This is a genomic window from Nitrospirota bacterium, assembly GCA_015233895.1.
Lineage (GTDB): Bacteria > Nitrospirota > Thermodesulfovibrionia > Thermodesulfovibrionales > Magnetobacteriaceae > Magnetomonas.
The window spans coordinates 1-57,671 of the sequence record JADFXG010000015.1; the positions used below are offsets into that span (position 1 = coordinate 1).

Consider the following 57,671-nt stretch of genomic DNA (forward strand, 5'->3'; position numbering starts at 1 on the left):
CAAGGGCAGTGAGGTCTGTTTTATCTGTAGGAGTTACAATGCAGAGGGCATTTTTATACAGCTTGCCGGAGGATGCTTTCATGCCGGATTGGTCTTTGCCTGCAATTGGGTGGGCTCCCACAAAATGGATATGGTAGTCAAAAGGGGTCTCTATGAAAAATACAAAGTGCCGGAGTATTGGATAGTCGTACCGGAGTTTAATACCATTGAGATTTTAACCCTTGACAACGATAAATATAAAACACACTCCATCGCAGAGATTGAGGGCGTGGTTACGTCTAAGGTTATCGAGGGGCTTGAAGTCAATATTAAAGACATTTTCGAGGACTTAAATTGACTATAGAGACTACGATTGTAAGAGAATACTCAGTTTGCTCAAAATTCATTGTGGGGAGCTGAGACATTGCAAAACAAATGGTCAGACGATTATGCAGCCGAGTTCATAAAACTCTATGGCGAAAGATATGGAGAAGACCTTGCCCTAAGAACCTATACATCACAACTGCTCGGTAAAGAGAAATCCCTTGTCCTTCATGGGGGCGGAAATACATCCGTAAAGTCTCAACATATTAATGTATTTGGGCAACCGCTCAATGCTCTCTTCGTTAAGGCATCCGGATACAACATGGACAGGATTAAACCGGATGGACACGTAGCGCTTGAGCTTGACTATCTCATGCGGCTGCTTGAACTTGATGATTTGGATGACGAAACGATGATTAATGAGTTTCGCACCCATCTGTTTGACCACAGCGCATCCACGCCATCACTTGAGACACTCCTTCATGCCTTTTTACCCTTTAAGTACGTTGACCATACCCATTCTGAGGCAGTTCTGGCTATCGGTAACTCTACAGACGGAAAAGAGGTATTCAAAAGGATTTTTGGAGATGAGGCGGCAATTTTAGATTATTATACACCAGGGTTTCAACTGGCAAAAGCGGCTGCCTCGTTTTACAGGAGCAATCCTAATATAAAAACCCTGATTCTTATGCATCACGGAATATTCACATGGGGAGACACGGCCAAAGACTCATATACTGCTATGATTGATTTCGTTACAGAGGCTGAAAAACATATTGAAGCCGCTAAGGAAAATCTAAAACGAAAGCATTTTGTTAATGCCCTTCAGAATGAAGTTGATGAGGCAAAGGCACGGTACGTTAAAATTGCACCAATCCTCAGAGGGTTACTCTCTGAAAAAACCGGTGATACAGATAATCCGTTTAATAAGGTAATCTTAAAACCGTTGATAGATGACGTAACGCTTGGATTTATAAATTCTGAAAAAGCCCGTGATATTCTTATGACCCCTCCTGTTACCTCTGATTATCTTATTCGTACGAAGGCTTTTCCGCTTTGGATTGACACTATCCCCATTGATGACGATGCCGCTATAATAGAAGCTCTCTCAGGTGCATTATCAGCCTACAAGGAACAATATGAAAATTACCTTAAAAGACACAGCCTTGACACATCAGCAATAACTCATTTTGATTCGTTGCCTAAGGTGATAGCGATTCCGTGTATTGGAATAATATGCTCAGGCAGTGACATGAAATCGGTGGTCATTGCGCATGATATAACCCTTCAAAATATCAGGGTGAAACTTGACATTGCCTTAACATCAGAGTTTAAAGGGATACAAGAGGATGACATTTTTAAGATGGAGTACAGACTTTATCAACAAAATAAACTAAATATCGAAAAATGGATGTATTCGCTAACCGGCAGTGTATCGGTCGTAACAGGAGCAGCGGGAGCTATTGGGGGTGCTGTCAGCAAGGGGCTTTTGCGGGACGGCTCATGTGTAGCCTTAACTGATCTGCCCGGAGACAATCTCAACTCCATGTATGAAAAGTTACGCGATGAGTTTGGAGAGCGCGTGGCAGCAATCCCTATGGATGTTACGGATGCGGAGTCGGTATCTCAGTGTTTTGCTAAGGTCACGGAACTTTGGGGCGGCGTGGATATTTTAATCCCAAATGCGGGCATTGCCATGGTCTCAACACTTATGGATATGCCGCTTGAGGGTTTTAAACGGCTTGAACGAGTTAATGTAGATGGCACGTTAACGGTAATATCGGAGGCTGCAAGGCTTTTTAAGCGGCAGGCAACCGGAGGAGACATTGTGTTGGTGTCAACTAAAAATGTGTTTTCACCGAGTGCCAGTTTCGGGGCATATAGTGCAACAAAAGCGGCTGCGCATCAAATAGCGCGTGTTGCTTCACTTGAGCTAGCTCCACTCGGAGTTAGAGTAAACATGGTATCGCCGGATGCTGTGTTTTCAGGTGGTACAAAGCGCTCCGGTCTTTGGGAGGAAATTGGCCCTGAGAGAATGAAAGCACGCGGACTTGATGAAAAAGGACTTGAGCAATACTATCAAAGCCGAAACCTGCTGAAATCACCCGTTACCGGTGAACATGTCTCAAAAGCTGTGCTGTTTTTTGTAACAAGACAGACACCTACAACCGGCGCCACTATTCCCGTTGACGGCGGCCTTCCAGATGCCACACCAAGATGATAAGGATAACACACTTCAGGCCGATATAAAAAACTTCAGATTATCGACACTTCAAGTGGTATTGAGTGTATCTCGTGGGGGTTTTCTTTCTTTAGGTAATTTAACTTCTCAAAACCAATGATATCACCACTTACATCTTTCTTTACTATAATGCCCCCTCCAATTTCCTCGTTAATACATGGTTTTGGTTCGCTAAACCAAACATCCAGTGTATTCCCAACTTTATCATATGTTATGGTTATTTTGTCCATATACTTTCTCCTTCTTTAATCTTATGACTATAAGTTGTCCTGATTGTTTTCCCTGACTTTGCTTTTATTACGAATTTATTCATTGTTTTTGATATTAGATATTCATATGATAGCAATAATTTAGGGAATCTAACAAGCATGTGTTGAGGGCCATGGCTTTTCAAACGCGTACTCTACAGCGTTAAAACGCAAGGTTAGTAAAAAATACTTGACAAACTTTTCTGATGTAATGTAAAATGGAACCTAAGACGGGTTATTTATGACTTCAGATGCCGTGTGGAAGTCCAAAAATATGATCAATCAATACAACAATAAGTGTTAGAGTTGTATATTTTTAAACGATTCGGGGGTTGTGTAAAAGTTGGCAAATACATTGGACATAAATACGATAGGAGTTATCGGCGCAGGAGTGATGGGCGTCGGTGTAGCCCAAAATGCCGCACAAACGGGGAAAAGGGTTGTTTTAATTGACCTTGATCCCGTAACACTGGAAAAAGCCGTAGATAAGATCAGGCAGGATCTTCGCTTCCAAAGCATGTTTAAACCTGCCTCGGCCAATGTTTTAGAATCCACCGCGGTTTTAAATAACATTACACCATCCACCGATTACAGTCTGCTCAGCAGTGCCGATTATATAATAGAAAACGTAACTGAAAAATGGGACATCAAAAAGGAAGTCTATCAAAAAATAGATAATCTGGCAGCAGACTACTGTATTTTTGCTGCCAATACATCGGCAATTCCAATAACGCGTATTGCCTCCCTTACAAAGAGGCCGGACAAAGTTATCGGCATTCATTTTATGAACCCTGTGCCGCTTAAGTCTGCGGTTGAAGTCATAATGGGGTATCACACATCTGAGGCGACTCTTAATACTACTAAAGACCTCCTGTCCTCTATGGGCAAAGAAAGCATTGTGGTTAATGACTCGCCGGGTTTTGTCTCAAACCGGGTGCTTATGCTTACCATAAATGAGGCGATTTATTTAGTTTATGAAAACGTGGCAAAACCGGAGGACGTGGACAGGATATTTAAGACCTGCTTTGGCCACCAGATGGGTCCCCTTGAGACGGCTGATTTAATCGGACTGGACACTATCTTGTACTCTATTGACGTTCTATATGAGAGTTTTAACGACAGTAAGTTCAGACCATGCCCGCTACTTAAAAAAATGGTGGATGCCGGTCTCTATGGCATGAAAAACGGCAAAGGATTCTACTCCTATGACGACATTTAGCGTTATCACCGCATTTAAAATAAACCATGAGGGGTGGATATCTGAATGACTCCTGAGGAGATAAAGACAAAAGTCAGAGCTTTCCTTTTAAAGTATATTAAAAAGCCTGATCTTAAAGATGATGAAGACTACTTTGCATCAAAACTAATAAATTCTCTCTTTGCCATGCAGCTTGTGATGTTTGTTGAGAAGGAATTCAAAGTGAAGGTTGAAGACAAAGACCTTGATATAAAGAACTTTAATGCGATAGATTCAATTTCAAGCCTTGTCACAAGAAAACTGGGTTGTTAAGAGAAGCAATTAGACACTGAGGTAAACATGGAGTTAACACAAGAGCAAGAACAAGCACAGGGGGAATTTAAGGCATTTGTAAATGAGCACGTAGCGCCCTATGCTGATACATTTGACAGAGAGCAGAAAATACCCGAAGAGCTTATAGCGCTGATAGCCCAAAAGGGTTTTTTTGGATTAATTGTGCCTAAGGAGTACGGCGGCATGGCAGCCGATATGATTACCTATGGGCTGTTGTGTGAGGAGATGTGTTGCGGCAGCGCCTCTCTTTTGAGTCTTCTTACAGTGCATGGGATGGTTATACAGGCAATTATGCGATGGGGCAGTAGTGTTCTTAAGGAGCGGTGGTTAAGAAAACTTGCCTCAGGAGAGATTATCGGCGCCTTTGCCCTCACAGAGCCTAACGTGGGCAGTGATGCTAAAAGTGTAGAAACCGTTGCCGTTAAAAAAGACAATGGGTTTGTCTTAACTGGAAAAAAGAAGTGGACTTCTTTTGGCCAAAGAGCTGACTTATTTATGATTATCGCTCAGTGTGAGGACAAACCAACTGCGTTTCTGCTTGAAAAGGGCACGCCGGGTTTTACCGTCACACCTATTACAGATACATTTGGGTTTAGGGCCGCTATGATGGCAGAGCTTACGATGGATAACTGCCTTATCACGGAGGAAAACATGGTTGGACGAATCGGTTTTGGCGTCACACATGTTGCCACCCATGCTCTTGATTATGGCAGATATACTGTTGGTTGGGGTTGTGTGGGACTTGGCAGGGCCTGTCTTGAGGCAAGCCTTAAATATACTGCTCAGAGAGTGCAATTTGGCACGTATTTACGCAAGCACCAGTTGATTCAGCATATGATTACCGATATGATAGCCTCTGTCACTGCTGCGCGCCTTCTATGTCTTAATGCCGGGCATTTAAAAGACGCCGGGGATCACAGAACCATCATGGAAACCGCAATCGCCAAATACTTTGCCTCTACTATGGTTGTAAAGACCGCCCTCGATGCTGTGCAAATTCACGGCGCTAACGGTATAAGCAGCGACTATCCGGTTGCAAGATACCTCAGAGATGCAAAAGTAATGGAGATAATCGAGGGTAGCTCACAGATGCAGCAGATAATAATAGCAAGATACGGGTATCAGGAATATTTATAGCATTTTCTTTAAGCAAGCGCTTAACTTTGGGATATTTGAAAGGGCAACAATGTGAAAGAAGTAAAAAAAACTAAAAAAACAAAATGTCTCGTATGGGACCTTGATAACACGCTGTGGAGTGGAACTCTTATTGAGGGCGACAGGGTAACATTAAGGGAAAATGTCGTTGAAACCATAAAAACCCTCGACAGCCGTGGAATTCTCCAGTCCATTGCGAGCAAAAATGATTACAGCGCGGCTATGTCAAAACTCCGTGAGTTTGGGTTAGAGGAGTTTTTCCTGTATCCGCAGATAAACTGGGGCGCTAAATCAGAGTCAATTAAAAAAATCGCAGAACTAATCAACATAGGTGCCGATACGCTTGCTTTCATAGACGATCAGGAGTTTGAGCTTGACGAGGTGTCTTTTTCCCTGCCTGAGGTTCTGTGCATACACGCCACCTCACTTGACCGTGTTGCGGAGATGGAGGAGATGAATCCGGTCTTTATAACGGAGGACTCTAAAAACCGCCGCTTGATGTATATGGCTGATATGAACCGAAACAAGGATGAGGAGTCTTACGATGGCCCAAAAGAGGAATTTCTAAGTACCCTTGGTATGGTCTTTGATATTTCTCTTGCCTCAACTGACGATCTTAAAAGAGCAGAGGAGCTTACCGTAAGAACTAATCAGCTAAACACCACAGGTTACACTTATAGCTATGATGAGTTGGATGGCTTTATAAAATCAAGCGGGCATCTGCTTCTTATTGCCTCCCTTAGTGACCGCTACGGCAGTTACGGGAAAATTGGTCTTGTGCTTATTGAGGTAAAAGAATCGGCATGGATTATAAAACTCCTTCTGATGTCATGCCGGGTAATGTCCCGCGGGGTAGGCGCCATAGTCATAAACTACCTGAGAAATGAAGCACGCAAGCGTGGGGTAAGGCTGCTTGCTGAGATGATACAAAATGACAGAAACCGGATGATGTATGTTACTTATAAATTTTCAGGATTTAACGATATAAACAGAGACGGACAGGTGATTATTATGGAGGACAATTCCCTTGCCGACATTCCTCCATACCCGGACTTTGTCAAACTAAGATTTCCAAAATCTTTGTAACAGGAGACTTTTCTCAATGAGTACCGATCAAAAAGACACACTAAAGAATCTCTACAAAGCGTATAAAACTTTGCAACTTAAGACGGCAAAGTTTGAAGAGCCGATAGCGGTAATTGGAATAGGATGCCGTTTTCCAGGCGGAGCGGATAGTCCTGAAAAGTTCTGGCAGATTTTGGAAAAAGGACTGGACGTAACCTCTGAGGTGCCAAAAGACAGATGGCCAACTGATGACTTCTACAATCCTGACCCTGATGCCGCCGGTAAATCTTACACAAAGCGAGGGGGATTTCTGAGTGAACCGGTTAGCGGCTTTGATAACGGGTTTTTTCAGATATCTCCGGATGAGGCCAAAAGTATGGATCCGCAGCAGCGGATGCTTCTTGAGGTAACTCGTGAGGCACTGGAAAACTCCGTTACAAATCCGGAAAGCCTTGTGGGAAGTCTTACCGGTGTTTTCATTGGTATGGTAAATAATGACTATGCCTCGGCACAACTAAGATGTGGAGACCTTTCAAAAATAGATTCTTACTCCATAACAGGCATTGCAGCAAGCACCGCTACCGGGCGTATATCCTACGCATACGGTTTTGAGGGGCCAAGTGTTGCCATAGACACGGCCTGTTCGTCCTCGCTTGTTGCCATCCATATGGCTTGCCAGAGTTTAAAAACAGGGGAGTCTGATATGGCGCTTGCCGGAGGGGTGCATCTTAATCTCACTCCGGAGGGGTTTATCGGTTTTTGCAGGATTAAAATCCTCTCCCCGGATGGCAGATGCCGGAGTTTTGACGCAAAGGCTGACGGGATGTCTAAGGGTGAGGGATGCGGAATTGTCGTGCTAAAGCGGCTCTCTGATGCTTTAGCAAACGGCGACAGAGTGATAGCAGTCATAAAGGGCAGTGCTATCAATCAGGATGGCCGCAGCAATGGCCTAACGGCTCCAAACGGTCTAGCGCAGGAAAAGGTGATGCGTAAGGCTCTTGAAAAGTCAGCCATAGAACCCTCCGATGTTGGGTACATTGAGGCTCATGGCTCTGCTACTCCTTTAGGCGACAGTATTGAGATACAATCCATTACCAATGTCTATCGAGGCGGGCGCAGTAACGGCAACGCTCTGAGTGTCGGTACAGTTAAGGCAAACATCGGGCATCTTGAGGGTGCCGCAGGTGTTGCAGGGTTTATAAAAACAGCGCTTATGCTTGAAAAAGGCGTCATTCCGCCATTGGCTAATTTTGAAAAACCCAATCCTCACATTCAATGGGATAATGTAAAAATAAATACTTCACCTGTTAAATGGGATACCGGTTCACGCATTGCCGCAGTCAGTTCATACGGCTTTAGCGGCACAAATGTTCATCTCATAGCGGGAGAGCTGCCGGTAACAGAGAATGCTTCAGTGAGTGAAATTGCAGATTACCAATTACTTAATATTTCTGCAAAAACTCAGCAGTCTTTAAAAACCCTTGCTAAACGATACCATGATTATTTAATTGATATAACAGAGGATGTCTCCTTAGCCGACATATGCTACAGCGCTGCCACAGGGCGGGCACAATTGCCATACCGCCTAAGTGTAACAGGGAAAACCAAAAATGAAATGTGTGAAAAACTGGAAAACTATCGAAATGTAGCCGACTATGGAGACGGCTGTGTAAGCGGTGAGATTACACACTCGCCTAAAAAGATAGTGTTTATGTTTGCCGGACAAGGCTCCCAATACCGTGACATGGGAAAAGACCTGTACCGTAGCTCCGAGGTTTTCCGTAATGCAATGGATGCCTGCGAGGCTTTTGCAAAACCAATAACAGGGAAATCAATCTTAGAAATCATTTATGATAAAGAGGACACAGGGCTGATTAACGAAACCATCTACACTCAGCCTGCCATATTCTCAGTGGAGTATGCCCTTGCCATGTTGTGGCTTTCGTGGGGGATAAAACCACAAGCTGTAATGGGACACAGTATAGGGCAGTATGCAGCTGCATGTGTTGCCGGTGTGTTTTCTCTAAATGATGCAATCACTCTTGTCTGTGAAAGAGGACGGCTCATACAGAGTTTAACGGAAAGCGGCTCTATGGCGGTGGTACTCTCTGATGAGAGAACAGTTAGCTCTGTAATAGAAAAGTATTCTGAAACTGTGTCTTTGGCAACAGTAAACGGCCCTGAAAACGTTGTAATCTCAGGTGAAAGGCAGGCCGTATCAGCGGTAATTGCTCACTTTATAGATATGGATATTCCTGCCAGAGAGCTCAAAATATCACACGCTATTCACAGCGTGCTTATGGAACCAGTTTTAAAGGATTTCCTTGAAGCTGCTAAAAAAGTTACATATTCGCAAGCAAAAATTCCGGTAGTATCAAACGCTGACGGAAGGTTTGCAACTGAGGAGATAGCAACGCCTGAGTTTTGGGTCAGACATCTCAGAGAGAGTGTCCGGTTTTACGACTCTGTTGTGAATTTGGACAGGTGGGGATATAATGTTTTTATAGAGGTTGGAGCAACTACAACTCTTATGAGTCTTGGAATCCAATGCCTGCCTGACAATGAGGCACTTTGGGTGTTTTCGCTTGGGGTAAACAACTCGATGTTTAATATGCGCCCGATGCGCTATGAAAACACTAACGACTGGCAGCAGATATTGAAGGGACTTTCCGAACTCTTTGTAGCCGGAGTGGAAATTGACTGGAAAGGTGTAATGGGTTCACACCTTACAGGGAGAAAAAAAGTAGCGCTCCCCACATATCCATATGAGCGTAAGCATCTTTGGATAGCTCCTGTCTATCAATATCAAACTCAGCTGGCAAAGGTTGTACCAGTTGACATAGCACAAGAATGCGCTCAGATCGATGTATCTGAGACGACACCTCAGCGGGAAAATCTTAATAACGAAATCTTAACTTTGATAAGAAAAATCTCAGGCATAGATATATCCGTACACGATTATGATAAAAACCTGTTCACTCTCGGCCTGGTATCGCTTATGATAGCGCGGATAAGGGATTCTATCAGACGCTCACACGGCGTGGATATAAAGATGTCCAGTTTTTATAAGGAAACAAGCACTGTTAACAGACTTCTTGATTATATAAAAAAGCACTTGCCTCAGGAGGTTGTACCACCACCTGTCAATGACGCTATAAAGAGCATACCACAGCAAAAACCAGTAAAACAGACCTTTACCGTTTATCGTAAGATTATGGACAGGGAGGCGCTGAGTCTTGATAATAGGAAACAAGCTCATTTAAATAACCTTATAAAACGTTACATAAAAAAAACCGCCGCCTCACAAACACATACCCAAAAATATCGTAGCGTATTTGCCAACATCAGAAACATTTCCGGGTTCCGTATGGAGTGGAAAGATATTATCTATCAGATAGTAGCAAAGCGCGCCGAGGGTTCAAAGATATGGGACATGGACGACAGGCAGTATTTGGATATATCTATGGGATTTGGCGTGTATCTGTTTGGCCACAATCCGCCTTTTGTACGGGGTGAGTTGGAAAAGGAATTTTTAAATGGATTTCCCATAGGTCCTATGTCGCAATTGGCCGCAGAGAATGCCCAGTTAATATGTGAGATGGCAAATGTAGAGCGTGTAGCATTTTTTAATACCGGTACTGAGGCCGTTATGGCAGCAGTCCGTATTGCCCGTACTGTTACCGGGAGAGATAAACTTGTCGTGTTTTCAGGCTCCTACCACGGCCACAGCGACGGAGTTTTGGCTACAGGCTATTTTGAGGGAGACATACTCCGAACCGTTCCACTTTCTCCCGGAACCCCTCAGGGAATGGTCAACGATGTTTATGTTTTAGATTATGGTGAACCGTCATCTTTGGAATTTATAGAGCACCACGGCAAAGAGATAGCCGCCGTTATGGTGGAACCGGTGCAGAGCCGGAGACCGGACTTACAGCCTGCGCAGTTTCTTAAGGCGCTGAGGGAGTTGACTCAGGACGTTGGTTGCGCTTTGATATTTGATGAGATGATAACCGGATTTAGAACTCATCCCGGCGGCGCTCAGGCATTGTTTGGAGTGAAAGCGGATATTGTGACCTACGGTAAGGTAATCGGAGGTGGGCTGCCGATCGGTGTTGTTGCAGGCAAGGCACATTACCTTGATGCGGTTGACGGCGGCTGGTGGTCATTTGATGACGCCTCATATCCTCAGAGAGAAAACACATTGATAGCTGGCACATTTAACCATCATCCGCTTGCTATGGCAGGGGCAAAGGCAGTTTTGCAGTATCTTAAAAATACCGGCCCAACCCTCCAGAGTGAACTCAACCAGCGAACCGATAATCTTTCCAAACGGATGAACGAATACCTTGCCAAAGAGGGAGTTTCAACTATCCATATGGTTAACTTTGCATCCCTGTTCCGATTTGTGCTTAAGGGGGACGATGAACTGCTTAATTATCATCTGCTTGACAGGGGAATTTATGTGTGGGAGGGCAGGGCATGTTTCCTTTCCACAGCCCACAGCGATGACGATATTAAATTCTTTGAGGATGCCGTAAAAGACAGCATAGAGGAAATGAAAGAGGGCGGGTTTGTGCAGTCTGACAGCGTTAAACACAAAGCTCACATTAGTGTACCAACCACGGTTTCTTTACCGGTATCCAGTGCACAAAAGCGCCTATATGCTTTAAGCCAATTTGAAGGGGGACAGCTTAGTTATCACGTGCCGGTTGTGTTTTTCATAGATGGCGTACTTGATATGAAACGATTTGGAGGTCTTTTTAATGAACTTATACAAAGACACGAAAGCCTCAGGAGCAGTTTCGTGTTTGAAAGCGGAGAGGTTCGAAACCTTATAGCTGAAAGCTTAGAGTTTGCCGTTTACTACGCAACCATAAAAGAGGATGCAGCAGACAGATTCGTAAGGGATTTCATAAGGGATTTTGATCTAAGCAAAGCGCCTTTAATAAGAGTATGTATAGCTGAAATTGAAGGCAAAAAACATCGCCATTTGTGCATAATTGATGCCCATCACATTGTCTTTGACGGCATATCAGCCGACATACTGGTTGGAGAGCTTATTAAGTTATACCGGGGGGAGGAGCTCTATCAGCTTAAAAAGCAGTATCGTGATTATACTGCATGGGAGGCAGAATATGTCAGGTCAGAGGAGTTCCAGTTACATGAGAAATTCTGGCTTGATATGCTTTCTGAAAACACTCCGGTACTGAATCTTCCCACTGACTTTCAGCGGCCAAAGATGCGCTCCTTTAATGGTAAAAGGCTTTTTGTAACTATAGATGAAAAAAGAACCAATGCTCTAAAAGAGTATTCTGCCAGATGCGGCGCATCGCTTTACTCTTTGCTATTTTCCGCCCACAGCGTACTACTACATAAACTAACCGGACAGAGTGACATGATTGTGGGCACAAACTTTGACGGCAGGAACCACGAGGACCTGACAGACGTAATCGGAATGTTTGTTAGTACACTTGCTCTAAGGACAAAACCAGCAGCGGATAAATCTTTTGCCGGCTTTGTCAGTGAAATACAGGAAACTGTGCTTGAGGCGCTGGATTGCCAGAGTTTCCCGTTTGAGATACTTGTAGATAAACTACATCTTAAGCGCGATATGAGTAAGAACCCCCTGTTTGATACCATGTTTGTTTACGAAAAGGTTGACACAAAGACTTTCGTATCAGGGGATTTGATTTTTACAAAATATGATTTTTCTGTAGATAAGTCTATGTTTGACCTTACGCACGAATTTTTAGAGCTTGATGGCACATTAAACATGTCTATGGAGTTTAATACGGCACTTTTTAAAGTAGAAACAATAGAGAGATTTCTAAATTTTTATGAAAACATCCTTAATTCCATATTAACTAATCCAGGGATTGCCATCCATGATATAGACATACTTTCAGATGAGGAAAAGAGGCGGCTGACATTAGATTTCAACAGCACAGCCAAAGACTTTCCACTACATTTGACGATAGCGGATTTATTTGAAAAACAGGTTGAAAAAACTCCAGAAAATATTGCAATTGCATTTAATAACGTAACATATACATATAGCACACTAAATGAAGACTCTAACCGGGTTGCCAATTACTTGAAAACGCATATAACGCTAAATAAAGAGGAACTGATTGCCATAATGGCTGACCGCTCAGAGTGGACAGTTATCGCTATGCTTGGAATACTTAAGGCAGGAGCCGCTTTTCTTCCCATTGACCCTGCATACCCTGAGGACAGAATTGCCTACATGATAGAGGACAGTGGCTGCCGTGTCATGCTTACACATTTGGAAAATATAGAAAATGATAACCTTAATGTTATAAATATAAAACACATTGTCTGTGATGATTTAAAAAATCCGGAAAGAACTATAACACCAGCCAGCCTTGCCTATGTCATATACACATCAGGCACCACGGGGCGGCCAAAAGGCGTTATGATAGAACAAGAAACCCTTGTAAATATGGCACTTGCCCATATAGATTTCTTTGAAATCAACGCCTCTGACAGAATGCTCCAGTTTTCCTCGATGTCATCTGATACATCACTTTTTGAAATATTTCTTTCCATCTTTGCCGGAGCCGCTGTTGTGCTTATAGATAAAGAAACAATTTTTAACACAGCAAGTTTTATAAAATACACAGAGGATATGGGCGTCACATTTTTAGCGCTTCCTCCGGTTTACCTAAATAGCTTAAACAAGCCTGAAATGAAGACGGTACGTGCCATTGCCTCATGCGGTGCTCCGGCAGTTGTCAGCGACGCCCTGTTTTATGGCAAAAACAAGGTGTTTTTTAACTCCTACGGCCCAACTGAGACCACAGTTGCCGTAACGTACTACAGGCTGGATATGGAACGCTCCTATGATGCCCATATTCCAATCGGCACTCCAATTTCAAACACGTGCATATTTATCGTTGATGAATCGCTTAATCTGGTTCCAATTGGCATTGAAGGGGAGCTTTGCATTGGCGGCAGGTGTCTAGCACGCGGATATAAGAACAAGCCTGAGATGACGGCTGAAAAATTCATAACTATAGCTGCAGCAGGAGACCAACGGCTCTATAGAAGCGGCGATATGGGGCGGTGGCTGCCCGATGGTAACATTGAGTGTACGGGCAGAAAAGACGACCAGCTAAAAGTAAGAGGCTACAGGGTGGAGCTAAGCGAGGTGGAATATGCCATTTCATCACACCCTATGGTAAAAGCCGTGGTGGTTATAGCACGGAAATTTTTAAGTGAGACCCCGGAGCTTATTGCTTATATAATAAAACAAGACAGTCTTTCGGCATCAGAGCTGAGGGTATATATGGGGAAACGCCTGCCTGATTATATGCTCCCTGCTTACATAGTGTTTGTAGATAAATTCCCGCTTTCCCCTAACAACAAAGTTGATAAGAAGGCTCTTCCCGATCCACTTAAAACTGACGAAGAGGTTACAAATAGCAATTTAACGGAACCATCCACTGAGACTGAAAAAATTCTCGTAAGAGTCCTCAAGACAATACTGGATAGAAAAACAGTAAGCGTAAACGATGATTTTTTTGCTCTTGGCGGGGATTCCATCAAGGCTATACAACTGATTTCCGCTCTTAACACCGAGGGTCTGTCTGTCTCGGTACGAGACGTTTTTGAAAATCCTGTGCTAACCGAAATGGCAAGGAAAATTACCGGAGCAACTCTTTCAGAACAAGGGATTGTAAGCGGTAAGGTGCCGCTTACTGCCATACAGATGTGGTTTTTTGACAGACCTGAAGCTATTGTAACCTCATCCCATTACACACAGGGCGTCTTGCTTAACAGCGCTGGCAGGGTTGATAAAGAAATACTTACTGAGGCATTTAAGAAACTTATGGAACATCATGACGCACTCAGAATGAAATATACTTTTTCCGCTGATGGTGTAATTCAGGAGTGTTCTCCCGATATAGATAACATTTCCGTTGAGACAGTTGTTGTAGAAAATGATGCCGATATTGCAAAGCTTTGTGCCGCAGTGCCCCCCACCATTGACATTAAAAGTGGGACGCTGCTTAAGGCTATAATTTACAAAGGACAGATGAGCGATTACCTGTTAATTGTCATACACCATTTAATAGTGGATGGCGTTTCATGGCGAATCCTTATAGAGGATCTCTCATTGTCATACACATCAATCATTGAAAGAAAACCCGTCGCCTTTCCACCTAAGACAGAATCTTTTAAGGCATGGGCGGAAGCAGTTACTGAATATGCCGCATCACCCCAATTGTTAAAGGAGGCCGGTTACTGGCTCTCTGTGTGCGAAACCGCCACGGAACCGATAAATACCAATTTTAACTATAGAACTTATGGAACATTTGAAACGCTTAATTTTATGCTTGATACAGAGATTACAAGGCTAATTGTAACTAATAACACGGAAACGAGGGATATACTTCTTGCGGCACTTGTATTGGCGGTCTCTGAAACTTATGGAGTAAAGTCCATCGCGGTTGAGCTTGAAGGACACGGCAGAGAGGAGATAATTGAAGGGATTAACATCTCCCGAACCGTGGGATGGTTTACCTCAGTGTATCCTGTCATATTACAATTACCGGATGGCAATAGTCTTGATGACACTGTTAAACAAATAAAGGAAACACTAAGGAGTGTTCCGCAAAACGGTATTGGTTATGGGATACTGGAATATATTTCAGAGGTAGAGGACTTAAGCTTATTCCAGCCTCCTCAGCTTGCCTTTAACTATCTTGGTTCCTTTGATGGAGTACAAGGGGGAGGAGTCTTTGAGTTTTCCGAAATTCCGGTTGAAAACACCATAAACCATAACCTCAGAAACGTTAACGCTCTGTCTGTGGAGGGATTTGTTGTAAATAACGTGTTTCACGGCTCAATATCCTATTGCAACGGTGCTTATAGCACTGAAATTGTCTCAGCACTGGCTGAGGCTTTCAAAAATAACATAATTGCACTGACAACGCATTTAAGTGCACAGAGTAAGGGATTGGAGGACATTTTCAGACAGCTCGGACTAAGTGCCAAAGATATTAAGGACATCTACAACCTCTCGCCTATGCAGGAGGGAATGTTGTTTCACAGGATGTACGATAAGAGCTCATCGGCCTATTTCGAACAGGTTACATTTACAGTTAACGGAGCGCTCGATGTCGAAGCTTTTATGAAAAGCTGGGAGAATGTCTTTGAAAGACACGACATCTTAAGAGCAATGTTTATTTACTCAGACAAAGCAGAGCCCCTTCAGGTGATACCCCACCAAAGACAAATGGAGTGCCAGTATGTGAATATGTCGGGAAATGGACACGACGGATTTATAGATAGCTACAGAGTACGTGACATAGAGAGAGGATTTGACCTTACACGTGATCCTTTGATGAGGATTTATATCGTAAAGCGCAGCGATAACGTGTTTGACGTAGTGTGGAGCCATCATCATATTATAATAGACGGCTGGTGCCTTGGACTCATTATAACTGATTTATTTAAAGCCTATAGCGCATTTACTAATGGGCACAAGCCTGATGTAAAGCCGGTCCCCAGCTACGGAGATTACATTAAATGGCTGAAAACGCTTGATACCAATATCATGATTAATTATTGGAGAGGCTACTTAGAAGGCTATGAGCGGGCGGCTTTTTTTAGCACGGCAATTGCTCAAAACAGCGGCGTATCAGTAGCCAGTTTTAATTTAAGTGAGGAGTTAACGTTACGTTTGGATACCTTTGCAAAGAAAACCGGTGTAACCATTAGTGCTGCATTTCAGGCACTGTGGTCAGTGCTGCTTAGTAAACACACTGGCCAGGACGACGTGGTGTTTGGCCTTACAGTGTCAGGACGTCCGGTAGAAGTGCCTGACTCAGATAAAATGGTTGGTTTATTTATAAACACAATACCGGTAAGAGCTGTACTAAATGATAGTGTAACTTTCAGAGAGCTTGCTAAAAACGTACAACATGATTTTATAAACGGGAAAGCTCATCACTATTTGTCATTAGCAGACATTCAGAGTGTAACTAATTTCAAACAAGGACTCTTTGACCATGTTTTAGTATTTGAAAACTATCCGCTAAGCGGGCAGTTAACAGAAATCTGCAAAACAACTGGTTGCAGCCTAAATATAGATGACATCAAGACATATGAGTTGACTAACTACAGTCTGAGTCTGGTTATCTACATCGGGGTTGAAATAACAATTGACTTTTGTTACAATGTCAATAGCATCAAATCTGGGCTAATCGAAACAGTTGCCTCAAAATTGATTCAACTGGCAGAGCTTCTAACATACAGTCCTGATACAGCGGTTAATGACATAAAGGGATTGTTGGCCGGACAGGATGAATTGTTAAAGCAAAATGAGTTTCTCGATTCAGTTGGTAAAATAGACGAGGATTTTTGATAAAAAATGAAATAAACTAAGAGAAGGAGATTCTTATGACTTTGTGCATTTGTGGGAAACATGTTGGACTTATAGTTATGTTTGTTTTATTTGTTGCCCTGATTGTGCCTGTTACGGCAATGGCGGAGGTGGATAAAGACTATATAAGAGAACACTATCCGGAGGTTTATCGCCAAATATATGAGGAGGGTAAATCGTCTGTTTCAGCACCGGCTTCACAGTCAGGTGAACCTTCAAAGGCGGTTGATAATGTTAAACCTGCGGCACCGGCAGCAGCCGATGCGCCCAAGGTCAATGGGCCTGGTGACAACTGGTGGGAACACATCTCTCTTAAATACAAACCCTTACCGGAGAATCTCCTGTTCCACGCGGAGGCACTATTCACTCCTGTTTACAAATGGGGTAACACAACAGGATACAATATAGACGGCCAGGGTGCGGTTGTATTAAGAAAAAACCGTCTGACAAACTCCCTTAACTATCAGATTGCACAAAAGTTAACTAAAGATGCCAGCGGCTCACAAAGCACTGACGATTATCAGACCTTTCAAGAATCTCTGCAGTATGACCTGACTGAAAATTTCTACACGCAGGGCGGCTATATATGGGAACGGGACAGGGTTAATATGATAAAACACAGACATATAGAGTATGCCGGTTTAGGGTATTATTTATTTGATACGCCGCTGCATAAGCTTGAGTTTTTTTTATCAGGTGGTTATCAAACAGAGAAATACTACTCTCTGATACAAGATTTTTTAAATATAAGCCAAAAATCGCTTCCGGTTGTGTATTTTTATGAAAGTTACAAGATTAATATCACAAGTTATCTGTTTTATAATGAGATTTTTAGAATCATACAAGATGTATCCACTACACCGGTTTTTGTTATGAATGAGGATGGAAACTATATAGCAGACCACAGGGTACACAGATACCGCTGGACCATGATAAATGCTCTTGGCTATAACATTGATAAACATCTGGCAATCATCGCATCACATAAAATGGACTATGACAGCAGTCCGTGGCCAACTGTGATTAGTACGGACAACGTTTTTAAGGTAAGCCTTAGGGTTAGCTTCTAAAAAGGCAAGCGTTTTAATCATGTGCGGAATCGCAGGAATATTTACTGTGCACTCAGAAAGGCTGATAAATGAGGATATCTTGTTAAAAATGGGTAACGCTCTTATCCACAGGGGGCCTGATGACACCGGGTACTACCGGCAAAAACACCTTGCCCTGGTGTTTAAGCGCCTTTCCATTGTGGATCTGACAACAGGTAATCAGCCCATGTATAACGAGGATAGAACTATCGTATCGGTCTGTAATGGTGAGATATTCAACTTTTTAGAGCTTAAAGAAGAACTCATACAGAGAGGGCATATATTTTACACCCACTGCGACGTGGAGGTACTGGTTCATCTGTATGAGGAGCACGGAGATTTTTTTGTCGAAAAACTAAATGGACAGTTTTCATTTGCTATTTATGATATAAAACGGAAACGGCTACTGCTTGCCAGAGATCAGGCAGGGATAACTCCTCTTTTTTATACCATGGCAGAGGGCACTTTCGTTTTTGCCTCTGAGATAAAGTCAATACTGTGCCACCATCAAATAAAAAAAGAGGTTGACCTGCGCGGACTTGATCAGGTGTTGTCGTTTCCTGGGCTGGTTAGCCCAACCACGATGTTTAAGGGAATTTTTAGCCTGAAACCCGGCCACACACTTACCGCCTCAATTGATGAGGGTACAATACGTTTAAATGTAAAAGAATATTGGGATTTAATATACCCTGAGGAGCGGCAGGCAGATTACCAAATGGATGAGTCCTATTATGTGGAAAGATTAGATGAGATTTTCAGGCAATCCGTAAACTACAGACTCATGGCTGACGTACCGGTAGGATTTTACCTTAGCGGAGGGCTTGACTCATCCCTGATAGGCGCTGTGATAAAGTCGCTCAGTCCGGCTGAGAAAAGGCACTCCTTTTCAATAGCCTTTAACGACAGCTCCATAGATGAGAGTGTGTTCCAGAGGCTAATGGCAGACTCTACGGGGTCAATACATTCGGAGGTGGTTTTTGACTGGCCGGATATAAGCACACGGTTTAAGGATATGATTTACCATGCCGAGTGTCCGGTAAAAGAATCATACAATACGTGCTCGATGGCACTTTCAAAACTAGTAAGAGAAAACGGCCTTAAAGTGATACTAACCGGTGAGGGTTCAGATGAGCTGTTTGCAGGGTATGTGGGGTATCGGTTTGACGCACAGCGGGCAGCCGCTCCTGACAGCGGCTATGGCGATACAGAAAAAATGCTTGAGGACGAACAGAGGGAGATACTCTGGGGCGACAGAGATTTCTTCTATGAAAAGAATCACTACTCATTCAGAGAAACAAAACTTGCCCTGTACTCTGAAGCTCTGCGTGAGGGATTTGACGGCTTTGATTGCGTCTGTGACAGCCTTGTGGATAAGTCAAAGCTCATAAACAGACATGTTGTGCACAAACGCTCCTATCTGGATTTTAAACTACGGTTGTCTGACCATCTGGTTGGGGACCACGGCGACCGCATGGCTTATGCAAACTCGGTAGAGGCACGCTATCCGTTTTTGGATGTAAACCTTATGGATTTTGCTAAGACTGTGCCTCCTGATTTAAAGCTGCGCGGGTTTACCGAAAAGTATATAGTTAAGAAAGTTTCCGAAAAATACCTTCCCGAAAGAATCATAAATCGTGAGAAATTTGGTTTTGTAGCCCCGGGAAGTCCTTTTCTGTTAAAACAGGATATTGAATGGTTAAGCGATACGCTCTCTTATTCAGAAATTAAAAAACAAGGGTATTTTGATCCCAACACAGTGGAAAGATTAAAGAAGATTTACAAAACAGATGGCTTTACGCTAAATCTGCCCTTTGACAGTGATCTTCTTATGACAGTAATCAGTTTTGGCGTTTTCATGGACGTCTTTGATATGCCGCACTTAGGATGAAAAAGAAAATTCTCGGAATATTAGGCGGAATGGGGCCTCTAGCGTCGGCAGAGTTTCTTCTGTCAATTTATGAAAACCACGGCTCTCTAACTGTGGAACAGGAAAATCCCGACGTCGTATTATACTCCTTAGCCTCTACAGCAGACAGAACGGCTGCGATACTGGGTAATAACGACGACAATCTCTATAGCATACTGAAAGACAATCTGATAAGATTAAAGAGGCAGGGGGTGCACAGGATTATTATATGCTGCTTTACGTCCCATCACTTTTTACCCCGCCTCCCAGTGGAATTGACACAGAGTATCGTTTCCATAGTTGATGTGGCACTTAAGGAGATAAAAAAACTAAAGCGTCCTGTACTTTTGCTTGCTTCACGCGGGTGTTATGAAAAACAGGTGTTTCAGGCATCAAAACTCTTTAGCGATGTCTCAGAGTATATTATAATTCCTGATGAGCATGACAGAGCAATTGTGCATGATATTATTTATACCAACCTAAAGGTAAATCCCAATAAGAGCCTGGCTTATGAAAAGGTCAGAGCGCTTTTGGTAAAATACAACACTGACACTTTTATAGCAGGTTGCACGGAGTTTCATATGCTAGTCAGATACATGCTGTCAAACCGTATGAACGGTGTGGTTTCTTTTGTAGATCCGCTCCATATAATAGCAGAGAACCTGGAGGCTTTTTTAGATGAAAGTTGTTGACAAAAAAATACTGCACAGGGTTTTAGAGCAGACCGCCGCACTATATCCCGAAAAAACCGCCATAGAGGACGAAAGTGTATCCGTTTCGTATAAAACATTAAACGAAAGGGCAGATGAGGCGGCAGATGTATTGCTTAACGCAGGACTTGCTAAAGAAGGCATTGTTGCAACCTTTATTGAAAGCAGTGCCGCGTATGTAACCTCTATAATTGCAGTTATGAAAGCTGGCGGAGTATTTATGCCAATAGGGCTTGATACTCCATTAAACCGTATAAATTATATGCTTAATAAAACAGCTCCATCCATTGTCGTAACCACCTCTGCAGAGCTGGAAAGAGTCAGAGCCATAGTTAGCGGTAAAAACGGTAGCAGTGAACCCGCCATACTTGTAATAGATGAAAACCTGAAACTTCAGACTGAAAACGGCGCTCCGGGGCAACGGCAGGCAGGCATAGAACATAACCCTGACGACGGCCTCTATATAATGTTTACCTCTGGCTCAACCGGAGAGCCAAAAGCAATTCTTGGCTGCAAAAAAAGCCTGAGCCACTTCATACACTGGGAGGCGGGGGAGTTTGCCCTTGATTCATCGGTCAGGGTAAGCCAGATGGCTCCGGTTACTTTTGATGCAAGCCTGAGAGACATATTTGTGCCTCTTTTAACCGGAGGAACTCTTTGTATTCCACAGATTGAGACAAAAACAGATATGCGCAAACTTCTCTTGTGGCTGAAAAATAGTGCCATAACCGTGCTCCACTGCGTGCCGTCTCTTTTCAGGGCTATTACAAAGGAGCTGCAATATAATGATAACGGCTCAACACCGCTTCCCTCCCTGCGATACATTCTTATGGCAGGTGAGCCGCTTTATGAAAGAGATGTAAAAAGATGGATAGACGTTGCTGGACTAAGTACACAGCTTGTAAATCTTTACGGAGCAAGTGAGACCACTCTGATTAAAACATTTCACAGAATAACTGAGAAACCTCAGGGCAGCAACGCTATTATTCCGGTAGGAAAGCCAATTTCAAACACGGCAGTATTGATTATCAAAGGAAACCGCCTTTGTAATATCGGGGAAATTGGAGATATTTACATTAAAACCCCGTTTGCTACAAAAGGCTACTATGAGGAGCCGGAACTAACGGCAAAGAGTTTTGTGCTAAACCCATTAACAGGCCAAAGCGGTGATATTGTATATAAAACCGGAGATCTTGGCAGATACCTGCCCGATATGGCAGTAGAATTCATTGGCCGCATGGACACGCAGGTAAAGGTAAACGGTATCCGAATAGAGCTGGCTGAAATTGAAAAGGCATTGCTTGGGTTTAGTGCAATAGATGAGACTGTTGTTATTGCTATTAAAGACAATGAAAACGAAAATACATTGGTCTGTTACTATACTGAAAAAACCGCCGCTACAACCGGTGAGATTGTGAGCTTCCTTGAGTTGACCATTCCACATTACATGATACCGGCGTTTTATGTTAGACTTGACACATTTCCGCTAAATATAAACGGTAAAATAGACAAAAAATCTTTGCCAAAACCCGATGAACTCCTTTATGAAAAGACTGAATGTACGCCACCTGCCACCGAACTTGAAACCTCAATTGAAAGAATATGGGCGGAGGTACTTCAGTTAAAAAGGGTAAGCGTTACAGCTCCTTTTTTTGAGACAGGAGGGCAATCGATTAAGGCAACACGAATTGTTTCACGGCTCTACAGAGACCTCAGTGTGGAGGTTAGCCTTAAAGATTTCTTTGAAAATGACACGATAAGGAAACTGGCTGCTTTCATTTGCACTGCAAAAAAGGTGCAAATGGCAGATATTGAACCGGTTGCCGAAAGTGAGCTTTATGAGGTGTCAAACGCTCAGCGCCGCCTCTGGATACTTAATAAACTTAAGCCCGAAACAGCAGCCTACAATATGCCCGGAGCTTACCTGTTAAGAGGAAAGCTTAATATCGATGCTCTTAAAAGCGCATTTTATACCCTCATTGAAAGACACGAGTCTTTAAGAACCACGTTTGTTGAAATAGACTCGGTTCCGATGCAAAAGATTAATACCGATGTGCATCAGGTGATTGAGGAAATTGACTTAACTGATAAAATTGACAACGAAGCCATTGCAAGAGAAGTAGCAAGACAAGAGGCAGAGACTCCTTTTAGTCTGTCTGAGGGGCCGCTTATAAGAGCTAAGCTCATAAAGCTTGCAGATGAAACTTACGTGTTTATAATAAACATGCACCATATAATAAGCGATGCTCTCTCTATGCAGGTGCTTACAAAGGAGACAGGAGCACTTTATAACGCCTGTCTGAAGGGTGAGAAAAACCCGCTTGCGCCTTTAAGAATTCAGTACAAAGACTATACTGCATGGCAAAACGCCCGGCAACGCAGTGCGGCAATGGAACAAAGTAAACTCTACTGGCATAAACAACTTGGCGGTGAGATTACTCCCCTGACACTCCCTGCCGACAATCCACGCCCGCCGGTTAAAACCTTTAACGGCGATACAGTTGCCATTGTTTTTGATAAGGAATTAGTGTTAAAGCTAACAGCTTTTACAAAGGACGCAGGAGCTTCACTTTTTATGTTGCTTCTTTCCATACTTAAAATTATGTTTTTCCGCTATACCACTCAAAACGATATAATTGTCGGCACAGCGGTAGCAAACAGAAACCTTGAAGAGCTGGAACATCAGATTGGTTTCTTTATTAACACACTGGCTCTCAGAGACAACATATATGCTTATGACACGTTTTCCTCAGTGCTTGCCAAAGTTAAGCGGACAAACGAGGAGGCGTTAGAGCACCAGTCATACCCGTTTGACACACTTGTTGATGAGCTGTCTTTAAACCGCGACGTAAGCCGCCTGCCCATATTTGATGCGGCTATCAGCCTTAACGATGAGTCCGCTACAGATGATAAGCCAATCCGTGGAATTGAAATCACCGTGTTTTTCAATGACTGGAAAACAAGCAAGGTGGATGTTCTTTTTTCTTTTACAAAGTCACAGGAGACACTATCTCTTGAGATAAATTACAACACAGACCTTTTTAACAAAAATACTATAGTGGCAATGGTGTCACACTTTCAAGTGCTTGCAAAGGAGGCTATCCAAAAGCCTCATGTTAAAATCAGCTCACTTGAGATTATGGCGGAAAAGGAAAAACACGCCGTGGTGTTTAAATTTAATGACAATGCCGCCGATTTTCCGTCTGAGACGGCAATCCCTGAACTTTTTAGAACTGTGGCTATGAAAACTCCACGTAACATTGCGGTGTCTTGTGAGGGCAGGCACATCACGTATGAGGAGCTTAACTCACTTGCCGGCAGTCTGAGTGCTTATCTTGTAAACTCATGCGGCGTGCAGCCATCCGATGTGGTTGGGGTTATGATGAAACGCTCAGACAAAGCGATTGCTACCCTCATTGGAATTATGCGCTCCGGTGCCGTTTATATGCCGATAGACACAGAGCTTCCCGATGAAAGAGCCGGTTTTATGCTTAAAAACAGCTCCTGCCGCATTGTGATAGCCGATTCCGGTATAGCATCAAAAGCAGGTATTCACCCTGATATTACAGTAATACCGTTTGAAGCAATTCCTCTGAACAATACGGTTTCCTGTAACATTCCGGCAGATGCAGACTCTGTAGCCTATCTTCTTTACACCTCAGGTTCAACAGGAAAACCTAAAGGGGTCATGGTAAAACACCGTGGATTTATAAATATGGCACTTGATCAAATAAAAACATTTGCAATTAATGACACCGATAAGATGCTGCAGTTTGCCTCTCTTTCTTTTGACGCCTCACTGTATGAGACATTTCTTGCCCTATTTGCAGGTGCCTCAGTTGTAATTGCTAGTAAGGAGACCATAGCCGATACCAAAAGTTTTATAGATTTCATAGAGACAGAGGCGGTTACAGTGGTAACTCTACCTCCGGTGTATCTGAGCACGCTTAACAAACACCCGCTGCCCTCAGTGCGGACAATTATAACGGCAGGAGAACCGGCAGTCGTTAAGGAAGCGCTCTTTTACGCTCAAACTAAAAAATATATAAACGCATACGGCCCCACTGAGGCATCAGTCTGTATTGCTTGCCATGTTGTTGACCCGCACAGGGAATACAGTGGCACTATCCCTATTGGGAAACCACTTTCAAACCTCTCAGTCTTTGTGCTTGATGAGTCACTAAATCCTGTACCAATTGGAATAAAGGGGCAGATATGTGTAAGCGGAGTGGGGCTGGCATCCGGGTATATAAATGAACCTGAAATGACCTCTGCCGCCTTTGTTCCGCATTTAATTGATACTAAGCAGCGACTTTATTTAACCGGAGACATGGGAAAATGGCTCCCTGACGGAAGCCTTGAGTTTTACGGCAGGAAGGACAGCCAATTAAAGATACGAGGGTTTAGAATAGAGCCCGGCGAGGTGGAACATGTACTTAAAGAAGTACCAAATATAGAGAAAGTTTATGTTACTGCCATAAGTTATGACGGTAAGCCAAAGGAGCTTGCAGCATATTTTACAACCGTTTCAAACACATCTGCGGTTGACACTTATCAACTGAGGACAGCAATAGCTGCTAAACTTCCGGCATATATGATACCAGCACACTTTATACACATAGAGGCCTTTACTCTTAATGTGAGCGGAAAAATTGACCAAAGCGCTCTGCCTATGCCTGATGAGGCATATCTGCATGACGGTAAAGCTGAGGATAAAACAAAACCCTCTGACCACATACAGCTTCTGCTTATGGAGGCTTTCACTTCTATACTTGGTAAAAAACACATCGGCATACATGATAATTTCTTTGCAGTTGGTGGTGATTCAATAAAAGCCATACAGTTAGCGTCAAAACTTGCCACAGATGGCCTTAGTATCGGGATAAGCCATATTTATCAGCACCCCACAGTTTTCCAATTGGCACCCTTTGCGGGAAAAAAGAGTTTTAGCATAAAACATGAAGAGCTTACAGGCGCTGTTGTTCCGCTTACGCCTGTTCAATCGTGGTTTTTTGAAAAACACCCTAACACAGCTCATCACTTTAATCAGTCTGTTATGCTCAGATGCGCAGAGCGGTTGGATAGCAGCATCATGCAGAGGGTTCTTACTGAAATAATAGAGCATCACGATACACTTAGAATGAGCTTTAACCGGTCAAACGGCAAAGTGGTTCAGCAATATGAAAAGGCGATTGAGTTTCCCTTTTTGGAGGTAAATGATTTCAGAGGAATTGCGGGAGCAATGTCAGAGGTCAGTGCTCATGCAGGAGAGCTTAGTGCTGGTTTTTCACTTGAAAACGCTCCTCTTGTTATAGCAGCCATCTACAAACTTGATGAATGTGATATGCTGTTTATAACAGCTCATCACCTTGTGGTGGATATGGTTTCGTGGCGCATTCTTTTAGAAGACATTTCTGAGGCTTACGGAGAGGCGATAAAGGGAGGAGTTTTTAAATTTCCTCAAAAGACAGATTCGTTTAAAACGTGGGCAGACTACCTTGTTTCATACGCAGAAAGTACCGAACTTCTTAATGAAATACCGTACTGGAGTAGTTTAGATGATACTGGTTTGTGTGAGCTTCCGGTGGATTTCAAAAACCGGGAAAACGGCACACTTTCAGATATTAAACGCACCGGTTTCTCCCTTAATGAAGCCTATACCGATTTGCTGTTAACCCAGGCAGGGGCCGCATATAACACGGATGTCCCCGATTTGCTCCTTACAGCCCTTTTAAGAGCGCTTAAACTATGGTGCGGCATAGAACTTGCTGCTATTGACATGGAGTGGCACGGCAGAGGGTGGATTACTGAGGAGATTGATGTATCCCGTACAGTGGGGTGGTTTACCGCTTTGTACCCTGTAATTGTTACCCTTCCTCAGACGGATAATTTAGGAGCACAGGTTAAGCATGTGAAAGAGGCGCTCCGCAAAACTCCACAGAAGGGCATGGGATATGGTATTGTTAAATACATGATGCCGCAGGATTTGAAAAAACCGGTGACATTTAACTTAAAACCGAGAAAGATTTGTTTTAATTACCTGGGGCAATTTGAGGAACAATCCTCCAACAGTCTGTTTAGAGTGGAAAGCGGCTTTAAGGCAACCGATGTAAGCGCTGATACCGTGTGTCTATACAATATGGATGTTAACTCTTACATTTCAGATGGAAAGCTTGATGTGGCAATCTCAATGGACGGCAGCCGTTTTAAACACGAAACGGTTGAGTATGTGAAAGAGTGTTATGAGAAATCCCTGAAAGAGCTAATTGACCACTGTGCAGGTGTAAAGGCGTCAGAGCTTACACCAGATGACATAGACTATGACGGACTTAGCATAGAGGATCTGGACAGGGTATTGGATAACCTTTAGGAGTTATGAGGATGCAGCAAGATAAAATATCTGGTATAAAGTATCTACTGACTGTGGGAGAACTATCAAATTTTACCGGAGACAGTGAAGATGCGGTAAAAGCCTTTTTTCAGCCACAGGAGCTCATAGAGCGCGGAGGCAGAAAGAGCGGTATTGTTCCGGCTGCCGTTAAGCGCTACTTAAGCCAAAGAGGCGTGGATTACTCTTTCAAAGTGGTGTCTCACATAAATCTGCGAGGCGGCATTGGTAAAACAACTGCCACTGTGACTTGTGCAACACGGGCTCTGCAGTACGGTTTTAAGGTATGTATAGTTGATCTTGACCCTCAGGGGTCGTCCTCGCTGCTATTTGAGAAAATCCCAAACGATGGGGAACCTATTTTTTATGATATATGGAAAAACCCTGATAAAATGGTTAAACATGCAATTAAAGATATAGAGGGCACTTTTTCAATAATTCCGTCCTCATTGGAAAACGCTCTGCTGGACTTGAGTCTGTCTAACCCCGCAGCACAGAAAAACGCCGTCAAAGACGTATGCAAACAGTTGCGTCTGGACGGGTATGACCTTATTTTGATTGACTCACCGCCTTCTTTGGGTGTAGCAGTTATCTCTGCCATCTGTGCCTCAGATATCGTTGTGATTCCAATGTGCGAGGATGTTTTTTCACTTAAGGGGCTTGAGCTAACTCTCAATGAGATAAAGTCCATATGCAGCACTTTTAATCTCACAAGCCCTCAAATAAGAATTCTCTATTCAAAATACGACAGAAGAGTAAAAATCACTATGGATGTTTTCAATTATCTGTCAGAACGCTATAACAAAGAATTAATTACGGTGCCGATAAGGACAAGCACCGATTTTATAAAAGCACTGTCAAAGAGGGAAACCGTCTTTGCAGGGTTTAAAACCAGCACAGCAAGGGAGGACTATGACCAATATGTCAGGCAGTTGCTTGGTATAAAAATTCAGTCTAAAAACATGGAGAGTGGGAGATGACCGAAAAAGAAGAGGAACAATCCCCAAAGGAACAAATCAGGGTGTCAAGGGCAAGGAAAAGACATTATCAATCATCAATGGAGGAAATCACAATGCCAGAAGTAACAATGGAAAATGAAGCAGTTGTCAACGAAAACATTACCCCTAAGAGCGAGGATGCCTGTCCTACACTGATGCAGGCAAAAAAAATTGTAAGAGATCATTCAATATTTTCAGCCGTACCTTCTCTGGTGCCGATTCCGCTGCTTGATTCCGCAGCGGCTATGGTAGTACAGTTGCGGATGTTGAAAAAACTGGGCGATTTATACGGAGTAGCGTTTTCTAAACAAAAGGTAAAGACAATAATTGCCTCACTCGTTGGCGGAATTGGCACAGGGGCAGCAGCAGGGTCTCTGGTAAAGACGGTGCCGGTTGTGGGAATGGCGGTAGGAGTTATCTCGATGGCTGTATCATTTGGGGCAATAACCTATGCAATAGGCATAGTATTTGTTAACCACTTTGAGACAGGCGGCACATTTTTGGACTTTGACCTTGAGAAGGGGAAAGAGGCAGTTAAAAGCAGTCTTAGCAGCTAAATATCTTTTGTACTTGTACACTGAAAGAGAGGAGTTGTGATGCAAACAACAGAAAAGCTGTTTTATAAAGAACCCTTCATGCGGGAATTTAAGGCAACAGTCGTTGATGTGTCAAAAAATATGCTCGTATTGGACAAAACTCTGTTTTTCCCGCAGGGAGGGTATCAGGAATACGACAACGGAGTACTGGCAAAAGGAGACGCTCTTGCCAGAGTGACCACTGTTTCTGACGAAAACGGAGTGGTGTATCATCAGGTTGACTCACCGGAGCTTTTCGCTGTTGGCGATGAGGTTGAAGGCCGGATAGATTGGGACAGAAGGTGGTATCTGTCAACACTGCACTCCGCTCAGCACGTTATCTCACGAATAGTGTTTAACCTGTATAAAGTATATACCACGCGATCTGACTTTAGCGTTAATGGCGGGATGGTGTCATTTTCAGTGAATTTCAGCAACGACTGGTTAGAGCCTGTTGAGGGAGAGCTTATGAAGATAGCTGAAAAAGCGCTCCCTGTGGAAAGACTCTTTGATGGCGCTAATATCAGCATAAAAATAGCAGATATTGACACAAGCCCTTGCGGAGGTACTCACGTTACCACTACAGCCGACCTCGGCAGCCTCTATCTGCTTGGTACCGATAAGGGTAAGCTTCTCTTTGACGGCGGAGGCCCGGGAACAAAAAGATTAAAAAAGTATGGCAGAGAGCACTTTAGAGTCAGGAAAATGTATAACTTCCCGGATGATGTCCTTAAAACCGTAGAGGATAATATTAATACTCTTAACGAAATGGATACAGCACTTGAAAAGTATAAGAGAGAAGCATTTGCCAACGCATTAAAGGATGAAACGCTGGTAAGGCAAGTCAAAGGTATAAAGGTATCTGTCATCAAAAACAACGAGCTGGATACAAAAATCTTCAAAAAACTGATAAAAATGAAAGATACCGTTTACACCTCAGACCTCTACCTTATATCAATAGACAAGAAGGTCATAGCGTATGCCGCAACTGATGCTGTCAGTGCAATAGACGTCTGTGCCGGGCTTATAAATGAATCTCTTGGCGTCACAGGCGGTGGCAACAGAAAGAAGGTAGATATGATTCTGGAAAGAGGAAATTTTCAGGCAATTGTTGACGGAGTTATATCCAAAATAGAGGGAAGTGTTTGAAAAAAATTCAAAAAAGAATCCTGACCGATGACAAAGTCAGAGTTGACCACGTAAATTACATACATGTGTATATCACAAAACACTGTAACCTTCAGTGTCCACACTGTTTTACAAACTCCTCGCCAGCGGAGAATTTTACAATGCCGCTGGATTTTTGGCTGGATGTTTTTAGGCAGATGAGCGATCTTGAGGTTAAAACCGTCCACATAGAGGGGGGAGAGCCGATTCTTTATCCTGGAATTGAAAAACTGGTTAGCTATATAGCCGGTTCAAGGATAAAGGAGCTTCTTATCGTATCAAACGGCATTGCGGCTACAAAAGAGAAGTTGAAAGAACTAAAACAGGCAGGGCTTAAAAAAATCGCCATATCTTTAGATTCAATAGAAGAGAGTGTTCATAACGAACTCCGGGCGCCGTCTTTTAAATACGCTATGCGTGCGATTGAGGATGCCATAAGCCTTGGTTTTTTCACGAGGGTAAGCTCAGTCATAACGAAAAAAAACATAGGGTTAATTGGTAAATTCCTGGACTACCTGACTGATGTTGGCGTAAGCACGGTGAACCTTGACTGGTTTAATGGGGCAGGGCGAGGGGTTAACCTTAAGGGTGAATATGAGGTAACGTACAAAGACATTGATCTTTTGCCTCCTTTTGAAGCGGCCATTGAGAGTTTTATGAGAGACAGGAGCCGCTCAGGCACTACCATCAGTGTTGACCTTCCGCAGTGGTATGAAAAGCGTGGGACTTTTTTGGTTACCGACCCGGTTCGCACTCATCACCTCAGTTGTGACGGGATTGTAAAACAGCTCTCTGTAGATGAAAAGGGGAGGGTGCTGCCGTGTTTTATATTTTCCGGAGGCCCTGAGGCTCTGGGCAGTCTTACCGAGACCTCACTTGAGGGTATCATCTATGGCAGGAAAGAGCACCTTCCCATACGCTGCCCTATTGGAGTCAGCAAGCATATATTTTATCAGAGTACAAAAGACCTGTGAACAAACTCTATTTGGACATAATAGATACCTGCGAAAAAAGCCCCCACTCCGGCCGCGTAGAGTACAAAGCCCTAAGAACGGTATCATCTATCCTGTTCAATGATTATGCCATTCAACTTGTACTGATTAATCATCTTCTGCCGGAGCTTTTGCAAAAAACACTTGATGAGGATATTGACTCTGATTTCAACTCAAGAGTAATCATCATTCCTCCATCTGAGAGTACTCTTAATGAAGATAACGCATTTTCTCATCTGATTCAAAAATACGTGGAATCAGGTTTTTGTGCCATAGGCATTCACTACTGTTATACAGAGAAAAACTCTGTGCTAACAAAGACATTTGGAACCTTTTATAATGATGAGATACACAGGTTCAAAGACCCTGTGTTTAAGCTTGAACTTGGATTTGCCTCGCTGCTGTCAAAGGAGCGTTACGCTGAGCTGAATAAGTTCCGGCTTGATTATGATGAGCTGACGCTATCCGTATCGCCTAAGTACAAAAAACACGTTGAACCTCTGGTAACAGTTATGGACTTTCCCGTAGTCACAGTAAATGCTTATGGTGAGGGATATGCTTTTTCATTTGGATTTCATTCGTTTGAAGAGCCGGTAATTGTTGAACTATTCACATCCATCCTGCTCTATATTACCAAACAGCACAATGTCACAAGGATGAACACGTAAGCCAATGAAGCAGCAATTACAACAGAAGTTTGACATACGAAAGCTAATAGGCGAGGGGCTTTACAGCAAAGTTTATGAGGCAGCGGAGCTTGACGGAGGCAAACCGTGTGCACTTAAGATTTTCCTTAACGACAAAGCTTTTGTGCAAAATGAGGAGAGTGAGCTTAGATTTTTAAGAGAAATTGATGTAATGAAAGACGTGTCAAACGACTACACTGTAGGCATTTTAGATGACGGCGCCGATACATCACTGTGGTACTCAATGGAGCTTATGGAGGGCTCGATTCGCGATCTGCTGATTACAGATGCTTTGGACAGGGATATTGCCAAATATGCCGTATCCGTGCAGTGCCTTATTTGTGTTGAGTTAATCCACAAGAAAGACATCATACACAGGGATATTAAGCCTGAAAATTTTCTCTTTAAATATGACAGAGAAAGTGGATTGCCCTACATTTATGTATCCGACTTTGGCCACTGCAGGCCGGTCTCGGCGCAATCCACCCTGACTCGTACCGGTATCGGCTCGGAACTCTACGCCTCGCCGGAGTCCATGTACCATGCACGGAATGTAACCGTGCGGTCAGACATTTATTCTTTGGCTAAGGTGATATATGAGATATTTACCGGCATTCCGCACGGTGCGTCGTTTGATGGCGGATTTGACAAAAAATATCCAAACTGGCTCTTTCCCCTGTGCGCTGAGGCATCCAACAGTAACCCAACACTAAGACACGAAAGTGTCTTTGATTTTGCCCTTGATTTTATTTTTTATCTGTTCAACTATATCAGAAACCAACGGGATATTCAAAAAATCATTGATGTTGCTTTACGGGTAACCGGTAATATGTCTCTTACAGACATTTTAGGAGCAAACACTGAAAATGAGCTTAATCTTGTTGACATTCTTGTCACATGTGCTTTTCCATTTATAAAAGACGAAGGGCTTCTTAAGATATACTCAGGCCATATCAGCAGAATATTTCTAAAGATAGACGAAACAACAAAAAAAAGATTTCTTAAGATTTATGCGCAGTCTATAGTAAACGGCAACTTCAGGCATGTGGAAATTGACAGAGAGATTTTTGTCAAAAAAAGCAGAAGGCTTAAAAGTTTTGCCTTTAATGCTTTGGAGAAATTCCTGTTTTTGTAATACGTTGTGTGTCTAAATGAGGAAAGTGCTATAATTAATAGTGAAAACGGCGGGCGGATTAAACATATAACAATAAAGAGTCTGAGGTTGGAGGTAATTGTAGATGTTGGAATTTGATCACATAACATTTGATTCTCAGATTATGTGCGGCAGAGCATGTATAAGGGGAATGAGAATACCCGTTTCAGTCATAGTGGGGCAGATTGCCCACGGCGCTTCGACAGATGAGGTGTTGTCTGACTATCCTGACCTTGAACCGGAGGATATCCGCCAAGCTCTTGAATATGCTGCATGGCTTACACAAGAAAAAGTATATACCGTTTAATGCGATTTCTGGCAGACATGGGTGTCTCATGGAGGGTTGTGCAATGGCTCAAACAGGAGGGTCATGATGCGATACACCTTAGAGACGAGGGACTCCAGCAATTACCAAACGGGAAAATATTTGAAAAGGCTTATTCTGAAAATCGGGTAGTGCTGATTTTGATTTAGATTTTGGCGAGATAATAGCTCTTTCCGCCGGTAATCTTGTAAGTGTAATTATTTTCAGGCTCTATAACACAAGGTCATCTAATGTAATAAAACGTCTGGATAAAGTTTTAAAAGATTCCATGGAAGCCATTGAGAAAGGAGCAATAGTTGTTGTGGATGAGGCAAGACATCGTTTCAGATGCCTGCCTTTTAAAAAATATTAGTAACTAAGAGATGGACAGTTTTGCCAAAAAAAGCAAAACGCATAAAAGTTTTGCTTTTAATGCTTCGGAAAAATTCCTGTTTTTGTGATATGTGCAGAAATAAGTGGGAACGGTCGTTTTTTAAGCGCTCTCTGTAAGGAACGTCTCTGTAATAGGTAGGATAAATGGTAAACTTAAGATTATAAAATGCAGATTATCATATAATAATGTAAATAGAGAGGTATATGAATGTTATTATCCGGCTATGTAAAGGACATATCCCTTCCGTTGTGCAATTCGAATTTTCAATCCGTGCACTGCATTGCTCATCTGAGTGAAGATATTTCCGAAGCAATTCCATATCTTAATGCCGAGCTTGGCGGTTATCAATATACTAAAGAGCCCCCTTCAGTGACATTCAGGATTAACGGCAGGTTAATAACACTGCATTCCAAAAAAATTGCAATCAATGCTTTGGAGAGCGCCGGGCAGGCCGACAAAATTTTAGAATGGCTTAGGGAGCTGATTAACGATGTCTGGGAAAGACGCAATGAAATTGAACCATCATATAAACGTGTGGCCTCTCCAACACTTCTTGATATTTTGAAACTCCTTCCAAAAACAAATTGCAAAAAATGCGGCCAGCCCACGTGCTTAGTGTTTGCTACGCAAATTATGGAAGGCGGCAAAGGGCCTGAACATTGTCCATCTCTTAACGAGACGGAAGATCGAAAAATGAAAGACTATCTTAAGCAATTTAGCTTCTGAATTAAGGAGGTTAACATATGAGTAAATATAAGTTTTCAGTAATAGTTGAAAAAGACAAAGATGGCTATTTTGCTTTTTGTCCTGAACTTCAAGGTTGTTATACGCAAGGTGATAACTACGAGGAAATAAAGGACAATATCAGGGATGCTATTGTCCTTCATATAGAAGACAGAACAGAAAACGATGAAGAAATCCAACAATCAGAATTGATAAGTCTTACCACACTGTTTTAATTAAATTTGACATAGTTATCATCTTATCCTTTGTAATTACTGCAACATCATGTTCCATAACATCTCTAAAGACAAGTCCCGTAGCTACAATAATCGCATCATGTATATCAATGTTTACAGGTATTTTCAATACAACCTCATCATCAAGAGGATAAACAGTACAGTTAGAGTAACTTACGACTTCATTGAGAACCTTGAAGAGATTTATAACTGTCTTATTTTTTGCATACAATAAAATTATTTCATTTAAAACAATAGTTGGTATAATAATTTTGGCATTATCATCCATTAGGGCATTTTTAGCATTTTCAGAAAGTCGAGTATTTTTCTCTAAAAACCATACAGTGCATGAGTATCAACTATGTATGTCATTATAAAACTCGTCTTTAAGTTTAAACTCTACAGCCTTAACATCCTCTTCTGTGGTTTGTACCATGCTTGAAAAAAGTCCATAAGCATCAGCAAATGTTCCCTTTGTTGTAATCGGATGTGAGTGTTTTAGCCTTGCCTCTAAAACACTTATCTGAGCCCTAAGGCTATTTATAAAGATTCGTATCTCAGTGTCTGTATTTGTATTTTCCATAACTTTAACCATTTTTTATCTAATATACCATAAATGTACATTATAGGTCATTTCACATAAGATTTTCAGAAAGAAGTAACACTCACCATATTTTTATGGGCACACTTTTCATGGTAGGCTGTTCTTGCGTTTTGACAATTAAATCAATAAATAAATCTGCTTTTATATTTCTTTTAATAAAACAATCAGTTATAATAGAACAATGCCTAACCGTATTTTAACGCTCAAAATTCTAAGATATTCATAACAACTTTTGGCTCCTCAACTTTTTGAGAAGCAAAAATTTTTTAATTTATAACATATATATGACAAAAAAAGAAAACGTTAAAAATATCTATTCCCTGAGTCCCTTAGCCTCAGGGATGCTGTATCATTACCTGAGTGATACTACCTCCTCTGCGTATTTTCAACAGATGTGTTTTACGATAACGGGTCAGCTCAATTTAAAGGTTTTTGAGGATTCGTGGAATGAACTCCTAAAGCGTCATGATGTTTTAAGAACAATCTTTGTTTATAAAGGCGTGCCTGAACCTCTTCAGATTGTACTTAAAGAGCGTAGGATGGATTTCAAATATGTTGATTTACGTGCGCTTACTCCTGATGAGTCCAACCCTGAGATTTGGCTGGAAAAGGACAGAAACTCTCCGTTTAATATTACCAAAGACACTCCTATGCGAATAACTGTGCTCCACACACAAGATAACCACTATGAGGTGATATGGAGCTTTCACCATATTTTGATGGATGGCTGGTGCACAGGAATAATTCAGGAGGAGTTTCTTACTATCTATAACGCTATGATTTCAAAAACCTCAGTTACACTTCCTCCGGTAACTCAATACAGTGTTTATATAAAATGGCTGAAACAGCGCAACTATAATGCATCGGCGCAATACTGGAATGAGCGTTTAAATGGGTTTTTACAAAGCACCCCTCTGCCATTTAAAGGAACTGATTATCAGCAAAAACCATATCTTCTGAAAACGGTAACAATTGAAGCAGATAACCAAATTTCGTCATCTTTAAATAAACTGGCCTCCGACTCAGGTGTTACAGTTGTGTCGGTAATTAAGGCACTCTGGGCAGTGCTGCTTGGTAAATACAACAGTGTTACCGATGTTGTGTTTGGTCTTGTTGTCTCCGGCAGACCGCCTGAAATTCCTTTAGTGGAACGCATGATTGGTTTATTTATCAATACAATTCCCGTAAGAGTAACATTTAGCAGCAAAGAGAGTTTTACAGAGCTTGCCTGCCGTATTTATGCTGAATCAATAGAGACACAAAGTCACGAACACCACAGCCTTGCTGATATTGCAGCCTCACATCTTCTTAAAACTGCCCTCTTTGACCATATACTCGTGTTTGAAAATTATCCGGAGGGGTCAGCGACCCCAGGCGTTAGCATAAAGGAAAATCTCAATATACAATGGAAAGGTTTTTTCGAACAAACAAACTATCCTCTTGAGATAAGCATATTAACAGGTAAAGCAATAAGATTCAGATTTTCCTTTGACGCTAACGTGTATGACGAAAATGACATCCATAGAGCTATAAACCATCTGCTCCAACTTGCGGCCTCTGCCTGCCAAAACCCATATGTAAGCATTTCCAAAATGGATATGTTAACGCAAGTAGAAAGAAATAAGATTATTTATACATTTAATGACACAACTGCCGCATTTGAAAAAGATTCCACAGTTACGGATATTTTTGAGCGGCAGGTGCTGTTAAACCCTGACAAAACAGCGGTTATCTCCGATGATAAACCGGTTTCATTTTCCCAGCTAAACGTAATGTCAAATCGCATTGCTCATCACCTTAAAAACGTGCTAAGCGTCAGAGCGGGCGACCTTGTTGGTATTATGACGGAGCGTACTGAGTTGCTGGTTGGCGGGATTTTAGGAATTTTGAAATCATCGGCAGCCTATGTGCCCATTGATCCTGTGTTGCCGTTAAAAAGAATTCTCTACATAGTTGAAAAAAGCGGCTGTAAAGTGCTGCTTACCTCAGATAAATATGTAAAAGAGTTCTCTGATATTTTCCCAAGCGCAATATGTAACATTGGTTCAATTAAAGAGGGGGAAACCTCAAATCCTATAAAAGGGATAACACCTGACTCAGCTGCATATGTCACATACACCTCAGGCTCAACCGGTAATCCTAAAGGCGTTATGGTAACGCATTCAAATGTGGTCTCATTTTCAGCCAACATGACAGGCGTGTTTGGCCTTACACACACGGACAGCATTTATGCGCTTACTACAGTTATTTTTGATATCTCCGTGCTTGAGCTTATAGAGAGCCTCCTTATCGGCATGACTGTGGTGTTAAGCCGTGACTCTGAAATACTCAGCCCGCCTGAGATGCTGCGAAAGCTCAGGGAATCTGCTGTTACAGCCCTTCAGATTACGCCGTCAAGACTAAAACTTTTGCTTGACGACAGTGATGTTGACGCTCTTAGCGCTTTAAGAGTATTAATCATAGGCGGTGAGCCACTACCAATTGACTTATTTGACCGCCTGAAACCTCTTTTTAGCATTGTAATACCGAGTAGCAGTCAGAAGCATAACGAGGCGGCAAGGAGAAAGCGACGCAGGCGTACTTTTGAGTACGTTGAGGAGCTTTTGACGATGCCAACAAAGTTAGGCGATAGAATGCAACTTGGTATAAGTGTGTTTAATGTTTACGGGCCAACTGAGACCACCATATGGTCAACTGCTAAAAGGCTAAACGATGGAGTGCTTAACATTGGCCGCCCGTTATTAAATGAATCCGTCTATGTTTTATCCTCAGACGGGAGCCTTTTACCATGCAAAGCGGCTGGGGAGATTTGCATAGGAGGAGCTGGAGTATCAAAAGGCTACTACAAACAGGAGCAGCTTACGGTAGAGAAATTCATAGAAAATCCGCATGTGCCCGGAGAGCTGATTTATAGAACCGGTGATCTCGGACGATGGCTATCTAACGGTGAGCTTGAGTGTCTTGGCAGAACCGACGACCAGCTTAAAATTCGCGGCTACCGCGTAGAGCCAGGTGAGATAGAGTGCCGGATAAAAGAGCATCCCTTTGTTAAGGATGCCGCTGTGATTGCAACCGAAACGGATTCAACTGAAAAAGAACTCACCGCCTTTATAATCCTTAATAACAACGAATTTAATGAGTCTGAACTCAGAGATTATCTGTCTCAGACTCTGCCTGATTACATGATTCCTACAGGGTTTGAATTTATTGAAAAGTTTCCTTTTACGGCAAACGGTAAAATTGACAGAAAAACTCTTGCTTTATATAGGAAATCAAGCAAAACGATTACACAAGATAGTTTTATAGCGCCTCGAAACCATATTGAGACTGTTACTGCCTCAATATGGCAATCCCTCTTAGGACGTGAGAGAATTGGCATAAAGGACAATTTTTTTGCGCTAGGCGGCCACAGTCTCAAGGCAATGCTTATAATGTCAAAAATCCACAAAGAGCTTTCAATCGAGCTGACACTGCGCGAAATAATGGAAAATCCTACTGTTGAATCTCTTGCACAGGTTTTATCACGTAAGGCACATTCTGAGTTTGATGAAATCCGGCATGTGGAGCGCGTCGGAGCATATCCCCTTTCACACGCCCAGAGGCGCATGTGGGTGCTGGAGCAGATTGAGGGTGATGCAGTGGCCTATAATATGACAGCCGCATATCTCATTGAGGGAGAAATAGATATACCTATTTTATACAAATCATTTAAAACACTGGTTGACCGCCATGACCTGCTAAAAACCACACTTCTAACAACTAAAACCGGCCCCCCTATGCAAACAGTAAACGACTCTGACGGGTTTTCATTTGATTGCGTTGATATTTTAGACGCACCTGACGCACTCAAGAAGGCACGGCTGATGGCAGAGGAGGAATCGCTAAAACCAATGGATCTGTTTAAGGGACCGCTTTTTGCCGTAAAACTTCTTTTACTTTCCGAAAAAAAGCGCGTGCTAATTATAAAGGCGCATCACATTGTTTGTGACGGATGGTCTTTCAGGATAATCACATCTGAGCTAATGGCTATTTATGAAACGTTGCTTAAAGGCAACAAAAATCCGCTTGTTCCTCTTAAGATTAACTACAGAGACTTTGTTGCATGGCAGGGCTCTGCTGTCACAGTGGAAAAAACACAGAAAGATAAACAGTATTGGCTGGACAGGTTTTCTGTCTCTGAAATTGTGCCGCTAAGACTGCCCATTGATTTCCCGCGCCCACACAAGCAATCCTTCAGCGGCAAAACCGTAAACATACAAATCAATCCGTCTCTGTCTGAGAGGCTTTTGGATATAGGTAAAGCTCATGGAACAGGGGCTTTTTCAGTTTTTGTTACTATCTTAAAAGCGCTTCTTTATCGTTATACAGGTCAAAGTGACATTCTTCTTGGCACGCCTGTAACAGGGAGAGCTCACCCTGATTTGGAAAGCCAGGTGGGACTTTTTGTTAACACCGTGGTTATAAGAGATGAAATCTCAGGCAGTGACAACTTTATAACACTGTTAAAGAAAATAAAAACCACAGTTGCCGGGGCCTTTGACCACAAGAGGTATCCGTTTGATCTGCTTGTTGATGATCTTTCACTTGCAAGAGATATAAGCCGGCATCCGATTTTTGACATAATGGTTGTTTTTGATGAGATTGATGATGAGGCTGAAAAATCATCTGATGTATTTGGAGATGGGATTGTTATTTCAGAGCTTCCATTTAACTACAACGTGACAAAGTTTGATCTCACTTTCCATTTCACAAAAAAACAGGGTCAAATTACTCTAAATATAAACTATGCTGATGCACTGTTTATGGAAAGCACAATTTCCATTATGGCAGCAAATTTCGTGACCCTTGCAGAATCATTTTCAAAAGATCCACTCAGTCCATTAAAACACATCAAGGCAGTAAGCGATAAAGAAACGAAAACTTTACTTAACGACTTTGCTGGCTTTGATGCTCCTTTTGCCCATGCCAGGAGTATCGTGGATATGTTTATTGAAAAGGCGGCAGAATGTGCAGAGCTGCCTGCTATAATTACAAAAGACGGGGATATTATTTACACTGAGCTTAACCGGCTGACTGATTCTTTGGCCTTCACACTGACACAGCAATTTAATGTTAAATGCGGTGATATAGTGGCAGTAATTCTCCCTCGCGGACGCTCACTTATAACTGCGCTCCTTGGAGTGCTGAAAGCAGGCGCTGTTTATATGCCGCTTGATACCAATTTCCCTTATGAAAGACTTGACTATGTACTAAGAGACAGCGGATGTAAACTGATTCTTACAGAGAGCACTCTCCCGGTATATGAACACTTAAGGAAAACATACGAGTACATTAAGGTAGTTGACCTTTTAAATTTACCGGTTACTGAGACTTCAGATTACCAGAGTGTGGTCTCAGGAGGCGATCTGGCTTATGTGATATACACCTCAGGCTCAACAGGCAGACCAAAAGGGGTGATGGTTGAACATGGTGGATTTGTAAACATGTCCACAGAGCAGTTACGAATTTTTGCAGTAGAGCAGACTGACAGAGTGCTTCAGTTTGCCTCGCCGTCTTTTGATGCATCTATGTCGGAAATATTTATGGCGCTCTTTGCAGGGGCTGCATTGGTGCCGATAGATGAAATGAGTATTAAGGATCCATCAAAATTTACGGCTTTTATAAAAGACTATGGCGTAACTGTGGCTACAATTCCGCCTGTCTATCTGCAGACACTTGATACGGAGGCTCTAAGCACCATAAAAACTGTCATCACAGCCGGTGAGGCTGCAAATGTTGGTGCTTGTCTTAAAATTGCCCAACACAGCCGGTGTTTTAACGCCTACGGCCCTACTGAGACATCAGTCTGCGCAACAATTCATGAAATCAGCCCAAAGCGCAGCTATTTAAAATCTGTTCCCATAGGAAAACCCATAGCTAATGTTTACGTATATGTGCTTGATGACAATATGAACCTTCTACCTGTAGGCGTGACCGGAGAGATTTATATTTCCGGAGTGTGTCTTGCAAGAGGATATCTGAATAATGAATCTTTAACGTCTGAGGTGTTTACTGATAATCCATTTAAAACCGGTATGAGGCTTTATCACACGGGGGACATTGGCCGATGGCACCATGACGGCACATTAGAGTTTTTGGGACGTAAAGACGATCAGGTTAAAATAAGAGGATATCGGGTAGAGCCGCTTGAGGTGGAAAGAGTTTTATCGTCTTTTTCAAAGATAAAAAAAGCAACAGTTGTTGCGATAAAATCCTCTGATGGAATGGCACTTGCCGCCTATTATACATCGAATGAAACACTATCTGTGGCAGCAGTGAAAGAGCACATGCGAAAAACTCTGCCAGATTATATGATTCCCGCTCATTTTATTGAGCTTGATGCACTCCCAACAACAATCAGTGGCAAGGTGGATAAAAAAATGCTGCCTTCTGTTGGAACTGTTGTCTTACCAGCCGCCAAAGAACATCAAAAGCCGTGTACAGAGCTTGAAACTGAGATTGCCTCTCTTTGGGAGCTTGTACTTGGCAGAGGAAATGCAAGGATTTACGATAACTTTTTTGACATAGGAGGAAACAGCATAACCGCTATTAGTTTAGCTATAAAACTAAGGGAACGTTTTAACCATAAACTCCCTCTTACTATTGTATTTGAATATCAAACCATAAACTTACAAGCAATGGGGATAGAAAACGTAAAAAGTTTTAACGAAACTGTTAACGCAAATCCGCTTGTGGTGTTAAATAATGACGGTGAACTTAACGTGTTCTTTCTGCCTCCGCTTTCCGGTTACGCGTTCGTTTACAGAGATGTTGCAAAGAGGTTAAGAGGAGTTACCGTATATGGCCTTAACTATACAGCTTCTGACGATCTGCTCAGCCGCTATACAGCAGAGATACAAAAGGTACAAAACGGCAGTCCTTGTATTTTGGTAGGGCACTCAGTGGGCGGAAATCTTGCCTTTGAGTTATCACGGTCACTTGGCCGGACAATTGTTACCGATGTAATACTCATTGACTCATACAGAAGGGTAAAGAAATCAGGCTATAACAAAATGCAGACAGAGGAGAGCTTGCAGCAGCATTATGATAGTTTCCTTTCGCAGATAAGTTATAGTGCAGAGGCAGGGGAGCTTTTTTTAAAAGAAAACCTTGTGAGTAAAACAATTATCAGGCAGATGGAGCACTACGCCGGATTTATTGACAATATGTTAAATGTGGATGTTACCGATTCCAACCTGCATTTGATTTTAGCAGAAGATGAAATTACAGACGATGGACGCAATGGCTGCCATTATCTCAATCGTAACTGGGAAAACTCGACAAAAGGCATTTATTTAGTTTATAATGGATTTGGAAACCATGCTGACATGCTTTCCGGGCTAAATGCAGAAAAAAACATATCGTTAATTCAAGGTATTATTGACAGTTATAGCAAAGTTAGGCAGAGGCAAGTATAAAATAAATCACATGAAGGAGATCAGTCAATGAAAAGAATATCAGAGGGAAGAACACTCAGCAGCAGGATTTCAGAGGCATTAGCGTTATCTCTTGCTTTAGTTCTTATGTTGTCGCTTTTAAGCTGTGGTTCAGGTTCATCAGGCAATAATAGCAGCAGCAATACTACAACAACAGCCGGCAGCTCATTAACATCATCTCAGGCATCGCGGATACAAGCCATGGTAACTAACAGAACTAATAACCCAAATTATGAGAATGTGCCCGGCATGGTAATGGGAATCAAGAAGGACAATAACACTGCATGGTACGGGACAGCCGGTTATTCGGATAATTCAACTTTAACCCCTATAAGATACACAGATAAGTTCAGAATAGGCAGCATATCGAAAACATTCACCGCAACAGTGGTGCTCCAGTTAGCTCAGGAGGGTAAACTGTCATTGTCGGATAATGTGACAAAATGGCTGCCAACTGTCGCCAGCGCTTTAACAAACTATAACCTTGGTTCGATAACGATAAAAAATCTACTTAATCACACAAGCGGCATACATACATATACAGACTTCACCGATTCCATATTCATAGCTGCTTATTCTGATCCGTACAGAATATTTACAAGCAGCGAGGTAATGTCTGTGATAAACAGCCACTCTCCGGACTTTACGGTAGGAACCAATTGGGAGTATTCCAATTCAAACTACTACCTGCTTGGACTTATAATAGAGGCGGCATCTGGTGACACATATGAAAATCAGGTACAAAAACGAATACTTACCCCATTGGGGATGACCAGCACAGAAGTTCCGTTTGCCGGGAATCCATACATAAGCGGCAGTTATGCACATGGCTATATGTATAACAGTCTGACAGGGAAGATGATAGAACGTACAGTTAGCGACCCGTCTTATCCATTTGCTTCAGGCAGTATTGTTTCTAACATACCTGACCTGTTGACATGGATGCAAGCACTTTATAGCGGCACTTTGCTTAATTCGACGTATCATGCGCTGGAAACGACATACGTAAACCTTAATGACTACGGTATGGGTAACTACTACTATGGACTTGGTATAATGGTTGAGGGAGATTACAGCATTATCGGCCACAGAGGACAGATATTTGCTTACGACTGCTCAATTCAACATTATATCACCCGTGACTACGATTTGGCGGTCTGCGTAAACAGATCCCTTTTCGATGAAGATGTTGTTAACTACTCAAATACAAATGCACTTATTCTCTATGACACTCTCACAGTGCTTGCCTCAGACAACACAACAAAACCGGAGACTAAAACGCCGGTAAAGCGATCCAACGTCAGGACTCCTTTAACAGAATACTAATGGTATAAGTAATACCAGATAGTTTCTATAATCTTGCCAATCCGGCTGAGGGCTTTGCCCTCCGCCGGATTACTGGTTTCTTAAAGATTGACATATACAGATAGGATGAAATATAATTAGGCACTGAAGGAATGAAAAACAGTAGCGATGTTTAAGATAATCAGGAAAGAGATATTCTCACCCGTAACGTATATGTGGGAGATAGAGGCGCCAGACATTGCAAGCTCATCTAAGCCCGGGCAGTTTGTCATAGTCCATCACAATGACAAATCAGAGCGTGTACCACTAACCATTGCAGATTTTGATGCCGAAAGAGGAACAATCACTCTTGTTATCCAGGTGGTTGGTAAGACCTCAAAGGAAATGATGTCGTATGAGGCGGGGGATTCCCTCCTTGACGTGGCAGGTCCTCTGGGTGAAGCATCACATATTGAGAAAGTCGGCACCGTGTTATTTGTAGGCGGAGGGTTAGGGGTGGCTCCCATATATCCCCAATTGCGCGCGTTTAAGGAAAAAGGCAATCATACCATTTCAATTGTAGGGTTTCGCTCAAAGGAAATTGTGTTTTGGGAGGAGCGTTTCAGATATTTTTCCGATGAACTTGTAATCACCACAGATGACGGTTCTTACGGCGAGAAGGGGCTTGTGACTGAGCCTCTGAAAAGAATTATAAGCCACGGAGGAGTTAATCTGGTTGTGGCAATAGGGCCGCTTGTTATGATGCGGGCATGTGCTGAGGTTACACGCCCTTTTGGCATAAAAACCATAGTCTCTTTAAATCCCATAATGGTCGATGGTACCGGAATGTGCGGCAGCTGTCGGGTCAGTGTCGGTAATGAGGTCAAGTTTGCCTGTATAGACGGACCTGATATGGACGGCCATATTGTTAATTTCGATGAATTGCTGATTCGACAGAAACGCTTTGATAGATACGAAAAAATAGCGCTTAAGAGGTTTGAAAGTTCGCAGTGAAGACCTATGCAGCAGATGAAAAAACAAAAAATATAAACACGATTAACCCGCAACGCTCTCCGGCAGGACATCAGGATGCGGCAGTTCGCCGTAAGAATTTTCTTGAGGTAGTTACAGGCTACACAGAGGATGTCGCCCTTACTGAGGCTGACAGATGCCTTCAGTGCAAGAAACCAGCCTGCATAACCGGCTGTCCGGTTAACATCAATATTAAGGGTTTTATACATGAGATTACAAATCAGAGCTATGAGAATGCGTACAGGATAATAACAGAGGCCAACCTGTTTCCGTCAATCTGTGGCAGAGTGTGTCCTCAGGAGAAGCAGTGCGAGTTAAAGTGTGTGGTTGGGAAAAAGTACGCACCGGTTGCCATAGGGTCGCTGGAACGTTTTGTCGGAGACCTTGCCCAAAAAAACAACTGGACTGATAAATCAGAAATAAAACGAAACGGCAAACGTGCTGCAATTATAGGCTCAGGCCCCTCTGGGCTTGCCTGTGCATCGGATTTGGCAAAGGCCGGATTTGAAGTCGTGATATTTGAAGCCCTTCACCTGCCTGGAGGCGTTCTGATGTATGGGATACCGGAGTTTCGGCTGCCTAAGGGAATTGTATCAAGAGAAATCGAAAACCTGAAAAACCTCGGCATTAAAATTGAAACCAATAAAATAATCGGCAAAACGCACACGATTGAAGATCTTATGCACAAACACGGCTTTGACGCCGTATTTATTGGAACCGGCGCCGGCTATCCGCAAAGCCCCGGTATAAAGGGAGAGTTTCTAAACGGCGTCATGAGCGCTAACGAGTTTCTGACCCGTGTTAACCTCATGCATGGCTATGATTTCCCAACTCACGCCACACCGGTAGGGATTGGGCATAATATAGCAGTAATTGGCTGTGGTAACACTGCTATGGATGCCGCAAGAGTGGCGCTCAGGCTTAATACCAAAAACGTTTACATAGTTTACAGAAGAACAGTTAACGAAAGCCCGGCCCGTAAGGAGGAAATAACACACGCCATGGAGGAGGGAGTGCAGTTTATATGGTTAACTGCACCTGTTGAAATCGTGGGCACTCCGGATGGCTGGATTAAGGGTATGCGATGTATTAAACTACAGCAGGGAGAGCCAGACAGTAAGGGGCGTCTGACAGTAAGCCCAATATTGGGCACGGAGTTTACGCTGGATGTTGATACTGTTATATACGCACTGGGAACTATGGCTAATCCCATAATAGGAAAAACCACCGCACATCTGAAACTCGATAAAAACGGCTATATTCCTGTTGACGATGAGACTCAGATGACCTCAATCCCCGGTGTTTTTGCAGGCGGAGACATATCTAAAAGCTCGTGGACGTTTACAACAGTGATTCATGCCATGGGTAAGGGAAGGCGTGCCGCTAAGGGTATGATAGATTTTGTGTCACACAAGAGTTAGCTTTCAAAACTTCTATTTCTGTGAATTTATCTTCAAAACGAGCCGGAGGCCAATATCAATGAATCTAAATCCGGGGTTAGCGTAGTACCTGTTTGTGCATCTGACGCTTCTTGCTGAGTCGTACCAACTGCCACCGCGCATAACCCGGCTACGCCCGTTGCCGTGATGAACTGGGTTATTGCGTTCATGTTTTTTGTAGGCGTCTTTAGCGTATATATCTAAAACCCACTCCCACACGTTACCGCTCATATCATAAATACCCAGACTATTTGGCTTCTTTGTGCCAACAGGTTGCGGCTTTCTGCCTGATGTCCCGTCATACCATGCAACGTTGTCGGGAAAGTTACCGCCGGAGTATCTCTCATTCATACCCCCGCCCCTGCAGGCATATTCCCACTCGGCCTCAGTAGGTAAACGATACCTGGCGCCACTTTTTGCGCACAGTTCCTTTATGAAATCCTGAGCATCCTCCCAGCTTACCTGTTCAACAGGCAGGTTGACGGACTCCTGAAAACGTGACGGATTGCCGCCGGTTATGCTTTTCCATTGCTCTTGTGTTACCGGATACCTGCCTATATAAAAATCATCCACGCAAACCTCATGCAGCGGTAATTCATCAGGAAAACCGTCACCAAAAGAATCTCCCATCTGAAAACATCCGCCTTTTACAAAGACAAATTCCATGCCGGTTATTGTGTCAGTATATAGCGGCTGGTTTTGGAGGACATCCTCGTCTTTTTGATTTGTGGCGTTATCATCTTTAAGTTTTGCCTCAAGTTGTGCAATTCGTCCAAGACTGCTATTGAGAGTATCCTGCAGCCTGTTCCAGTTGTTAATTGCTATTTTAAGTTTCTTGTTGTACTTGTCGAATACATCTGAGGTAACAGCCGTGTGTGATTGGTTTAAACTAAGATCGGACTCTATATCCCAACTGCATTGCGGACACAATAGTTGAGATGTTACATCAATTTCAAATCTGCAACACGGACACTTTTGGCTCACACTACCAACCTCGTTTAATTGTTATACATATAATAAAATGTCTGATTTTATTTACTAAACATCTTCATAATGGTTTTTCCCATAAGCGGCTCGTAGATTTCTATAGCTTTGTGCGGGCAAATCTCCTGGCAGCAGTAGCATCTGATACATTTTTCGTAATTAAAGATTAGTTTTTTGCCGTCATTTGTGATGGCTTGTGCCGGACATATTTTTACGCAGCTGTTACACAGTTTACAGGCGCCGTCAACATTTTTAGGTCTTGTGGTAAGGTGTTTTCTCATAAACTTCCTGGCAACAGGGGGGCCAAAAAGCATACTGGTCTCTTTGGGAAACACAAACCCCGTTACCTCGTCCATTTCGCCCTCAATCGTATAGTCTTTGATTAGATCAAGTTTGAGAGCAGCCTTGTTTGTGTAAAGCCAAAGGGGGGCAATATTAAGCATCTCACAAACTGCCATATCCAAAGTAACGGCATCAGAGGAGCCCATAAGCACGCCCATATTTCGAGGAATTCCTGAAGAGCCAGGGCCATCCCCCTCCATAGCAAGAATGCCGTCCAGTATGTTGATTTGAGGTTTTAGCAGTGAGTAAAGCGTGACAAGGAGCTCTGCAAATTTCTCCCGGTTTTCTCCCACTTTCATATGCCATTGCGGTTTTTTTAACCCCACAATTGTACCAAAGAGGTTTTTCACTGCAAGTGTTAACCGCATCTGCGTGTGGGTTTTGAGTTTTGCTGCATTTATAATTACCTCAGCCTTAAGTGCATCTTCAGCTATCTCGATGTTTTTAAAAGAAGAGGCAGTGTTAACCATCACAGACCTTGTGAAATCCTTAAATGTAACGTCAAGTCCTTTGAGAGCGTCCTGATAGCCGCCAACTTTTAGTATCTGATTAAATATATTAGTTGGAGAGCCGGAGCTATCCGATATTTGAACGCTTGCACCGAGATTAAGCACATACTCGGCTATAGCCTTAACCACAAGCGGATGTGTTGTCACAGCTTTATCGGGTGGGTAGGCTAAAAGAAAATTCGGTTTTATTAAAACACGGGTTCCCTCTTTGATAAGCCCGGTGTTGAGGCTGTCCAGAATCGAGGTAATATTTTGCTTTAGCTCCTCATAACTGTAAGTGGATTTCTTTATTATAACTTTTACCACGAAATATTATAACATAAATGATGGGGTTGTGAACATATGAAAATTGTTGGATGCGCGCTTAGAAGGCTACTCGAATATATCTTTGATACTGATTGCAAGCCCTTCTATGACCTTAGAGGTTACAACTCCTTCAAATGATGCAACACAATGTAACTTGTACCTATCACCTTCAATGGTTAGAATCTCAATCATTTGCAGCTCCGGCATGACTATCCAATACTCTGGCACTCTGTATTTCTCATAAATAGCTTTTTTAATTTCGGTATCCATTTCGTAACTGCCCTGAGATATTATCTCACAAACCATGTCTGGTACACCTCTTATCCAATCCTGAAAGATACTCATGTTCTCCCTCCTGATAAACAAAATATCAGGCTGAAGCCTGTTAATCCCCTCTTCAAAAATCACATCAAGAGGTGATACATATAACTCACCTAAATTATGTCTTTCCAGGTGAAACAGTATTCTCTTTGTAATTTTCATGACAATGCTTTGATGTCTTCCAAATGGACTAGGCCCCATGATTTCCTCTCCGTTTATAATTTCAGTTAAGTCAAAGTCTCTCGTTAAAGCTTGCATAATAATAGTATATTGCCGGACTTTTGGTTTTGTCAATTAACCCGTTATGTCCTTGATTTTTGTTATCATATCCTTATACACAATGACAGTGGAACAAATCATAAGGGAACGGATTAAGCAGGATGGTTGCATAAGTTTCAGGGATTTTATGGATATTGCCCTGTATGCCCCGGAATTTGGCTACTACATGAACAGTAACACAGAGATAGGGCGGGGAGGGGATTTTTTCACTGCCTCTAATCTTCACAGGGCATTTGGATGGGCAATTGCAAGGCAAATTGAGGAGATGTGGCTTCTAATGAAAAAACCGGAGAAGTTTCACATCATAGAGTATGGCGGTGGCGGCGGCCTCATCTGTCTTGATATAATGGCGAGTTTAAAAGACAGGGAGATTTTTAACAGCATTTTCTACGTTATAGTTGAACGAAATCCGTATTTTCAACTTAAACAAAAAGCCAGACTAACTGAGTTTTCAGATAAAATCACATGGCTTGTAAGTATGAAAGATTTCCCTCAGATGAAAGGATGCGTTATTTCAAATGAACTGATAGATTCATTTCCAGTTCATTTAATAGAGGCAAAAAACGGCAAAATAGAAGAGATTTTTGTTGACGAAAATTTAGAGGAGAAGTTCTTTAATCCAACCTCCGGAGTGATGGATTATCTCAGGGAATTTAACATATCAATTCCTCTTGATTTAGCAGGTGGCTATAGAACAGAAATTAATTTAGAGGCGCGTGGTTGGCTTTCGGAGATTTCAGAGTTTTTAGCTGAGGGATTTATTTTAACAATAGACTATGGCTATCCGGCGTGGGAATACTACACTCCGGAGCGTTCCGCTGGAACTCTTATGTGTTATCACAAACACCGTGCCCACGAAAACCCTTACATAAACATAGGAGACCAGGACATCACGGCGCACGTAAACTTTACATCACTAAAGGAGTGGGGAGAAGCTGTGGGTTTTAAGTGTATTGGGTTTTGTCCGCAGGGCACGTTTTTAGTGTCTTTAGGTATAGATGAGTTTTTATCGGAGATAGTCAATGCAGAGGATTTTGCCTTTCAGGCTGCGAAGGTCAAGCGGCTTATAACTGAAGGCGGCATGGGAATAAGCCATAAGGTGATGATTCAGTACAAAGGAGACAAAGTTTTCGCTCTCAGAGGTTTTTCGTTAAGAAACAGGGTAGAGAGTTTGTTATAGAGATTGCTCAAATATATCCCTGACGTCAAACTGAAGCCCTTCTATTACTTTAGATATAACCATGCCTTCAAACGCAGCAACAGAATGTGGCCTGTACCTGCCTCCTTCTATGGTTAATATCTCAATAGTTTGCAGCTCCGGCATTACAATCCAGTACTCAGGCACTCTGTACTTCTCATAAATAGCTTTCTTAATTTCTGTATCCATTTCATAGCTGCCCTGAGATATTATCTCACAAACCATATCCGGTACACCTCTTATCCAGTCCTGAAGTATATTATGATTATCCTTCTTAACAAACAGCAAATCGGGTTGGAGCCTGTTAGTTCCCTCTTCAAAAATTACGTCAAGTGGCGATATGTATAACTCGCCTAAATCATGTTTTTCTAAGTGAAACAATATTTTTTTTGTTAACTTCATGATAATGCTCTGGTGTCTTCTAAATGGACTGGGCCTCATTATTTCCTCTCCGTTAATGATTTCAGTTAAGTCAAAATCTCTTTCTAACGTTTGCATAATCGAAGCGTATCAGGAGAGTTCCGTTTTTGTCAACAGCGGAAAAATCCGTGTTTTTCTAAATTTAATAAAACATACCGATAACAGAGCCTGTCATACAAGAAGCTAACGTGCCGGTTAGTATGGATTTAAAACCGAGGGAAACGACTTCATCTTTTTTCTCAGGAGCCATTATGCCAAGGCCGGCTATTAAAATCCCAAGGCTGCCCAGATTTGCAAACCCGCACATGGCGTACAACATTATAAGGGTGCTTCGCTGGCTTAGGGCGCCTTTGGGAAGATTAGCAAGGTCTATATAGGCAACAAACTCGTTTAGAATCGTTTTAGTTCCCATAAGTGCACCGGCCACTTGTGCCTCTGACCACGGTATCCCTATAATCCAAACGACAGGGGCCATAATTATACCTAAAATACGCTGAAGTGTAACGGGCTTACCGTAGAAATCTGGAAGTGTTCCGAGTCCAAAATTTACAAGGTGAACAAGTGCCACAAAGACTATAAGCATGGCTATTATACTTATCAGTAATTCTATTCCGTCAGAGGTACCCTTAACAATGGCGTCTATTGAGCTTTTGTATATCTGCGGCGGGACTAACTCACCGGTTTCAACCTTGCCAACCGGTGGAACCATTAGCATAGAGCAGACCAGAGCAGCCGGAGCGCTTATTATCGAATGGAGCAGGATTTGTGCCAGAGCATCCGGCATCACCCGGCTTAATATGCTTGCATACAGCACCATCACTGTGCCCGCTATCGTTGCCATTCCGGTAGTCATTATAGAAAAGATTTCACCTCGCGACATGTTTTTAAGATATGGTTTCACAAAAAGAGGCGCCTCTACCATACCAACAAACACTGTGGCAGATGCACACAGTCCAACGGCTCCTCCAACTTTCATCACCTTCTGTAATATAAAAGAAAACCCTTTGACAATAAGGGGAAGCACCTTAAGGTAAAACAATAATGCCGAAAGAGCGCTTATCACAAGCACCATAGGGAGCGATTGGAAAGCAAAAATGAAAGACCCGCCAGGAAACTTCTCATCAAAAGGCAGCCTCCCGCCCCCAATGTAGCCAAAGGCTAAAGATGTGCCTGCCAATGTCGCTTTCTCTAACACCATTACCATTTTATTCAAAAAAAGAAAAAAAGCCCTGAAAATATATATTTTTAATACCAGAAAAGCTATAACTATTTGAAATAAAATTCCCATCGCAACAGGCCTAAATTTTATCTCTTTCCTATTTTCGCTGATTAACCACAGAAAAAAACAAAGCGTTATCACGCCGGTAAATCCTCTTATAGTGTTCATAAAAGAGCCAGTCTTTAAGCTACAGACATTGTCTGTTCGTTTTGAATAACTATTTTTGGATTTGGATTTTTAGCTGGTACAGATAAGCCTTTTTCTATTAGCAAATCTATATGCTCTTTCATTGTATATTTTGCTTTATACAAACAATCCTCAACAGAATGTCCAACCCCTGTAAATCCTTTTAAATCAGGAGAGCAAAATCCAAAAAAATCATGTTCTCTTGTGGCCTCAATTACTAAAGAATAATCTAATTCTATCATGACATTCCTCCAATCTTTATTCCTGCGGATTTTAAAATAAAACTACATGTTCCCGTGGGAACTTCTTTTGAACCATGGTAGTCTATTCCATTATCTCACCATATCCCACACTGCTTACCTGCCCTAAGTTTATCACATAATCCTATAAAAAGTGCATATTGCAATAACTAACAGATAAAAACATAGTAATATTTAACTATTTTTTATTCAATACTTGCTCATATTTTGTCATAAATGTATAATCTCTTAGTCTATGTATAAGATAATAAACCGCAAAAAGTTAATAGTCACACAAGCGGCTGATATTGTAGGCAGGGTGCTTTATACCCCATTTAAGATTTTTAACAAGCCGCCTGCAATTGACCCTCAGGCTGTTAAGTCAATACTGATTATCAGAACCGCTTATATCGGCGATGCCATTATGACAATACCGATTATTAAACCACTGAAAGAACACTTTCCTAATGCTAAAATATCCTTTCTTACGTCTGAGGGGGGCGCTCAGGCACTGGCAAATAACCCGCATCTGGATGAAATCCTAACCTATAATCCGTTTTGGTTCTATAACTCAGCAAAGGTGAAATACATTAGTTTTTTAAAAGAAATACGAAAACACTCCTTCGACCTTGTAATAGAAGCACGGGCTGACATCAGGGAAATCCTGTTAATTGCCACACCCATCAGGGCTAAGCACACGGTAAGCTATGGTGTGGGTGGTGGCGGATACCTCCTTACTGATGTCGTACCCTATGAAAACCTTAAACATAAGGTACAATACCATCTTGATATAGCCAGACATCTTGGTGCTGATGTAAACTCCGTAGATTGGGCTATTTATCCTACCTACGTGGAAAAAGAACGGGTCGCCCAAATACTTAAAGATAATAAGATTAAAACCCCGTTTGTAGTCCTTCATCCCGGAGCCCGTCTCCCTCTTAAAAGGTGGTTTACAGAACAGTATGCAAAATTATATGATACACTGATAGATAAATTAAAGATTTATCCGGTAATAGCGGCATCAAAAGATGATGTAAGGTTGGTAGGGGAGATAGTTTCACAGATGACACACAAAGTGGCAAACCTGACAGGGCGCCTCAATATCAGGGAGTTTGCCTGGGTACTGAAACAATCGGAATTCTTTATCTGTAACGATAGCGCACCGCTTCATGTGGCATCGGCTATGAAAGTGCCTACAGTTGCCATATTTGGTCCTTCTAAAAGCGTTGAAACCGGCCCCTACGGCAACATTCACTGTGTAGTAGAAAAGAGTGAATTCCAGTGCCGGTACAAATGCGATGAAAATTCCTGTCACATTGGCCACTATCATGCCTGTATGAAAAGCATTACCGTAGAGGACGTGGTTAACTCCGTGGAAAGTCTTTTAAACGAACTTGGTGTTGGGCGGCAAAATGCTTAGGTTTGACTCCCTTAAAGCGCAAACGGTAAAGGAACTTAAAACCGGTATTAAGGAAACCCTTAGTACAAAATATGCCGAAATCTTTCCAAACGATAAACGTGCCCCCATATTGATAAAGCCAAATCTTAACAGCAACATGAACGCTCTAACCGGTAACACAACTGACCTCAGAGTGATTGCTTCAGTCATCGAGTTTCTGAAAGATAACGGATTTTTGGATATAACGATAGGGGAGGGCACAAACAGCGGGTTTTACAGAAGTAACATCAGTGTAATAGAGAGGCTCTACTATGACAAACTTGCTGCCTTCTACGGGGTCAGGATTAAGGATTTTAACTACTCTGAAACTGTTAACATAGAGTTTTCAAAAGGAATTAAGGCAGGAGTTGCAAGGGAGTGCCAGGAGGCAGCATTGTTTATCAACATGCCAAAGCTAAAAACCCATTTTGAAGCCGGTATGAGTGTCTGCCTTAAAAACCTGATGGGATGTCTCGTTGGGCAGCCTAACAAAAAGAAAACTCATGCCTCACTCTCCGAAAACATCGTAAATCTTAACCTTGCTCTCAAACCCCACTTGCACATCGTAGATGCCGTCATAGCAATGGAGGGCTTAGGCCCCACGCGTGGAACTCCGATTAAAACAGGCAATGTGTTTTTTGGAACAGACCCGTTTTTAATTGATATTCTTATGGCAAAATTTGCGTCATTTAATATAAAAAAGATTGGCCCCATTCAAAATGCAATCAAACGCAACATCATCACTCAAGAGCATTTTGATTTTGTAAATAATTACAAATTTGCTGATACATACTCCTTAAAACCTCCGGAGGCTGGCCCTATTGCAACCTTCATTCACCACCCAAAGAGACAAAAGTATTTTCTTGCTATAAGAAACACCGCATTTTTCAACTACCTGTGCCAGACAGAGTTTTTTGGTAAGATTCTCTTTGCTACAGGGCTTAGACAGGACGTGTTTATAAAGGATGAAATGCACTGGGATGGTCTTTCCCTTAATGAGTCAGCATGTACAAAATGTGGTAAGTGTAATGATTACTGTCCGCTTGATATAAAGCTGCCGGAGAGTTTATCAAAAGCCGGCGCATCGTCGCCCCCAGGATGTATTCAATGTCTTTACTGCTACTCTACATGTCCTGAAAGGGCTATAGATTTTCACGGAAAGTTAGGGTTTATGTCTGAGCAAATCAGACAATACGATAACATTATAAGGAAACTATAAAAATGAAAAAATTCAGAATAGCTTTTTTAAATCCGCCGTATTTAGAGAAGTTTTCGCGTTCGCAGAGAAGCCCGGCAGTGACCAAAAGCGGCACTCTGTACTTTCCTATGTGGCTTGCTGCGGCCTGTGCTTTGGCAGACAGGGAGGGCTTTGTTGTTGATCTGATAGATGCCCCGGCTGCCGGCACCTCACGGCAGGATGTCCTTATGAGACTTAAACACTTTGTGCCGGCTCTTATCGTAGTTGACACAAGCACGCCAAGCATACACAATGACTCGGAATTTTGTAAGGAGATAAAGGCTGCACTGCCAAACAGCTTTATAATCCTTGTTGGCACTCATGTCTCGGCTATGCCTGAGCAGTGCCTTAACCTCAATGACTCAATTGATGCGGTGGCAATCGGAGAGTACGATAACACAATTTCTGAGCTTGCAAAGGCACTGATGGAGTACCAGACTCCGTTTAATGTACCAGGGGTAGCGTACCGGCATAAGGAAAAATTCATATTTACCACATGCCGCCAGCCGTTGGAGGATCTTGACAGTCTGCCACATGTAAGCCCAATTTATAAACGTTTCTTAAATATAGAACACTACTTTAACCCTAACGCTCTGTACCCAATGGTGACAATTACCACAACCCGTGGATGCCCTCACGAGTGCGTGTTCTGTGTGTATCCGCAGACGGTTATGGGACACCGGCTCAGGATGCGTAGCGTTAGTAACGTACTTGATGAAATGCAATACATCGTTGAGAATTTCCCTGAAGCAAGGGCCGTGTTTTTTGAAGATGACACATTTACAATAAGCAAAAAACGCTGTGTTGAAATTTCAGAGGGTATTATAAAACGTGGAATTAATATTTCGTGGACCGCTAATGCCCGTGCAACTATTGATTATGAAACAATGCGGAGGATGAAAGAGGCCGGCTGCAGGTGTTTATGTGTGGGATTTGAAAGCGGTAGCCAGGAGTTGCTTGATAATATGAAAAAGAAGATAACAATTGAGCAGTCTGAGGCTTTCATGGAGGATGCCCGCAGAGCGGGGATTCTGGTTCATGGCTGCTTTATGGTGGGTTTCCCTGGTGAGACAAAAAAGACAATGAACGAAACCCTTGAGCTAGCTAAGAGGTTAAACCCGGACACCGTACAGTTTTACCCTATGATGATTTATCCTGGCACAGAGGCTTTTAAGTGGTTTGACGACAGAGGTTATATAACTACCGATGATTTTTCAAAGTGGCTCACTCCCGCCGGGCTTCATAATACGGTAATCAGAACGGAGAGTTTAACTTCTGCAGAGCTCGTTCGCTTCTGCGACAATGCCAGACGGCAGTTTTATCTGCGTCCTGACTATATGTTTTATAAACTCCGGCAGGTGCTTAATGACCCGGAGGAAAGAAAACGCACGGTGAAATCAGCCCGCACATTTATTAAATATCTGATAAAGGGTTCGGATATCCCCAATTAAACAGAGTGTAACTGTAGAGATGTTGAAAGCATCCGTGATAGTGCCGGCCTTTAATGCCGAAAAGACAATAAAAGACTGCGTAACGGCGCTTACAGAGCAGAGTTTTAGCAAAGAAGATTACGAAATAATAGTCGTTGACGACGGCTCAACGGACAAAACCGGGGAGATTGTCCAAACACTTCCGGTAAGGTATGTTAGCAAACCAAACGGGGGCCCTGCATCTGCCAGAAATTTGGGAGCAAGTGAGGCTAAAGGTGAAATCATCCTGTTTACGGATTCCGATTGCGTGGCGACATCGGAGTGGTTAGGGGAGATGTTAAAACCGTTTTCTGATTCAGAGGTAAAAGCCGTAAAAGGGGCCTACCGGACCCCTCTTAAGTCACTTACGGCGCGGTTTGCTCAGATTGAGTTTGAAGAGCGTTACGAAATGCTTAAAAAAGCCCCCTCAATAGACATGATAGATACATATTCGGCAGCATTCTTAAAGGATGTGTTTGACAGCGCAGGCGGCTTTGATGAGTCATTTCCTGTAGCAAACAACGAAGACACAGAGCTTTCGTATAAGCTTTCAAGCATGGGCCTAAAAATGGTTTTTAATCCGGATGCGATTGTTAACCACCTTGGGCATCCTGATTCGGTTTTACGATATGCTAAACTGAAATTTTGGCGCGGGTACTGGAGAATGGCTGTTTATAAGAGGTTTCCCGGGAAAATGGTAAAAGACACCTACACGCCCCAAACCCTGAAAATTCAAATACTGGCGCTTTTTAGCACGGTGTTTTCATTACCGCTTATTCCGCTCTTTTGGGATACTTATTTAGATTTACCAACTATTTTTGTTGTTTTAGTTTCGTTTTTTGGTTTTTTGGCCTCAACTTTGCCTTTAACATTTTTTTCTTTAAGAAAAGATATGATAACTGGACTGCTCTCTCCATTATATATCGCCCTTAGGGCTGTCTCTATAGGTACTGGAGTCCTGTACTATGCTTTTAAACAATTGCCATAAAAATGTTATTCTAATTCTAATTCAATTGTCTAACACTAAGCGAGGGCAAAGATATGGAAGAGATTCTTAAGTTAGCCTCACAGTGGGCATCAAGCCCTGTCTTTGATAAGGACACGAGGCGGGAGATTCAGGCTCTGATTGACGCCATGGATTTTACTGAGCTTACCGAAAGGTTCTACAGAACGCTTGACTTTGGCACCGGCGGGCTCAGAGGAGTGATGGGCGGAGGCACTAACCGCATGAATGTTTACACTGTCAAGATGGCCACTCAGGGGCTTGCTAACTACATATTATCATTTGCAGACGGTGCAGAAAGAGGTGTTGTTATTGGGTATGACAGCAGAAACAATTCCTCAAAATTTGCAGAGGAAACCTCCACTGTGCTGGCTTCAAACGGAATAAAAGCGTATCTGTTTGATGCCGTAAG

Annotated in this window: 40 protein-coding genes and 1 pseudogene (1 of these 41 running past the window's edge); 31 read left to right on the top strand and 10 right to left on the bottom strand. The window is 42.5% G+C overall.

What is annotated here, in order from left to right; genetic code table 11:
• A partial coding sequence (locus tag HQK88_10880) for a prephenate dehydrogenase/arogenate dehydrogenase family protein (protein MBF0617304.1) occupies positions 1–202 on the bottom strand: 202 nt, incomplete at its 3' end.
• Here HQK88_10880 and HQK88_10885 point away from each other — a divergent pair.
• Together HQK88_10885 and HQK88_10890 are read left to right on the top strand one after the other, a co-directional pair.
• Positions 125–337: a Uma2 family endonuclease gene (locus tag HQK88_10885; GenBank protein ID MBF0617305.1), complete on the top strand. Its 213-nt coding sequence runs from the start codon at positions 125–127 to the stop codon at positions 335–337. The two genes, HQK88_10880 and HQK88_10885, sit on opposite strands and share 78 nt — an antisense overlap.
• A 66-nt stretch (positions 338–403) precedes the next feature.
• Positions 404–2,524: a bifunctional aldolase/short-chain dehydrogenase gene (locus HQK88_10890; GenBank protein ID MBF0617306.1), complete on the top strand. Its 2,121-nt coding sequence runs from the start codon at positions 404–406 to the stop codon at positions 2,522–2,524.
• 35 nt (positions 2,525–2,559) lie between these two features.
• Here the strand turns inward: HQK88_10890 and HQK88_10895 are convergent, their stop codons facing one another.
• Positions 2,560–2,775 (bottom strand): DUF2283 domain-containing protein, encoded by a 216-nt coding sequence (locus HQK88_10895; protein MBF0617307.1) that lies wholly within the window; start codon positions 2,773–2,775, stop codon positions 2,560–2,562.
• Positions 2,776–3,154: 379 nt separating this feature from the next.
• Between HQK88_10895 and HQK88_10900 the strand changes: the two genes are divergently transcribed.
• From HQK88_10900 to HQK88_10990, 19 genes are all read left to right on the top strand, one after another.
• Positions 3,155–4,012, top strand: coding sequence for a 3-hydroxyacyl-CoA dehydrogenase family protein (locus tag HQK88_10900; GenBank protein MBF0617308.1), 858 nt, complete (start codon positions 3,155–3,157; stop codon positions 4,010–4,012).
• 45 nt (positions 4,013–4,057) lie between these two features.
• Entirely contained in the window at positions 4,058–4,303 is a 246-nt protein-coding gene (locus HQK88_10905; GenBank protein ID MBF0617309.1) for an acyl carrier protein, read from the top strand.
• Between the two features lie 27 nt (positions 4,304–4,330).
• The gene (locus tag HQK88_10910) at positions 4,331–5,461 is read left to right on the top strand and encodes an acyl-CoA dehydrogenase family protein (protein ID MBF0617310.1); all 1,131 of its coding nucleotides are present in this window, start codon (positions 4,331–4,333) and stop codon (positions 5,459–5,461) included.
• A gap of 51 nt (positions 5,462–5,512) precedes the next feature.
• On the top strand, positions 5,513–6,565 hold the full coding sequence (locus HQK88_10915; GenBank protein ID MBF0617311.1) for an HAD-IIIC family phosphatase: 1,053 nt from the start codon (positions 5,513–5,515) through the stop codon (positions 6,563–6,565).
• 16 nt (positions 6,566–6,581) lie between these two features.
• Positions 6,582–16,937 (top strand): amino acid adenylation domain-containing protein, encoded by a 10,356-nt coding sequence (locus tag HQK88_10920; protein MBF0617312.1) that lies wholly within the window; start codon positions 6,582–6,584, stop codon positions 16,935–16,937.
• 35 nt (positions 16,938–16,972) lie between these two features.
• Positions 16,973–18,025: a DUF481 domain-containing protein gene (locus HQK88_10925; GenBank protein ID MBF0617313.1), complete on the top strand. Its 1,053-nt coding sequence runs from the start codon at positions 16,973–16,975 to the stop codon at positions 18,023–18,025.
• A 19-nt stretch (positions 18,026–18,044) separates the two neighbouring features.
• Positions 18,045–19,931 (top strand): asparagine synthase (glutamine-hydrolyzing), encoded by a 1,887-nt coding sequence (gene asnB / locus HQK88_10930; protein ID MBF0617314.1) that lies wholly within the window; start codon positions 18,045–18,047, stop codon positions 19,929–19,931.
• Positions 19,928–20,641: an aspartate/glutamate racemase family protein gene (locus HQK88_10935; protein ID MBF0617315.1), complete on the top strand. Its 714-nt coding sequence runs from the start codon at positions 19,928–19,930 to the stop codon at positions 20,639–20,641. The genes asnB and HQK88_10935 overlap by 4 nt, the downstream gene beginning before the upstream one ends.
• Positions 20,628–27,029 (top strand): amino acid adenylation domain-containing protein, encoded by a 6,402-nt coding sequence (locus tag HQK88_10940; protein ID MBF0617316.1) that lies wholly within the window; start codon positions 20,628–20,630, stop codon positions 27,027–27,029. The genes HQK88_10935 and HQK88_10940 overlap by 14 nt, the downstream gene beginning before the upstream one ends.
• 11 nt (positions 27,030–27,040) lie before the next feature.
• Positions 27,041–28,027, top strand: coding sequence for a ParA family protein (locus HQK88_10945; protein ID MBF0617317.1), 987 nt, complete (start codon positions 27,041–27,043; stop codon positions 28,025–28,027).
• Positions 28,024–28,602 carry a DUF697 domain-containing protein gene (locus HQK88_10950; protein MBF0617318.1) on the top strand — a complete coding sequence of 193 codons (579 nt, stop codon included), beginning with the start codon at positions 28,024–28,026 and terminating at the stop codon, positions 28,600–28,602. The genes HQK88_10945 and HQK88_10950 overlap by 4 nt, the downstream gene beginning before the upstream one ends.
• A 39-nt stretch (positions 28,603–28,641) precedes the next feature.
• Positions 28,642–29,769, top strand: coding sequence for a hypothetical protein (locus HQK88_10955; protein ID MBF0617319.1), 1,128 nt, complete (start codon positions 28,642–28,644; stop codon positions 29,767–29,769).
• A complete protein-coding gene (locus HQK88_10960; GenBank protein ID MBF0617320.1) occupies positions 29,766–30,761 on the top strand; it encodes a radical SAM protein in 996 nt (331 codons plus the stop codon). Before HQK88_10955 ends, HQK88_10960 begins: the two co-directional genes overlap by 4 nt.
• A complete protein-coding gene (locus HQK88_10965) occupies positions 30,758–31,447 on the top strand; it encodes a hypothetical protein (GenBank protein ID MBF0617321.1) in 690 nt (229 codons plus the stop codon). Before HQK88_10960 ends, HQK88_10965 begins: the two co-directional genes overlap by 4 nt.
• 4 nt (positions 31,448–31,451) lie before the next feature.
• Positions 31,452–32,600, top strand: coding sequence for a protein kinase (locus tag HQK88_10970; GenBank protein ID MBF0617322.1), 1,149 nt, complete (start codon positions 31,452–31,454; stop codon positions 32,598–32,600).
• Between the two features lie 103 nt (positions 32,601–32,703).
• The gene (locus HQK88_10975) at positions 32,704–32,925 is read left to right on the top strand and encodes a DUF433 domain-containing protein (GenBank protein ID MBF0617323.1); all 222 of its coding nucleotides are present in this window, start codon (positions 32,704–32,706) and stop codon (positions 32,923–32,925) included.
• 38 nt (positions 32,926–32,963) lie between these two features.
• On the top strand, positions 32,964–33,092 hold the full coding sequence (locus HQK88_10980) for a DUF5615 family PIN-like protein (GenBank protein ID MBF0617324.1): 129 nt from the start codon (positions 32,964–32,966) through the stop codon (positions 33,090–33,092).
• Between the two features lie 431 nt (positions 33,093–33,523).
• Complete coding sequence (locus HQK88_10985) at positions 33,524–34,042, top strand: Fe-S cluster protein (GenBank protein ID MBF0617325.1); 519 nt, start codon at positions 33,524–33,526, stop codon at positions 34,040–34,042.
• A 17-nt stretch (positions 34,043–34,059) separates the two neighbouring features.
• Positions 34,060–34,275 (top strand): type II toxin-antitoxin system HicB family antitoxin, encoded by a 216-nt coding sequence (locus HQK88_10990; protein ID MBF0617326.1) that lies wholly within the window; start codon positions 34,060–34,062, stop codon positions 34,273–34,275.
• Here HQK88_10990 and HQK88_10995 read toward each other — a convergent pair.
• Positions 34,259–34,621: pseudogene (locus HQK88_10995) on the bottom strand (PIN domain-containing protein). The gene HQK88_10990 and the pseudogene HQK88_10995 overlap by 17 nt on opposite strands.
• 9 nt (positions 34,622–34,630) lie before the next feature.
• Positions 34,631–34,870 (bottom strand): hypothetical protein, encoded by a 240-nt coding sequence (locus tag HQK88_11000; GenBank protein ID MBF0617327.1) that lies wholly within the window; start codon positions 34,868–34,870, stop codon positions 34,631–34,633.
• Positions 34,871–35,163: 293 nt separating this feature from the next.
• Between HQK88_11000 and HQK88_11005 the strand changes: the two genes are divergently transcribed.
• The 4 genes from HQK88_11005 to gltA all read left to right on the top strand — a co-directional run bounded on the left by HQK88_11005 (position 35,164) and on the right by gltA (position 46,091).
• Positions 35,164–42,336: an amino acid adenylation domain-containing protein gene (locus HQK88_11005; GenBank protein MBF0617328.1), complete on the top strand. Its 7,173-nt coding sequence runs from the start codon at positions 35,164–35,166 to the stop codon at positions 42,334–42,336.
• A 27-nt stretch (positions 42,337–42,363) separates the two neighbouring features.
• Positions 42,364–43,680 (top strand): beta-lactamase family protein, encoded by a 1,317-nt coding sequence (locus HQK88_11010; GenBank protein MBF0617329.1) that lies wholly within the window; start codon positions 42,364–42,366, stop codon positions 43,678–43,680.
• A 147-nt stretch (positions 43,681–43,827) separates the two neighbouring features.
• The gene (locus tag HQK88_11015) at positions 43,828–44,652 is read left to right on the top strand and encodes a sulfide/dihydroorotate dehydrogenase-like FAD/NAD-binding protein (protein ID MBF0617330.1); all 825 of its coding nucleotides are present in this window, start codon (positions 43,828–43,830) and stop codon (positions 44,650–44,652) included.
• Positions 44,653–44,684: 32 nt separating this feature from the next.
• A complete protein-coding gene (gene gltA, locus HQK88_11020) occupies positions 44,685–46,091 on the top strand; it encodes an NADPH-dependent glutamate synthase (GenBank protein ID MBF0617331.1) in 1,407 nt (468 codons plus the stop codon).
• Between the two features lie 12 nt (positions 46,092–46,103).
• Here the strand turns inward: gltA and HQK88_11025 are convergent, their stop codons facing one another.
• From HQK88_11025 to HQK88_11035, 3 genes are all read right to left on the bottom strand, one after another.
• Positions 46,104–47,093, bottom strand: a complete 990-nt coding sequence (locus HQK88_11025) for a formylglycine-generating enzyme family protein (GenBank protein ID MBF0617332.1) — start codon at positions 47,091–47,093, stop codon at positions 46,104–46,106.
• Between the two features lie 47 nt (positions 47,094–47,140).
• On the bottom strand, positions 47,141–48,250 hold the full coding sequence (locus HQK88_11030) for a DUF362 domain-containing protein (protein ID MBF0617333.1): 1,110 nt from the start codon (positions 48,248–48,250) through the stop codon (positions 47,141–47,143).
• Positions 48,251–48,316: 66 nt separating this feature from the next.
• Positions 48,317–48,829 carry a Uma2 family endonuclease gene (locus tag HQK88_11035; GenBank protein MBF0617334.1) on the bottom strand — a complete coding sequence of 171 codons (513 nt, stop codon included), beginning with the start codon at positions 48,827–48,829 and terminating at the stop codon, positions 48,317–48,319.
• Positions 48,830–48,911: 82 nt separating this feature from the next.
• Here HQK88_11035 and HQK88_11040 point away from each other — a divergent pair, with 82 nt between their 5' ends.
• A complete protein-coding gene (locus HQK88_11040) occupies positions 48,912–50,030 on the top strand; it encodes an SAM-dependent methyltransferase (GenBank protein ID MBF0617335.1) in 1,119 nt (372 codons plus the stop codon).
• Here HQK88_11040 and HQK88_11045 read toward each other — a convergent pair.
• The 3 genes from HQK88_11045 to HQK88_11055 form a co-directional block, all read right to left on the bottom strand.
• A complete protein-coding gene (locus HQK88_11045) occupies positions 50,025–50,546 on the bottom strand; it encodes a Uma2 family endonuclease (GenBank protein MBF0617336.1) in 522 nt (173 codons plus the stop codon). The two genes, HQK88_11040 and HQK88_11045, sit on opposite strands and share 6 nt — an antisense overlap.
• 64 nt (positions 50,547–50,610) lie before the next feature.
• Positions 50,611–51,855: a nucleoside:proton symporter gene (locus tag HQK88_11050; protein ID MBF0617337.1), complete on the bottom strand. Its 1,245-nt coding sequence runs from the start codon at positions 51,853–51,855 to the stop codon at positions 50,611–50,613.
• A 14-nt stretch (positions 51,856–51,869) separates the two neighbouring features.
• Positions 51,870–52,115, bottom strand: a complete 246-nt coding sequence (locus tag HQK88_11055) for a type II toxin-antitoxin system HicB family antitoxin (protein MBF0617338.1) — start codon at positions 52,113–52,115, stop codon at positions 51,870–51,872.
• A gap of 253 nt (positions 52,116–52,368) precedes the next feature.
• Here HQK88_11055 and HQK88_11060 point away from each other — a divergent pair, with 253 nt between their 5' ends.
• The 5 genes in view from HQK88_11060 to HQK88_11080 are tightly spaced (at most 53 nt apart) and all read left to right on the top strand, a layout consistent with a single transcriptional unit that may run on beyond the window.
• On the top strand, positions 52,369–53,532 hold the full coding sequence (locus HQK88_11060; GenBank protein MBF0617339.1) for a glycosyltransferase family 9 protein: 1,164 nt from the start codon (positions 52,369–52,371) through the stop codon (positions 53,530–53,532).
• Positions 53,525–54,769 carry a DUF362 domain-containing protein gene (locus tag HQK88_11065; GenBank protein ID MBF0617340.1) on the top strand — a complete coding sequence of 415 codons (1,245 nt, stop codon included), beginning with the start codon at positions 53,525–53,527 and terminating at the stop codon, positions 54,767–54,769. Before HQK88_11060 ends, HQK88_11065 begins: the two co-directional genes overlap by 8 nt.
• 2 nt (positions 54,770–54,771) lie before the next feature.
• Complete coding sequence (locus HQK88_11070) at positions 54,772–56,238, top strand: radical SAM protein (GenBank protein ID MBF0617341.1); 1,467 nt, start codon at positions 54,772–54,774, stop codon at positions 56,236–56,238.
• Positions 56,239–56,257: 19 nt separating this feature from the next.
• The gene (locus tag HQK88_11075; protein ID MBF0617342.1) at positions 56,258–57,244 is read left to right on the top strand and encodes a glycosyltransferase; all 987 of its coding nucleotides are present in this window, start codon (positions 56,258–56,260) and stop codon (positions 57,242–57,244) included.
• 53 nt (positions 57,245–57,297) lie between these two features.
• Positions 57,298–57,671: the 5' end (the start) of a phospho-sugar mutase gene (locus HQK88_11080; protein ID MBF0617343.1), read on the top strand. Its footprint extends 1,297 nt past the window's final position; the window shows 374 of its 1,671 coding nt (coding positions 1–374); it begins with the start codon at positions 57,298–57,300; its stop codon lies beyond the right edge, outside the window.

Excerpts from the sequence above, each read along its gene's own strand:
- HQK88_10885 (MBF0617305.1), top strand. The coding sequence starts at position 125 with ATGGATATGGTAGTCAAAAGGGGTCTCTATGAAAAATACAAAGTGCCG.
- HQK88_10895 (MBF0617307.1), bottom strand. The coding sequence starts at position 2,775 with ATGGACAAAATAACCATAACATATGATAAAGTTGGGAATACACTGGAT.
- HQK88_10905 (MBF0617309.1), top strand. The coding sequence starts at position 4,058 with ATGACTCCTGAGGAGATAAAGACAAAAGTCAGAGCTTTCCTTTTAAAG.
- HQK88_10910 (MBF0617310.1), top strand. The coding sequence starts at position 4,331 with ATGGAGTTAACACAAGAGCAAGAACAAGCACAGGGGGAATTTAAGGCA.
- HQK88_10920 (MBF0617312.1), top strand. The coding sequence starts at position 6,582 with ATGAGTACCGATCAAAAAGACACACTAAAGAATCTCTACAAAGCGTAT.
- HQK88_10925 (MBF0617313.1), top strand. The coding sequence starts at position 16,973 with ATGACTTTGTGCATTTGTGGGAAACATGTTGGACTTATAGTTATGTTT.
- asnB (MBF0617314.1), top strand. The coding sequence starts at position 18,045 with ATGTGCGGAATCGCAGGAATATTTACTGTGCACTCAGAAAGGCTGATA.
- HQK88_10935 (MBF0617315.1), top strand. The coding sequence starts at position 19,928 with ATGAAAAAGAAAATTCTCGGAATATTAGGCGGAATGGGGCCTCTAGCG.
- HQK88_10940 (MBF0617316.1), top strand. The coding sequence starts at position 20,628 with ATGAAAGTTGTTGACAAAAAAATACTGCACAGGGTTTTAGAGCAGACC.
- HQK88_10945 (MBF0617317.1), top strand. The coding sequence starts at position 27,041 with ATGCAGCAAGATAAAATATCTGGTATAAAGTATCTACTGACTGTGGGA.
- HQK88_10950 (MBF0617318.1), top strand. The coding sequence starts at position 28,024 with ATGACCGAAAAAGAAGAGGAACAATCCCCAAAGGAACAAATCAGGGTG.
- HQK88_10955 (MBF0617319.1), top strand. The coding sequence starts at position 28,642 with ATGCAAACAACAGAAAAGCTGTTTTATAAAGAACCCTTCATGCGGGAA.
- HQK88_10970 (MBF0617322.1), top strand. The coding sequence starts at position 31,452 with ATGAAGCAGCAATTACAACAGAAGTTTGACATACGAAAGCTAATAGGC.
- HQK88_10975 (MBF0617323.1), top strand. The coding sequence starts at position 32,704 with ATGTTGGAATTTGATCACATAACATTTGATTCTCAGATTATGTGCGGC.
- HQK88_10985 (MBF0617325.1), top strand. The coding sequence starts at position 33,524 with ATGTTATTATCCGGCTATGTAAAGGACATATCCCTTCCGTTGTGCAAT.
- HQK88_10990 (MBF0617326.1), top strand. The coding sequence starts at position 34,060 with ATGAGTAAATATAAGTTTTCAGTAATAGTTGAAAAAGACAAAGATGGC.
- HQK88_11000 (MBF0617327.1), bottom strand. The coding sequence starts at position 34,870 with ATGGTTAAAGTTATGGAAAATACAAATACAGACACTGAGATACGAATC.
- HQK88_11005 (MBF0617328.1), top strand. The coding sequence starts at position 35,164 with ATGACAAAAAAAGAAAACGTTAAAAATATCTATTCCCTGAGTCCCTTA.
- HQK88_11010 (MBF0617329.1), top strand. The coding sequence starts at position 42,364 with ATGAAAAGAATATCAGAGGGAAGAACACTCAGCAGCAGGATTTCAGAG.
- HQK88_11015 (MBF0617330.1), top strand. The coding sequence starts at position 43,828 with ATGTTTAAGATAATCAGGAAAGAGATATTCTCACCCGTAACGTATATG.
- HQK88_11035 (MBF0617334.1), bottom strand. The coding sequence starts at position 48,829 with ATGCAAGCTTTAACGAGAGACTTTGACTTAACTGAAATTATAAACGGA.
- HQK88_11040 (MBF0617335.1), top strand. The coding sequence starts at position 48,912 with ATGACAGTGGAACAAATCATAAGGGAACGGATTAAGCAGGATGGTTGC.
- HQK88_11045 (MBF0617336.1), bottom strand. The coding sequence starts at position 50,546 with ATGCAAACGTTAGAAAGAGATTTTGACTTAACTGAAATCATTAACGGA.
- HQK88_11050 (MBF0617337.1), bottom strand. The coding sequence starts at position 51,855 with ATGAACACTATAAGAGGATTTACCGGCGTGATAACGCTTTGTTTTTTT.
- HQK88_11055 (MBF0617338.1), bottom strand. The coding sequence starts at position 52,115 with ATGATAGAATTAGATTATTCTTTAGTAATTGAGGCCACAAGAGAACAT.
- HQK88_11060 (MBF0617339.1), top strand. The coding sequence starts at position 52,369 with ATGTATAAGATAATAAACCGCAAAAAGTTAATAGTCACACAAGCGGCT.
- HQK88_11065 (MBF0617340.1), top strand. The coding sequence starts at position 53,525 with ATGCTTAGGTTTGACTCCCTTAAAGCGCAAACGGTAAAGGAACTTAAA.
- HQK88_11070 (MBF0617341.1), top strand. The coding sequence starts at position 54,772 with ATGAAAAAATTCAGAATAGCTTTTTTAAATCCGCCGTATTTAGAGAAG.
- HQK88_11075 (MBF0617342.1), top strand. The coding sequence starts at position 56,258 with ATGTTGAAAGCATCCGTGATAGTGCCGGCCTTTAATGCCGAAAAGACA.